This is a genomic window from Kitasatospora sp. NPDC058478, from assembly GCF_042720345.1.
In the GTDB taxonomy this organism is placed as follows: Bacteria; Actinomycetota; Actinomycetes; order Streptomycetales; family Streptomycetaceae; genus Kitasatospora.
Map to the genome: position 1 here is coordinate 14,718 of NZ_JBHXML010000028.1, position 54,810 is coordinate 69,527.

Annotated in this window: 54 protein-coding genes and 1 pseudogene (1 of these 55 cut by a window edge); 26 read left to right on the plus strand and 29 right to left on the minus strand. The window is 74.8% G+C overall.

The window, feature by feature from the left end; genetic code table 11:
• Positions 1–119: 119 nt before the first annotated feature.
• The 6 genes from ACFWPT_RS17400 to ACFWPT_RS17425 all read right to left on the minus strand — a co-directional run bounded on the left by ACFWPT_RS17400 (position 120) and on the right by ACFWPT_RS17425 (position 7,065).
• Complete coding sequence (locus ACFWPT_RS17400) at positions 120–890, minus strand: hypothetical protein (protein WP_380377020.1); 771 nt, start codon at positions 888–890, stop codon at positions 120–122.
• A 115-nt stretch (positions 891–1,005) separates the two neighbouring features.
• Positions 1,006–2,091 (minus strand): hypothetical protein, encoded by a 1,086-nt coding sequence (locus tag ACFWPT_RS17405; RefSeq protein ID WP_380482534.1) that lies wholly within the window; start codon positions 2,089–2,091, stop codon positions 1,006–1,008.
• A 215-nt stretch (positions 2,092–2,306) separates the two neighbouring features.
• The gene (locus tag ACFWPT_RS17410; protein WP_380377025.1) at positions 2,307–3,716 is read right to left on the minus strand and encodes a family 2B encapsulin nanocompartment shell protein; all 1,410 of its coding nucleotides are present in this window, start codon (positions 3,714–3,716) and stop codon (positions 2,307–2,309) included.
• A 584-nt stretch (positions 3,717–4,300) separates the two neighbouring features.
• Positions 4,301–4,813 (minus strand): hypothetical protein, encoded by a 513-nt coding sequence (locus tag ACFWPT_RS17415; protein ID WP_380482537.1) that lies wholly within the window; start codon positions 4,811–4,813, stop codon positions 4,301–4,303.
• 220 nt (positions 4,814–5,033) lie between these two features.
• Positions 5,034–6,488 carry a PLP-dependent aminotransferase family protein gene (locus ACFWPT_RS17420; protein WP_380482540.1) on the minus strand — a complete coding sequence of 485 codons (1,455 nt, stop codon included), beginning with the start codon at positions 6,486–6,488 and terminating at the stop codon, positions 5,034–5,036.
• Positions 6,489–6,543: 55 nt separating this feature from the next.
• The gene (locus ACFWPT_RS17425) at positions 6,544–7,065 is read right to left on the minus strand and encodes a universal stress protein (RefSeq protein ID WP_363377458.1); all 522 of its coding nucleotides are present in this window, start codon (positions 7,063–7,065) and stop codon (positions 6,544–6,546) included.
• Positions 7,066–7,539: 474 nt separating this feature from the next.
• Between ACFWPT_RS17425 and ACFWPT_RS17430 the strand changes: the two genes are divergently transcribed.
• Together ACFWPT_RS17430 and ACFWPT_RS17435 are read left to right on the plus strand one after the other, a co-directional pair.
• Positions 7,540–7,935, plus strand: a complete 396-nt coding sequence (locus tag ACFWPT_RS17430) for a transglycosylase family protein (RefSeq protein WP_063350615.1) — start codon at positions 7,540–7,542, stop codon at positions 7,933–7,935.
• 288 nt (positions 7,936–8,223) lie between these two features.
• The gene (locus tag ACFWPT_RS17435) at positions 8,224–8,580 is read left to right on the plus strand and encodes a hypothetical protein (protein ID WP_363377459.1); all 357 of its coding nucleotides are present in this window, start codon (positions 8,224–8,226) and stop codon (positions 8,578–8,580) included.
• Positions 8,581–8,604: 24 nt separating this feature from the next.
• Here the strand turns inward: ACFWPT_RS17435 and ACFWPT_RS17440 are convergent, their stop codons facing one another.
• On the minus strand, positions 8,605–9,195 hold the full coding sequence (locus ACFWPT_RS17440; RefSeq protein WP_380377034.1) for a pyridoxamine 5'-phosphate oxidase family protein: 591 nt from the start codon (positions 9,193–9,195) through the stop codon (positions 8,605–8,607).
• A gap of 173 nt (positions 9,196–9,368) precedes the next feature.
• Between ACFWPT_RS17440 and ACFWPT_RS17445 the strand changes: the two genes are divergently transcribed.
• From ACFWPT_RS17445 to ACFWPT_RS17460, 4 genes and pseudogenes are all read left to right on the plus strand, one after another.
• Positions 9,369–10,307 (plus strand): helix-turn-helix domain-containing protein, encoded by a 939-nt coding sequence (locus ACFWPT_RS17445; protein ID WP_380377037.1) that lies wholly within the window; start codon positions 9,369–9,371, stop codon positions 10,305–10,307.
• Positions 10,308–10,334: 27 nt separating this feature from the next.
• Positions 10,335–10,766: a VOC family protein gene (locus tag ACFWPT_RS17450; protein ID WP_363377462.1), complete on the plus strand. Its 432-nt coding sequence runs from the start codon at positions 10,335–10,337 to the stop codon at positions 10,764–10,766.
• Between the two features lie 101 nt (positions 10,767–10,867).
• Positions 10,868–11,746, plus strand: a pseudogene (gene ligD / locus ACFWPT_RS17455) (non-homologous end-joining DNA ligase); the annotation flags it as partial.
• 75 nt (positions 11,747–11,821) lie between these two features.
• A complete protein-coding gene (locus ACFWPT_RS17460; protein ID WP_380377090.1) occupies positions 11,822–12,676 on the plus strand; it encodes a DNA ligase in 855 nt (284 codons plus the stop codon).
• A 61-nt stretch (positions 12,677–12,737) separates the two neighbouring features.
• Here the strand turns inward: ACFWPT_RS17460 and ACFWPT_RS17465 are convergent, their stop codons facing one another.
• From ACFWPT_RS17465 to ACFWPT_RS17510, 10 genes are all read right to left on the minus strand, one after another.
• Positions 12,738–13,322: a type 1 glutamine amidotransferase domain-containing protein gene (locus tag ACFWPT_RS17465; RefSeq protein ID WP_380377041.1), complete on the minus strand. Its 585-nt coding sequence runs from the start codon at positions 13,320–13,322 to the stop codon at positions 12,738–12,740.
• Between the two features lie 3 nt (positions 13,323–13,325).
• The gene (locus tag ACFWPT_RS17470; RefSeq protein ID WP_380482542.1) at positions 13,326–13,631 is read right to left on the minus strand and encodes a PRC-barrel domain containing protein; all 306 of its coding nucleotides are present in this window, start codon (positions 13,629–13,631) and stop codon (positions 13,326–13,328) included.
• Positions 13,631–14,068, minus strand: a complete 438-nt coding sequence (locus tag ACFWPT_RS17475; protein ID WP_380482545.1) for a hypothetical protein — start codon at positions 14,066–14,068, stop codon at positions 13,631–13,633. Before ACFWPT_RS17475 ends, ACFWPT_RS17470 begins: the two co-directional genes overlap by 1 nt.
• A 66-nt stretch (positions 14,069–14,134) precedes the next feature.
• Positions 14,135–14,602: an HAD family hydrolase gene (locus ACFWPT_RS17480; RefSeq protein ID WP_380482547.1), complete on the minus strand. Its 468-nt coding sequence runs from the start codon at positions 14,600–14,602 to the stop codon at positions 14,135–14,137.
• 140 nt (positions 14,603–14,742) lie between these two features.
• Positions 14,743–15,342, minus strand: a complete 600-nt coding sequence (locus ACFWPT_RS17485) for a GNAT family N-acetyltransferase (protein WP_380377050.1) — start codon at positions 15,340–15,342, stop codon at positions 14,743–14,745.
• Between the two features lie 146 nt (positions 15,343–15,488).
• The gene (locus ACFWPT_RS17490) at positions 15,489–16,187 is read right to left on the minus strand and encodes a TNT domain-containing protein (RefSeq protein WP_380482550.1); all 699 of its coding nucleotides are present in this window, start codon (positions 16,185–16,187) and stop codon (positions 15,489–15,491) included.
• Positions 16,188–16,406: 219 nt separating this feature from the next.
• Positions 16,407–17,729 carry a geranylgeranyl reductase family protein gene (locus tag ACFWPT_RS17495; protein WP_380482552.1) on the minus strand — a complete coding sequence of 441 codons (1,323 nt, stop codon included), beginning with the start codon at positions 17,727–17,729 and terminating at the stop codon, positions 16,407–16,409.
• 377 nt (positions 17,730–18,106) lie between these two features.
• The gene (locus tag ACFWPT_RS17500) at positions 18,107–19,207 is read right to left on the minus strand and encodes a calcium:proton antiporter (RefSeq protein ID WP_063351661.1); all 1,101 of its coding nucleotides are present in this window, start codon (positions 19,205–19,207) and stop codon (positions 18,107–18,109) included.
• A 91-nt stretch (positions 19,208–19,298) separates the two neighbouring features.
• Complete coding sequence (locus ACFWPT_RS17505) at positions 19,299–20,834, minus strand: serine/threonine-protein kinase (RefSeq protein WP_380482554.1); 1,536 nt, start codon at positions 20,832–20,834, stop codon at positions 19,299–19,301.
• 89 nt (positions 20,835–20,923) lie between these two features.
• A complete protein-coding gene (locus ACFWPT_RS17510; RefSeq protein ID WP_380482556.1) occupies positions 20,924–21,685 on the minus strand; it encodes a serine/threonine protein kinase in 762 nt (253 codons plus the stop codon).
• Between the two features lie 282 nt (positions 21,686–21,967).
• Between ACFWPT_RS17510 and ACFWPT_RS17515 the strand changes: the two genes are divergently transcribed.
• Positions 21,968–22,375, plus strand: a complete 408-nt coding sequence (locus tag ACFWPT_RS17515; RefSeq protein ID WP_380339484.1) for a hypothetical protein — start codon at positions 21,968–21,970, stop codon at positions 22,373–22,375.
• A 286-nt stretch (positions 22,376–22,661) separates the two neighbouring features.
• Positions 22,662–23,444: a glucosamine-6-phosphate deaminase gene (locus ACFWPT_RS17520; RefSeq protein WP_063350602.1), complete on the plus strand. Its 783-nt coding sequence runs from the start codon at positions 22,662–22,664 to the stop codon at positions 23,442–23,444.
• A gap of 77 nt (positions 23,445–23,521) precedes the next feature.
• On the opposite strand, the gene ACFWPT_RS17525 is transcribed toward ACFWPT_RS17520, so the two are convergent.
• From ACFWPT_RS17525 to ACFWPT_RS17535, 3 genes are all read right to left on the minus strand, one after another.
• Positions 23,522–24,652 (minus strand): aminotransferase class I/II-fold pyridoxal phosphate-dependent enzyme, encoded by a 1,131-nt coding sequence (locus ACFWPT_RS17525; RefSeq protein WP_380377058.1) that lies wholly within the window; start codon positions 24,650–24,652, stop codon positions 23,522–23,524.
• Positions 24,653–24,659: 7 nt separating this feature from the next.
• Positions 24,660–25,340, minus strand: coding sequence for a transcriptional regulator (locus tag ACFWPT_RS17530; protein ID WP_380482559.1), 681 nt, complete (start codon positions 25,338–25,340; stop codon positions 24,660–24,662).
• A gap of 155 nt (positions 25,341–25,495) precedes the next feature.
• Positions 25,496–27,145: a beta-propeller fold lactonase family protein gene (locus ACFWPT_RS17535; RefSeq protein ID WP_380482562.1), complete on the minus strand. Its 1,650-nt coding sequence runs from the start codon at positions 27,143–27,145 to the stop codon at positions 25,496–25,498.
• A gap of 322 nt (positions 27,146–27,467) precedes the next feature.
• On the opposite strand from ACFWPT_RS17535, the gene ACFWPT_RS17540 reads away from it, so the two are divergent.
• The 5 genes from ACFWPT_RS17540 to ACFWPT_RS17560 all read left to right on the plus strand — a co-directional run bounded on the left by ACFWPT_RS17540 (position 27,468) and on the right by ACFWPT_RS17560 (position 32,141).
• Positions 27,468–27,911 carry an Rrf2 family transcriptional regulator gene (locus ACFWPT_RS17540; protein ID WP_363373506.1) on the plus strand — a complete coding sequence of 148 codons (444 nt, stop codon included), beginning with the start codon at positions 27,468–27,470 and terminating at the stop codon, positions 27,909–27,911.
• Between the two features lie 87 nt (positions 27,912–27,998).
• The gene (locus tag ACFWPT_RS17545; RefSeq protein ID WP_363373508.1) at positions 27,999–29,177 is read left to right on the plus strand and encodes a globin domain-containing protein; all 1,179 of its coding nucleotides are present in this window, start codon (positions 27,999–28,001) and stop codon (positions 29,175–29,177) included.
• Between the two features lie 86 nt (positions 29,178–29,263).
• Complete coding sequence (locus ACFWPT_RS17550) at positions 29,264–30,025, plus strand: (Fe-S)-binding protein (protein ID WP_380482565.1); 762 nt, start codon at positions 29,264–29,266, stop codon at positions 30,023–30,025.
• Positions 30,022–31,467: a lactate utilization protein B gene (locus tag ACFWPT_RS17555; protein ID WP_380482568.1), complete on the plus strand. Its 1,446-nt coding sequence runs from the start codon at positions 30,022–30,024 to the stop codon at positions 31,465–31,467. The genes ACFWPT_RS17550 and ACFWPT_RS17555 overlap by 4 nt, the downstream gene beginning before the upstream one ends.
• Positions 31,464–32,141, plus strand: coding sequence for a lactate utilization protein C (locus ACFWPT_RS17560; RefSeq protein ID WP_380482570.1), 678 nt, complete (start codon positions 31,464–31,466; stop codon positions 32,139–32,141). Before ACFWPT_RS17555 ends, ACFWPT_RS17560 begins: the two co-directional genes overlap by 4 nt.
• 15 nt (positions 32,142–32,156) lie before the next feature.
• On the opposite strand, the gene ACFWPT_RS17565 is transcribed toward ACFWPT_RS17560, so the two are convergent.
• The 3 genes from ACFWPT_RS17565 to ACFWPT_RS17575 all read right to left on the minus strand — a co-directional run bounded on the left by ACFWPT_RS17565 (position 32,157) and on the right by ACFWPT_RS17575 (position 35,122).
• Positions 32,157–33,014 (minus strand): hypothetical protein, encoded by an 858-nt coding sequence (locus ACFWPT_RS17565; protein ID WP_380482572.1) that lies wholly within the window; start codon positions 33,012–33,014, stop codon positions 32,157–32,159.
• Positions 33,015–33,147: 133 nt separating this feature from the next.
• Positions 33,148–33,975: a dimethylargininase gene (ddaH, locus tag ACFWPT_RS17570; protein ID WP_063350594.1), complete on the minus strand. Its 828-nt coding sequence runs from the start codon at positions 33,973–33,975 to the stop codon at positions 33,148–33,150.
• A gap of 253 nt (positions 33,976–34,228) precedes the next feature.
• Entirely contained in the window at positions 34,229–35,122 is an 894-nt protein-coding gene (locus ACFWPT_RS17575; protein ID WP_380482574.1) for an MBL fold metallo-hydrolase, read from the minus strand.
• A gap of 220 nt (positions 35,123–35,342) precedes the next feature.
• On the opposite strand from ACFWPT_RS17575, the gene ACFWPT_RS17580 reads away from it, so the two are divergent.
• Complete coding sequence (locus ACFWPT_RS17580) at positions 35,343–36,125, plus strand: SGNH/GDSL hydrolase family protein (RefSeq protein ID WP_363373517.1); 783 nt, start codon at positions 35,343–35,345, stop codon at positions 36,123–36,125.
• A gap of 7 nt (positions 36,126–36,132) precedes the next feature.
• Here the strand turns inward: ACFWPT_RS17580 and ACFWPT_RS17585 are convergent, their stop codons facing one another.
• Positions 36,133–36,582 carry a DUF2809 domain-containing protein gene (locus ACFWPT_RS17585; protein ID WP_380482576.1) on the minus strand — a complete coding sequence of 150 codons (450 nt, stop codon included), beginning with the start codon at positions 36,580–36,582 and terminating at the stop codon, positions 36,133–36,135.
• Between the two features lie 141 nt (positions 36,583–36,723).
• Between ACFWPT_RS17585 and ACFWPT_RS17590 the strand changes: the two genes are divergently transcribed.
• A complete protein-coding gene (locus ACFWPT_RS17590) occupies positions 36,724–37,161 on the plus strand; it encodes a ribonuclease domain-containing protein (RefSeq protein WP_380482578.1) in 438 nt (145 codons plus the stop codon).
• A gap of 42 nt (positions 37,162–37,203) precedes the next feature.
• Here the strand turns inward: ACFWPT_RS17590 and ACFWPT_RS17595 are convergent, their stop codons facing one another.
• Positions 37,204–37,455: a hypothetical protein gene (locus ACFWPT_RS17595; RefSeq protein WP_063350590.1), complete on the minus strand. Its 252-nt coding sequence runs from the start codon at positions 37,453–37,455 to the stop codon at positions 37,204–37,206.
• 57 nt (positions 37,456–37,512) lie between these two features.
• A complete protein-coding gene (locus tag ACFWPT_RS17600) occupies positions 37,513–38,004 on the minus strand; it encodes a DUF5994 family protein (RefSeq protein WP_380377079.1) in 492 nt (163 codons plus the stop codon).
• A gap of 596 nt (positions 38,005–38,600) precedes the next feature.
• Here ACFWPT_RS17600 and ACFWPT_RS17605 point away from each other — a divergent pair.
• Positions 38,601–40,460, plus strand: a complete 1,860-nt coding sequence (locus ACFWPT_RS17605) for an APC family permease (RefSeq protein ID WP_380482651.1) — start codon at positions 38,601–38,603, stop codon at positions 40,458–40,460.
• A 29-nt stretch (positions 40,461–40,489) separates the two neighbouring features.
• Here ACFWPT_RS17605 and ACFWPT_RS17610 read toward each other — a convergent pair whose 3' ends face one another.
• On the minus strand, positions 40,490–41,068 hold the full coding sequence (locus ACFWPT_RS17610) for a DUF5994 family protein (RefSeq protein ID WP_380482582.1): 579 nt from the start codon (positions 41,066–41,068) through the stop codon (positions 40,490–40,492).
• 197 nt (positions 41,069–41,265) lie between these two features.
• Here ACFWPT_RS17610 and ACFWPT_RS17615 point away from each other — a divergent pair, with 197 nt between their 5' ends.
• The 6 genes from ACFWPT_RS17615 (at position 41,266) to ACFWPT_RS17640 (ending at position 48,099) form a co-directional block, all read left to right on the plus strand.
• On the plus strand, positions 41,266–42,273 hold the full coding sequence (locus ACFWPT_RS17615; RefSeq protein WP_380377083.1) for a LysR family transcriptional regulator: 1,008 nt from the start codon (positions 41,266–41,268) through the stop codon (positions 42,271–42,273).
• 69 nt (positions 42,274–42,342) lie between these two features.
• Entirely contained in the window at positions 42,343–43,014 is a 672-nt protein-coding gene (locus tag ACFWPT_RS17620) for a DUF3592 domain-containing protein (RefSeq protein ID WP_380377084.1), read from the plus strand.
• A gap of 140 nt (positions 43,015–43,154) precedes the next feature.
• Positions 43,155–44,954: an endo-1,4-beta-xylanase gene (locus tag ACFWPT_RS17625; protein ID WP_380482584.1), complete on the plus strand. Its 1,800-nt coding sequence runs from the start codon at positions 43,155–43,157 to the stop codon at positions 44,952–44,954.
• Positions 44,955–45,048: 94 nt separating this feature from the next.
• Positions 45,049–46,206, plus strand: coding sequence for a sensor histidine kinase (locus ACFWPT_RS17630; protein ID WP_380482587.1), 1,158 nt, complete (start codon positions 45,049–45,051; stop codon positions 46,204–46,206).
• On the plus strand, positions 46,203–46,874 hold the full coding sequence (locus tag ACFWPT_RS17635) for a response regulator (RefSeq protein ID WP_380482590.1): 672 nt from the start codon (positions 46,203–46,205) through the stop codon (positions 46,872–46,874). The genes ACFWPT_RS17630 and ACFWPT_RS17635 overlap by 4 nt, the downstream gene beginning before the upstream one ends.
• A gap of 160 nt (positions 46,875–47,034) precedes the next feature.
• Positions 47,035–48,099 (plus strand): substrate-binding domain-containing protein, encoded by a 1,065-nt coding sequence (locus tag ACFWPT_RS17640; protein ID WP_380482592.1) that lies wholly within the window; start codon positions 47,035–47,037, stop codon positions 48,097–48,099.
• A 78-nt stretch (positions 48,100–48,177) separates the two neighbouring features.
• Here the strand turns inward: ACFWPT_RS17640 and ACFWPT_RS17645 are convergent, their stop codons facing one another.
• Both ACFWPT_RS17645 and ACFWPT_RS17650 read right to left on the minus strand, forming a co-directional pair.
• Positions 48,178–48,972: a sugar phosphate isomerase/epimerase family protein gene (locus tag ACFWPT_RS17645; protein ID WP_380482594.1), complete on the minus strand. Its 795-nt coding sequence runs from the start codon at positions 48,970–48,972 to the stop codon at positions 48,178–48,180.
• Positions 48,973–48,981: 9 nt separating this feature from the next.
• Entirely contained in the window at positions 48,982–51,006 is a 2,025-nt protein-coding gene (locus ACFWPT_RS17650) for a DUF2264 domain-containing protein (protein WP_380482596.1), read from the minus strand.
• Between the two features lie 210 nt (positions 51,007–51,216).
• On the opposite strand from ACFWPT_RS17650, the gene ACFWPT_RS17655 reads away from it, so the two are divergent.
• The 4 genes in view from ACFWPT_RS17655 to ACFWPT_RS17670 are tightly spaced (each overlapping or abutting the next) and all read left to right on the plus strand, a layout consistent with a single transcriptional unit that may run on beyond the window.
• On the plus strand, positions 51,217–52,575 hold the full coding sequence (locus tag ACFWPT_RS17655; protein ID WP_380482598.1) for an ABC transporter substrate-binding protein: 1,359 nt from the start codon (positions 51,217–51,219) through the stop codon (positions 52,573–52,575).
• Positions 52,572–53,522, plus strand: coding sequence for a carbohydrate ABC transporter permease (locus tag ACFWPT_RS17660; RefSeq protein ID WP_063350583.1), 951 nt, complete (start codon positions 52,572–52,574; stop codon positions 53,520–53,522). Before ACFWPT_RS17655 ends, ACFWPT_RS17660 begins: the two co-directional genes overlap by 4 nt.
• On the plus strand, positions 53,519–54,421 hold the full coding sequence (locus ACFWPT_RS17665) for a carbohydrate ABC transporter permease (RefSeq protein ID WP_380378597.1): 903 nt from the start codon (positions 53,519–53,521) through the stop codon (positions 54,419–54,421). The genes ACFWPT_RS17660 and ACFWPT_RS17665 overlap by 4 nt, the downstream gene beginning before the upstream one ends.
• Positions 54,418–54,810 carry the 5' portion of a hydroxyacid dehydrogenase gene (locus tag ACFWPT_RS17670; protein ID WP_079136126.1) on the plus strand. It continues 657 nt past the right edge of the window, so only the first 393 of its 1,050 coding nucleotides appear in the window; the start codon lies at positions 54,418–54,420; the stop codon falls past the right edge of the window. Before ACFWPT_RS17665 ends, ACFWPT_RS17670 begins: the two co-directional genes overlap by 4 nt.

Here is a 54,810-nt window from a genome sequence, read left to right on the forward strand (position 1 = left end):
CTCCGTCACGCTGCTCAACTCCTTGGAGGCCAGCTGGGGATGACGCCCGGCACACCGGGGGGCCCTCGGGTATCACCGCCCGGCCCCACCGTGTTTCGGCGAGGTTCAGCGAGCCGTGCTCAGCCCTTCAGCCCGAGGGAGGGGAACAGGTCGACGAACGGCTGGGTGGTCACCGAGACGCTCCGACCGAACGGATCGTCGAAGTCCCAGATCATGAACAGCAGGAACGCGATCAGCGCGCTGAAGCAGCCCGCCAGGACCAACTCCCTCGGCGTGCGCCGAATCTGCAGCGCGAACAGCATGCCGACGGTCACCACGGCGCCGGTGATCAGGCCGAACCAGACGACCCCGGGCATGGTCGGCCCGGCGTTCTGCCCGCGCGAGTTGCGGGCGTCGTCGGCCTGGCTGATCCGGTCCATGATCGGCTGGTAGGACTGCGACTCCAGCTCGGAGGCCGGCGGCCGGGTGGCGACGTCCACCCGCAGCTTGTCCAGCAGTTCGGTGCCCTTGTCGGAGATCTCGCCGTTCTTGCGCATGTACTCCCACTCGACGTTCACCACGTACGAGACGTAGGCGTCCACGTCGGCCCGGACCTGGTCGCGGAACTCGGCCGGGTAGACCACCGCCCGGTCGCTCACCTCCTGCAGCGACTGCGCCTCCCGGAACAGGTCGTCCTGGGCGGCGCCGCGCGCCTCCCAGACGCCCGCGAGGGCGAGACCGAGGACGATCGCGTAGACCACGCCGATCATCATCGTGATGTAGTCGATGACGTCCGGCGTCTCGTCGACGTTCTTCTCGGTGCCCACCCGGCGGTGCCGCAGCACCACCACCGCCACCACGACGGCACAGGCCGCCGCCATCGCGATGGCCAACGCCAACCATTCGGACATGGGAACTCCCTTCTCTGGCTCGGCTTGTGACGGAACAAAGGGTCGGACTCGGCCCCAGGCAGGTCGGGCTCCAGGGCCGGACCGGGGGCCGGGGCGGGCCGCCTCGGTGGGGCGGTCAGGACCGCCCGGAACGGCCGCGGCCGCGTCCACGGCCCGGGCGCAGGGCTGCCGCCGCCAGGATGGCGGGCACGGTGACCAGCAGCATCGTGGTCGTCGCCGGGGCGTTGTGGTGGTGCTGCGGCGGGGCCGGCGGCTGCGCCGCCCGCACGTGGTACACCGGCTGCGCCGCCGGGGTCGGCCACAGCGGGCTCGGGCGCACCGGAGTCGGCGTGGCCGGACCGGGGGCCACCGGGTCCGGCGGGGGCGCGGGTGCCGCCGGGGCCGGCGCCGGGGGTGCAGGCGGGTTCGGCGCGGGCGGGTTCGGCGCGGGCGGGTTCGGCGCGGGCGGCGGAGCAGGCGCGGGCGCCGCCGGCGGTGAGGTGGGCCCAGGCGTCCTGCCGGGAGCCGGCGTTGTCGGCGCGGGGGTCGGCGACGCCGTGGGGACGGGTGCCGGAGTCGGACTGGGCTTCGACGTCGGCGAAGGCGTCGGGGTAGCGCTCGGCGTCGGGGTCGGCGTGGGGCTGGGCGTGTGGGTGGGGCTCGGCGTCGGGGTCGCCGTCGGGCTCGGGCAGGGGTGCGGGTGGTGATGGTGGTGGTGCCACCAGTCCCCGTGCCACCAGTCCCCGCCGTGGCCGCCGTCCCCGTCATGGCCCCCGTACCCGCCGTGCTCGTCGTCCGGGCGGCCGGGCTGTTGGCGGACCCCCGTGGTGTCCAAGGGTCGTGGTGAGGCCGGTCCCGGCGCGGCCTTCGGCGTGCGGCACGGGTGGTGCCGGTGCGGGGGCTTGGGGCCCTGGTGCCGCGCGTCGGCCGTCGGGGCGACGGTGACGCCGACCTGGACGTCCACGTCGACCCCGACGTTCACGTCCCCGCCCGGCCCGACCTGCACCGACACGTCCGTCCCGGTGCAGACGCACGAGTCGACGGTCGTGCCGTGCGGCTGCTCCCCGCCGTGGTGTTCGGTGCCGGACGCCGAGGCGCCGCCGACCAGGGCGCACATCGCGACCACGCCGACCGCGGCGCCGATCAGCCTGGTCCGCCGACCGGAGGCCGCACCCCCACCGCCGTCCAGCGATATCCGTCGGGACTGCCGGCGCTGCGGCATGGGCTCCACTCACCTCTCGGGTCGCCAGGGACGGGATCAGAACAGGGCGATCCGCCCGGCCCGCAGGAGGACGCGGGCAGGCGTGATCAGACGCGATCAGACGTGATGAGGCACGATCAGGCGGACGGCCCGCCTTCCGGGGGCGGGCCGTCCGTCATCAGGTCAAACGATCTTCGAGCCGGCCGGTTACGGCCCGGGCCCCTTGTCGGCCGTCCTCAGTGGCGGCGGTGCGCGATCTCGACGTTCTCCAGGACGCCGACCGCGTCCGGCACCAGGATCGCGGCCGAGTAGTAGGCGCTGACCAGGTACGAGATGATCGCCTTCTCGTCGATGCCCATGAAGCGGACGGACAGCGACGGCTGGTACTCGTCCGGGATGCCGTTCTGGTGCAGGCCGATGACGCCCTGGTTGTCCTCACCGGTACGGATCACCAGGATGGAGCTGGTGTTCTCCTTGGTGATCGGGATCTTGTTGCACGGCAGGATCGGCACCCCGCGCCAGGCCGGCACCTGCTGCCCGCCGAGGTCGACGTGGTGGGGGTACAGGCCACGGGCGTTGAACTCGCGGCCGATCGCGGCGATCGCGCGCGGGTGGGCGAGCAGGTAGTCGGGGTCGCGGCGGCGGTTGAGCAGCTCGTCCAGGTCGTCCGGGGTGGGCGGGCCGGAGTGGGTCTGGATCCGCTGGTCGAAGTCGGCGTTGTTGAGCAGGCCGAACTCCGGGTTGTTGACCAGCTCGTGCTCCTGGCGCTCGCGCAGCGCCTCGATGGTCAGCCGGAGCTGGTGCTCGACCTGGTTCATCGGCTCGTTGTACAGATCGGCGACGCGGGTGTGGACCTTGAGGATGGTCTGCGCGACGCTCAGCTCGTACTCGCGGGGCTTGAGCTCGTAGTCCACGAAGGCGCCGGGCAGCTCGAACTCGCCGTGGTGGCCGGCCGACATGGCGATCTCGGCCTCGCCGCGCTCGTTCTGGGCCTGCTGCGGCAGGGCCAGGAACCCGAGCAGGTGCTCCTGGAGGCTCTGCGAGTTGTCCCGGATGGCGGCGAAGTCGCGGCGGGTCAGGGTGAGCGCGACGCCGGCGGTGGCGGTCGTGGCGGTGAACTCCCAGGCGGCGTCCGGGTTCAGCAGGGCGTCGTCGCCGAAGCGGTCGCCGTCGCCGGCCACGCCGACCACGGTGTCGTCGCCGTACTTGCCGGTGCCGATCTTGTTGACCTTGCCGTGCGCGATCAGGAAGATCCGGTCGGCGGCCTCGCCCTGGGTGGTGAGCACCTCGCCGGGGCCGAAGTCGCGCTGCTCGCAGCGGTCGGCGAGGGCGGTCAGCACCTCCTCGTCCTCGAAGCCGCGCAGCAGGGCGAGCTCACCCAGCTCGGCGGGGATCACCCGGACCTGGGAGCCGGTCTTGATGAACTCGACCACACCGTTGCCGACGGTGTAGGTGAGCCGTCGGTTGACACGGTAGGCGCCGCCGGCGGCCTGTACCCAGGGAAGCACCTTGAGCAGCCAGCGGGAGGTGATCTCCTGCATCTGCGGTGCGGACTTGGTCGTGGTGGCAAGGTTGCGGGCAGCGGCCGTCGTGAGGCTGGACTGCTGCGGGACCTGCGCTGTCTCCGGGCTCGTGTCCACGGGCATCGGCAGGGGTCTCCATTCATCTGGTCGGATCACGCGGTCAGGGTCGGACGGCGACGGAGTCGTCCCTGCCCACCCCGACTGATGCCATGACGGATCATCAGACACGCGTATCGATGGGGGTGTTGGCGATTCATCGCGATCACGGCCACCGTCTCCCGGCGGCCCATCGGGAACCCTAGATCACCAGCGCCCGGCCGGACCCGCGCGGAGACCGACTACCCCCCGATAGGGTGAATCTGAAGCAGTCCCATTCCGCTCGGGCCCCGGGTCGCGAGAACATCCGTTCGCCACCGCGGATCCCGCGCGACCGACGCCCGCCCGCGACCGCCCGCACGCCCGGACAAAGCGGACAGGCGGCGTACCTCCCGTACGACATCGGCGGGAGCGGATCGTCAACGGGGGCGGCGAAACGGGGCAGGTCAGCTGCGCCCCGACCATGGGCACCGGCCCGCCACCGGGCTCCGGGCACGCGAACGGCCCGTCAGGTGCCGGGACGGGGGCGGCCGGCACCTGACGGGGGATCGGGGATGCGCAGTGGGGGTGCGACGGGGAAGCGGCGAGGGCAGCGCCGGTCGGGCGATGCGTCAGGCGCAGGCGATCTGGCTGCCGGGGATGCCGACGATGCCGGAGTTCTTGGCCTCGCCCCCCTTGTACTCGTAGTACAGGTAGGAGTAGAAGTCGATCCTGGTCGCCGCGCCGCAGGTCGAGTCCGGCGCCACGGTGTAGGTGACCGAGAAGCTGCTGGTGGCACCAGGGGCGAGCGGCACGTTGTACCGCGCGATCCCGCCGTGGACGTTGTCGCTGCAGCCGTTGGTCTGGGTGCCGCAGGCCGTGGCGGCGAACTTGAGGCCGTTCTCCAGACTGGTCTGGTAGGTCGGCTGAACGCTCTGGTACACGAACTGGATCGGCGTGTCGTACGGGTTGCTGAGCGTCAGGGTCAGGGTGAACTCGCCGCCCCGGACGGTCGTTTGCCGGTCGGAGACGGCCGTGAAGGGCAGCGGGGTGTCGGCCTGGGCGGGTGTGGCGGAGAGGAGCAGACCGACGGCGAGGGCCGGGCACGCGGCGAGGGCGACACGGCTCAAATGTGTTCTGCGCATGACCAAGGAGCGTAGGGCGCCGTACCGGTTCCGTTGCCCCGCTCCGCCCCGGTCCGTACCGACGCACGAGTCGGGGGCGGACACCGTGGACCAGCCCGGCCGCGTTCCGCCCCCACTCCCCCGCCCGGGGCCCTATGCTTCGCCCGCCGCCCCGGACGGCCACCCGAGGCCCGTCGCCCGGCGGGCCGGCGCCGGTCCGGCCGCCCCTGGCCCGGCCGGTTCAGGCGGGCGGCGGCAGGATGTCGCAGAGCGCGGCGAGCGCCGCCGGGTAGGCGTGGTCGGGCGGCGTGGCGTAGCCCACGACCAGGCCGTCCATGACCGGCATGGCCTCCGGGCCGATCCCCGGGTGCCGGAAGTCGGCGAGCCCGTCCAGGCCCAGGCCCCGGCGGGCGGCGGCCTGGAGCACCGCGTGCTCGGTGCCGGGCTCCAGCCGCAGGACGGCGTGCAGGCCGGCCGCGACGCCGGAGACCCCGACGTGCGGGGCGCTCGCCGCCAGCGCGGCCACCAGCTGGTCGCGGCGCTCCCGGTAGCGGCGGCGCATCCGCCGCACGTGCCGGTCGTAGCCGCCGGAGTCGATCAGCTCGGCGAGGGTCAGCTGGTCCAACGCGCTGGCCCAGCCCTCGCGTTCGCCCTTGGCGGCGAGCACCCGGTCGACCAGGTGGTCCGGCAGCACCATCCAGCCGAGCCGCAGCGCCGGCGACAGGCTCTTGCTGACCGAGCCGAGGTAGACCACCCGCTCGGGGTCGAGCCCCTGGACGGCGCCGACCGGCTGGCGGTCGTAGCGGAACTCGCCGTCGTAGTCGTCCTCCAGCAGCAGGCCGCCGCGCCCGCGCGCCCAGTCGACCACGGCGGCGCGGCGGCCGGCGTGCAGCGGTCCGCCGGTCGGGAACTGGTGGGCGGGGGTGAGCAGGGCCGTCCGGACGTCCTGACGGTGCGCCAACCCGCCGAGCCGGGCGCCGTGTTCGTCGACCGGAAGGGGCACGGTGGCGACCCCGGCGGCGGCCAGCAGCCCGCGGTGGAACCCCAGCCCGTACGCCTCGACGGCCAGCGGCCCGGTCGCCTCGGGCGGCAGGGCGGGCGCCCCGCCGGCGAACAGCAGCCGCAGCGCGTGGGCGAAGCCCGAGCAGACCACGATCCGGTCCGGGTCGGTGCGCACTCCGCGGCCGCGGGCCAGGTAGTCGGCGAGGGCGGTGCGCAGTTCGGGCCGTCCCTGCGGATCGCCGGGCCCGAAGGCCTCGTTGGGCGCCGCGGTCAGGGCCCGCCGGGCGGCGGCCAGCCAGGCGGTGCGCGGGAAGGACGCGGCGTCCGGCTGGCCCTGGCGCAGGTCGTGGACGGGCCCCGGCCGCAGGGAGGGTCGAGGGGACGGGCTCGGCGGGACGGGCTCGGCGCGCTCAGCGACGGCGGTGCCGGAGCCCTGACGGGCGGTCAGCCAGCCCTCCGCGACGAGTTCGGCGTACGCCTCGGCGGCGGTGTTGCGGGCCAGCCCGAGGTCGGCGGCGAGCGCGCGGTACGGCGGCAGCCGGGTGCCGGGGGCGAGTCGGCCGCTGCGGATCGCCTCGCGCAGGGCCGCCATCAGCGCGGCACGGCGGCCCCCGACGGCGGGGAGGTCGAGGTGCAGGTCGCTGCCGGTCGGGTGGGCGGGCCCGGTGGGGTGCGCGCCCGGCGTTTCCGTCATGGTCACGCACCCTACCCGCCGCCGCCCGGCCCCCTGCCGGGCGGCCCGGCCCGCGCTACGGCACCACGGTGACCGGCCAGCGGCCCGCCTTCACCAGGCGGACGGCGACCGAGCCGATCACCCGGTGCCCGGCCTGCTCGGAGGCGCCGACCACGACGGCGTCGGCACGCAGTTCGTCCGCGAGCTTGGCCAGCCCCGTATAGGGGTCGCCGCGCATGGTGAGGAAGCGCCATTCCACCCGCCACACCTCCTTCACGTGGTGCTCGGCCTCGCGCAGGGCGGACAGCAGCTCGTCCGCGATCTCCTGGGTGGTCTCCTCCACCGCCGCCCCGGCCAGGGCGGTGGCCGCACCCAGGATCGGCTGGACGTAGGCGACCGCGAGGGTGGCGCCCTGCCGGCGGGCCAGCCCGGCGGCGTAGGCGGTGGCGCGCCAGGAGGAGTCGGAACCGTCCAGCCCCGCCAGGATCACCTTGGGCCCGTCCGTCCCCAGTTCGAAGCCCGCGGGGGCCGCTGCCACCCCGGGCTCCTCGGCGCCGCCGACGGCCTCCACGTCCTCTGCATCGCTCTCGTTGCTCATGGCCCCGAGGCTATGCCCGCCACCGTGCGTGAGCGGAGGGGGCCCTCCCGGTGAGGGTTGTGGCGCGGGCCACCCGGGGCGCCGGACGGTGCGGCGATTTCGACACCGGGGGCTGGTGGGCCGTCACGCGCTGTCGACGATGTGGGCGGGCTCACAGGGCATGCGGCGTGACGCAGGCCACTTCGCCGGGTGGTTTGATCTTGCAAATGGTGGCAAATCGGTCCAAATCATGTCATTTCCTTGATCCTTACGACCGGTAACAGCCCCCTGACGTGCCTAAACCTCCAAATCCTTGAAACCGCCTCAATCGCCCCCGTACCTTCGAACTCGTTGCACCAAGCACTCCGCTCCGGTCGGCCTCACCGCCCCGGATCCGGAACGGTGCCGGACCAGGCGAGCAACGTGTCCCCCGAAACCAACGGCCTTCCGAGGGCCTGGTTCCGCACGCTCGCAGCCCCCTCCGAAAGGACCCGCATGACTTTCCGTAACGAGACTGCCGCTGCCACCACCACCGCCACCCCGAAGCGCCGCAACCGCGTCCGGATGGCTCTGATGGCCGGGGCGATCACCGCCCTGCCGGTCGCCGGCCTCGTCACGGCCACCAGCGCCTCCGCCGCGCCGGCCACCGTCTGGGACAAGGTCGCCTCCTGCGAGGCCACCGGCAACTGGGCCGTCAACTCCGGCAACGGCTTCTTCGGCGGCCTGCAGTTCACCTCCAGCACCTGGGCCGCCTTCGGCGGCACCGCGTACGCCCCGCAGGCCCACCAGGCCACCAAGGACCAGCAGATCGCCATCGGCGAGAAGGTCCTCGCCGCCCAGGGCCCCGGCGCCTGGCCGATCTGCTCCGTCAAGGCCGGTCTGGGCAAGTAGTCCCCACCCCTCGGCCCGCCTGTCCAGGGCCCCCGACGCCGCCGCACCCTCCCCGGGTGCGGCGGCGTCGTCGCGTTCCCGCCCGCTGCGGCCGACCACACGCCCGCGCAGCGCCGCACGGTGCCCGTTCCGCTCGTGCGCGAGCTTCCCCGGGGGCCCCGGCCGGGCCCCGGCGCGTACCGAGGTGGCGACGTTCCGGCCGCGAGCCGGTCACGAACCGATCCGGCGCACCGCACGGCAGGTACGGTCGGCTCGCCGGGACCGTAGGCGAATTCCACCGGGGGGATCATGCGCCGCACCTGGACCCTGCTCGTGCTCGTGGCCTCGCTCGGGCTGGCCGCCTGCGATCCGCACACCGATCCCGGCCGCACGCTGCCGCCGGACGACCGGCCCGGCTACGCGATCCCCGCACCCAGCCCGCCCCACCCGCCGATGCCCGAGCTGCGCGGCCAGACCGTCCTGGCGGCACGGGCGCTGCTGCCCCTCTGGTACCCGGTCAGCGTGCGGGACGCCGATCCGCGGGGGCGGGTCGTGGTGGTGCAGTGGGAGTGGCAGGTGTGCGGGCAGAGCCCGGCGGCCGGCGAGGTGCTGACCGGGCAGGTGATCGGCCTGACCGCGATGCGCGTCGAGGAACCCTGCCCGTAGCGCAGGCCTGACGGCCCCCAGGCCCTACGGCGTGCCCGGCCGGGGCGGGAGCGGCAGCGGGAGAGCAGGCAGGCCGTCGATGCTGGTGCCGACGTACTGCTTGCCCTCGCAGTAGGTGTTGAACTCCTCCTCGTCCTTGCGGCCGAAGTACTGCGCGTGCAGCTCGCGGTCGGCGCGGTAGTCCATCAGCGGGACGGCGAACCCGCAGGAGTCGCTGACCCGTTCGGCCCGCACGAGCACTATCGCCCGCAGCCCCGAACCGTCGACGGCCGGGTCGAAGCGGCCCAACAGCCCGGCGAAGCGCGGGTCGTCGCGGAACACCGGCTCGCCCCGGCCGTGCACCCGCACCACGGTCGGCGGGCCGTCGAAGGCGCACCACATCAGCGTGATCCGGCCGTTCTCCCGCAGGTGGGCGATCGTCTCGGCGGTGGATCCGCCGAAGTCCAGGTAGGCGAGGGTGAGTTCGTCGATCACCACGAGCGTGCCGGAGCGGCCCTTGGGCGAGACGTTGACGTGCCCGTCGGTCGAGACGGGCGCGGTCGCGACGAAGTAGACGGGCTGCCGTTCGATGAACGCCCGCAGCCTGCCGTTGATGCTCTCGTACTGCTTTCCCATGCCCATCAGTGTGCGCGCATCCCGCCTGGCAAGAAAGCATGATCCACTGAACGAGACGGCCGCTCCACCGGGGGCACCCGCAGGACGGCCGAACTCGGCGGCCCCGGTGCGCATTTGTCCAGAACGCCCGCTCCGCTGCGGCACGCGCCCCACCGGCCGCCGATACTGGGAACGTGACGACGGAAGCCCCCGAGACGTCCGCAGCCGCGGCCGACGAGGCCGCAGACCCGGCCGCAGACACCGACGCCGGCCTGATCGACGAAGCCGTCCGCGCCCGGCCCGCGCCCGCGCTGCGCCCGTACGTGGCCTGGTACTCCGGGTACCGACAGCGCGGCATCCCGCCCGCCCTGCACCGCGGCCTGCCGTCCCCGTACCTGACGTTCATCCTCACCCTGGACGAGCCGCTGGTGATCGCCGGGCACCCCGACCCGGCGCAGCCGCCCGGCAGCTACCCGACGCTGCTCGGCGGCCTGCACACCGGCCCGGCGCTGATCACCCACGACGGCCGGCAGTCCGGCGTGCAGATCGCCGTGCACCCGCTGGCCGCCCGGGCGCTGTTCGGGCTGCCCGCCGGCGAGTTGGCCGGGATCGACCTCCCGGCGGAGGAGGTGCTGGGGCGGCTCGGCCCGCGCCTCCAGGAGCAGTTGCAGTCCGCGCGCACCTGGTCCGAGCGCTTCGCCGCGCTGGACGGGACGCTGCTGCGGGCCGCCCGTCCGTCCGGGCTGGTGCCGCCGGAGGTCGGCTGGGCCTGGCGGGCGCTGCGGCGCAGCAACGGCGCCCTGCCGGTGGCGGCGCTGGCCCGGGAGACCGGCTGGAGCGCCCGGCACCTCCAGGAGCGGTTCCGCCGGGAGACCGGTCTGACGCCGAAGGCCGCCGCCCGGGTGATCCGCTTCGACCGGGCCCGCCATCTGCTGGCCGCCTCGCCGCCGCCCCTGCTCGGCGACCTGGCCGTCCGCTGCGGGTACTTCGACCAGGCGCACCTGGCCCGGGAGTTCCGCGCCCTGGCCGGGGCGGCGCCGAGCGTGTGGCTGGCGGCGGAGGGGCCGGAGGAGGCGAAGTTCCGAAACGTCCAAGGCGGGGCGGCTGCGGCGGCCGCAGAGTGGGAGGCGTAAGCAACCCGAGCCCCCGAGGAGACAGCCATGGACGGCACCGCCCCCGCCCCGCAGGTCTGGCCCAGCCTGCGCGCCACCGACGCCCGGGCCCTGATCCGCTTCCTGGTCGACGCCTTCGGCTTCCAGGAGGTCGTCGCCTACGGTGAGGGCGGGTTCGTCGCCCACGCCGAACTGGCCTGGCCGGAGGGCGGCGGCGTGATGCTCGGCTCCGACCGGGAGACGCCCGAGGGCGGCGCGCCCTGCCCGGGCCGGCCGGGCGGTTTCACCGCGTACGTGGTCACCGCGGACCCGGACGCCGTGCACGACCGCGCCGTCGCCGCCGGGGCCCGGATCACCACCGCGCTCACCGAGACGGACTACGGCTCGCGCGACTTCGCCGCCGCCGACCCGGAGGGCAACCAGTGGTACTTCGGCACCTACCCCGGTGCGCCACGGCCCGCCGCCCCCGCGCGGGGCTGAGCGGCCGCCGACGCCGGTGGACCGGCTGCGCCCCCGCCGCCGCCCGGGCAGACTGGCTGCGGGGGCCACCCACAGGCCCGCCCAGGCTCCGGAGAGCACCCATGCCGCAGCTCACGGTGGACGGGCGCACCCTCGCGCTCTCCCACCTCGACAAGGTGTACTACCCGCGCACCGGCACCCTCAAGGGCGAGGTGCTGCGCTACTACGCCGCCGTGCACGGCGCCCTGCTGCCCCACCTGCGCGACCGCCCGGTCTCCTTCCTGCGCTGCCCGGACGGCGTGGAGGCCGAGGTGTTCATCGCCAAGAACCCGCCGGCCGGCACCCCGCGCTGGGTGCGCACCGTCGAGGTGCCGAGCAGCGGCGGTGGCCTGCGCCAGGTGGTCCTCGACGACGGCGCCGCACTGCTCTGGGCCGCCAACCTGGGCTGTCTGGAACTGCACGTCCCGCAGTGGCACGCGGCCGCACCCGGGCTCGCCGACCGCCTCGTCCTGGACCTCGACCCCGGCGCGGGCGCGTCCGTCCTCACCTGCCGCACCGTCGCCGTCCTGCTGCGCGAGCGGCTCGCGGCGGACGGCCTGGCGGCCTGGGTGAAGACCTCCGGCTCCAAGGGCCTGCACCTGCTGGTCCCGATCGAGCCCACCCCCAGCGCCCGGGTCTCGGCGTACGCGAAGGCGCTCGCGGCCGCCCTGGAGGGCGACCGCCCGGAGCTGGTGGTGCACACCATGGCGAAGGCCCGGCGGGCCGGCCGGGTGCTGGTCGACTGGTCGCAGAACAACGCCAGGAAGACCACCGCCGCGCCGTACACCCTCCGGGCCAGGCCGCTGCCGACGGTCTCCACCCCGCTGTCCTGGGCCGAGCTGGAGCGCGCCGCGACGGCGGACGACCTGGTGTTCACCCTCGCCGAGGTGCCGGAGCGCCTCGCCGCCAACGGCGACCTGTTCGCCCCGCTGCTGGACCCGGAGCGGGCCCGACCGCTCCCCGCCGGCCCGGCGACCCGGCAGGAGCAGACCCGCCAGGAGCAGCCCCGCCAGGTGCTCCACCCGCCCGTCGAGGTGATGCGCCCCGCCGCCGTCACCGCCGTCCCGCCCGCCGACGGCCTGGGCGGCGCGGGCGTGCAGTACGAGCTGAAGCTGGACGGCTTCCGCTGCGTCGCCTTCGCCCGCGGCGCCCGCCCGCCCGTCCTGCAGTCCCGCACCGGCCGCGACCTCGCCCCCGAGTTCCCACCGATCGCCGCCGCCGTCGCCCGGCTGCCCGAAGGGCTGGTGCTGGACGCCGAACTCGTCGCCTGGCGGGCCGGCCGGTTCGCCTTCGGGGAACTGCTGCGCACCCGCCGGGCCCGGGCCGCCGCCCCGGACGTCGTCCTCGGCCTGATCGCCTTCGACCTGCTCGCCCTGCCGGGCCGCGACCTGCGCCGGCTGCCGCTCACCGACCGCCGCCGGCTGCTGCTCGCCGCCCTGGCCGACGTCCCGCCGCCGATCCAGCCGGTCCTGGCCACCACCGACCGGGCGGAGGCGCTGGACTGGATGACCCGCCTCGCCGACACCGGCGTCGAGGGCCTGGTCTGCAAGGCCGCCGGCTCCCCCTACCGCCCGCGCGGCGCCGGCCGCGCCTGGGTGAAGTACCGCCGCAGCGACACCCTCGACGCCACCGTCCGCGCCTTCACCGGTCCGGCCTCCCGTCCGCACGCCCTCGTCCTCGAACTCGACGACGGCCGGGTGCTCCTCAGCACCCCCCGGCTCACCCCGGTCCAGGCCCGCGAGGTCGCCGAGGCCGCCGCTCCCCTCGCCGGCCCGCCCGTCACCGACCCCGAGCACGGCCCGGTCCACCCCCTCACCGGCCCGCTGCGCGCCGAACTGACCCTCACCGGCCGCCCGCCCGCCGCCGCCTTCGTCCGGCTGCGCGGCGACTGACCGCCCCCCTGCGTACCTCGGGCCTCGGCTGACCCGGAACTCCCCAGGGCGGGACGCGGGTTCACCCCTTCCGGCGCTTCGCCGCGTGGACGAACTCGGTGACCAGGGTGTCGTTGAAGACCGGCAGGTCGGCGGGTCGGCGGCTGGTGACGAGGGGGCCGGGGCCGGCGCGGCAGACGTGCACCTCCTCGTCCACCCAGTGGGCGCCGGCGTTGCGCAGGTCGGTGCGCAGGCTCGGCCAGGAGGTGAGGGTGCGGCCGCGGACGGCGTCCGCCTCGATCAGGGTCCAGGCGGCGTGGCAGATCGCGGCGACCGGGCGGCCGGAGGCGCAGTAGGCGCGGACGAAGACCACCGCGGCCTCGTCCAGCCGCAGCGCGTCAGGGCTCGCGACGCCGCCGGGCAGGACCAGGCCGTCGAAGGCGGACGGCCGCGCCTCGGCGACGAGGACGTCGACGGCGAAGGTGTCGCCCGGGGCTCGATGCCGGACGGCCTGGACGCGGCCGGGCCCGGTGGACAGCAACCGCGGGGTGCCGCCGGACTCGGCCACCGCCTGCCACGGCGAGGTCAGCTCGACCTGCTCCGCCCCGTACGGCGCGACCAGGAAGGCGATCGTCCGGCCGGTGAGCGTGGTGGACGGCCAGCCCATGGCTCAGCGCCGATGCGGGTCGCAGGCAGAACCCAGATGGACGGCGACGGCCGGGGCGGGGCTGAGCCGGGCGCGCGGGCAGTCCAGGTGGACGGTCAGCTCCAGGTGGTCGATCCGCGACACCAGGGCGACCGGGACGGACAGCCGGGTGCCCGCCACCCAGGGCCCGGCGTCGATCAGCAGGTGGTCCCCGGTGTCGTGTTCGACCCGGCCGAGCGGGCCGTCGGTCGCCTGCACCTCGTACCCGGTCAGGCTCAGGTCGGCGGCGTGGTGGGGGCCCGGACGGTACTCCCACAGGTCGGTGGTCATCATGCCTCCGGTTGGTCCCAGGGGCGGCGTTCGCGGCGCTCGTCCCGGTCGGGGGGTGCGGCCCGGCGTTCGCCCCGGTCCCGGCCCGCAGTCCGGTCCCGGCCCTCGCCCCGGCCCGCGGCCCGGCGGCGCAGCAGCGCCGAGGTGGCGATCGCCGCCGCCACCGAGGCCGCCCACACCAGCCCGAGGGCGGTCAGCACCGCGGTGGTCGGGGTCCGCACGCCGATGCTGAGGCAGATGGCGGACATCACCAGGGCGGTCAGCACCACCCCGGCGGACAGGCGGCGCCCGACGCCGCGCAGCACGCGCCGGACCCGGCTCGGCGGCTTGGCGCCCATCGTGCTCAACTTCCGGTCGAGGCGCGTGTCCTGGCGCAGATCGGACTCGATCTCCTCAAGGAGCCGTCGCTCCCATCCGCTCAACGCGGGTCCGTCCATCTCGGTCACCTCCGACACTTCCGGTGACGTGCTCGCACCCGGGCGGTTGCCCGGTACGGGCAGGCGCTAACCGCTCAGGGGGCCGCCGGTTACGGCGTGTGGTGCGGCGCCGGCGGCGGCGCCCACGGGGCCGAAGGCCCGGGGACGGGCCAGCAGGCTGTCGTCCAGGACGCGCAGCAGGGCGTCGGCGTCGCGGTGGACCTCGACCGCGCCCGCCGCCCGCAGCTCGGGGCCGGCGTCCGCACCGGCCGCCAGGGCGACGCACGGCACCCCGGCCCGCCGCGCCGCCAGCACCTCGCGCACGCTGCCGGCCACCGCCACGGCGTGCGGCGGTGTGCCACCGACCAGTTCCAGCGCGGCCCGCACCGGGTCACGCCCGGGGGCGGTCACGGTCAGGGCCGGTGCCCGGCCCGGCCCGGGCCCGGTCAGCACGACCGTCCAGCCCCGGGCGGCGCACTCGCGCAGCAGTTCGGCGGAGCCGGCCGGCGCAGGGCGCCAATCGGTACCGAAGAGAGCCGCCGAGATCACCGTCATGGCCGACCGTTTCCCTTCCCGGGCCACGCACCGTACGCGCCCTTCCAGGTTAGGCCGCTCCCCCGCCGTGCGCGCAGCCTGCGGCCCACCGGTTTCCCGGCACCCGGAAGACCCGCTCGGCGGCCGGTCGGCGAACCCGGCTACCCGGCGTCCGGGTCGGTGGCGAGGCGGGCGTGGAGGTGTTCGTCGACGTAGTCGCCGTCGCCGTAGCGGTAGGAGGCCCGGGTGGTGCCCTCGTGGCGGAAGCCGCCGCGGACGGCGACGCGGCAGGAGGCCTCGTTGCCGACTCCGTGCCAGAGCTCGATGCGGCGGGCGCCGGCGGTGGCGACGGCCCAGCGGGTGACGGCGGTGGCGGCGCGGGTGGCGATGCCCCGGCCGCGGGCGGTAGGGAGCAGCCAGTAGCCGACCGTGGCGATGCCGTCCGACTGGTTGGTCCAGCCCAGGAAGGCGTTGCCGTGGAGGGTCCCGTCGAGGGCGTCGGTGATCGCGAAGGCGGCCGCGCGCCCCTCGGCCCAGCCGGTGTCGCAGCGGTCGAGGTAGGCCTCGGCGCCGGCCGGGTCGGCGATCCGCAGCGGGTTCCAGCGGGCGATCTCCGGGTCGGCCGCGGCCGCCATCAGGGCGGGGACGGTGCCGCCGGGCACGTCGAGGGCCCTGCCCCAGGGGCGCAGCGCGAAGTCGCCCAGGTCGAGGGTGGCGGGCCGCAGGACGCGCCGCTCGGCGGAGGTATCGGTGGTGCTCATCCGGCCTTCCTATCCCGCCCGCTCCGGTGCCCGCCAGCGAATTTTCCCGGCCCGGGATCCGCTCCCGCCGCCCGGTGACGTCCGGTGACGTCCGGTGAGCGGGACGGCGCACGGCGGGCCCGCCGTGCGCCGTCCGGACGGCCGGGTCAGACGATCCGGGACAGGTACCCGTTGTCGACCAGCCAGAGCACGTTCAGCTTGGCCGGGCCGCCGGGCACCAGGGCCGCGTCGAGCTGGTACTGCAGGCCCCAGCCGGGCTGGCCGAACCACGGGGCGATCGGGCCGGCGTGCACCTTGAAGGGCTTGACCACCTTGTAGTCGTGGTAGTTGCAGCCCGCCGGCGGGGTGCCGTCGAGGCTCTGCGGCGGGATGGAGCGGGTGGAGTAGGGCAGCCCCTCGGGGGCGAGGAAGGCGCCGTACTCGCTGCCGTAGCGGTCGATGTTCTGGTTCGGGTAGAGCGTGAGATCGAACTCGACCGGGGTGCCGTCGGGCAGGGTGACGTAGCCGTCGGACGGCGGGTAGATCCAGCCGCCGGCGCCGTTGTTGCCGGCCGGGTCGTAGTAGGTGGTGAGGAACTGCTGCTCGCTCAGGGAGCCGGTGCGCTGGTAGCCGACGAGTTCCCGGCCGACCCGGCCGGTGGTGGGCAGGTCGGCGGGGCCGAGCCGCTTGTCACCCTGGTAGAAGTCGGCGGAGCACTCGTCGGGGGGCGTGGCGGCCCGGGCGGAGCCGCCCGCGGTGGAGGTGCCCGCAGTGGCGGTGTCGGCCGCAGCGGCCGGGATGCTCGGGGCGATCAGGGCGGCGGCTGCGGCGAGTGGCGCGACGAGCAGGCGAAGGCGAAGGCGCACGGTGTCTCCGTCGTGAGGGGGTCGCACGGAGGGGGCGTCCCGCTCACCCTCCGTGTCCGTTTCGACACCAGGCAAGCGGATCAGCTGATCATCCGTCAACACGACTAGGCCGAAGGCGCACCGAATTCCCCGGTTCCGGCCAACCCCGGGACGCCGGACCGGTTCACCCGAAAGACTGGGCGGTCCGGCACCGACCCCGGCGCGCCGCGCAACCGCCCGTCAGCGCCCCGGCGCGACCCGCCCGATCAGGTGGAGCAGCCGGTCGAGGGCGTCGTTGGAGTTGGGCTCGGTGAGGTTGACCATGAGCCGGAACGCCACCTTCAGCAGCGCCGGGTGGCCGAGCCCGGCGGCGCCGGCCGCGCCGAGCAGCCTGGGCCGGCCGAGCAGGTCGGCGGCGAGGCGGCCGAGCGCGAAGTAGCCGGCGTAGGCGGAGCGCAGCGCCTGCGGGTAGGCGCGCAGGGCCAGTTCGCGGCCGCGGTCGGTGCGCCGGGCGAGGGCCTGGACGATGGTCTCGGCGGCGTAGCGGCCGGATTCCATCGCGTAGGCGATGCCTTCGCCGGTACCGGGGCTGACCGTGCCGCCGGCGTCACCGATGAGCAACAGGCCGTCGGCGTAGTGGGGTTGGCGGTTGAGGCCCATCGGGAGGGCGGAGCCGCGGACGGGCTCGGTGACGGCGTCGGGGGTGTAGCCGTACGCGGGCGGCAGGCTGTCGCACCAGCGGCGGAGCAGGTCGCGCCAGTCGAGGTCGACGTGGGCGGTGTCGAGGACGCCGAGGCCGACGTTCGCGGTGCCGTCGCCCATGCCGAACACCCAGGCGTAGCCGGGCAGCAGGCGGCGGGCGGGGTCGCCCGGGTCGCGCAGGTCGAGCCAGGCCTCCAGGTAGCGGTCCTGGTGGCGGGGGGTGGTGAAGTAGGTGCGGTAGGCGACGCCCATGGCGCGGTCGGTGCGGCGGTAGCGCTTCATCGCGACGGAGAGGCGGGTGGAGTTGCCGTCGGCGGCAACCACGACCGGCGCCTGGTAGCTGACGGGCCGGCACTCGTCGCCGAGCTTCGCGGTGACGCCGGTGATCCGGCCGCTCCGCTCGTCCACCAACGGGCCTGCCACGTTGGCCCGTTCGATCAGCCGGGCGCCGGCCGAGGCGGCCCGGCGGGCGAGCAGTTCGTCGAAGTCGGCGCGCCGGCGGACGAGTCCGTGGCCGGGGTAGGCGGACAGCTCGGGCCAGTCGAACTCCAGCGCGCGCCGGCCGGAGATCAGCCGCAGCCCCTGGTTGTGCAGCCAGCCGGCCTGCTCGGAGACGTCGATGCCGAGGTCGGTCAACTGCTTGACGGCGCGCGGGGTGAGGCCGTCGCCGCAGACCTTCTCGCGCGGGAACGCGGACTTCTCCAGCAGCAGGACGTCCAGGCCGGTGCGGGCGAGGTGGTAGGCGGCGGTGGAGCCGGCCGGGCCGGCGCCGACCACGATGACGTCGGCGTCCTCCTCGGTCCGGGCGGGCCGGGGGGCCCGGCCGCCGTCTGCGGGCACCTGCTGCTCTGGGCCGGGCATCACGCACTCCCACGGGGTCGGATCGGCTGCGGGCCCGACGGGGCCGCAGGGGGCCCCGGACGGACTCGGACAGGGTCATTCGGACGGGGCCATTCGGACGCGGCCGGACTCGGCGGTCCGAGACGGACGATAGAGAACCACGGCACCCGCCCGCCGCCCCGACACGCGGGCCCGCCCCGATGACCGGTCAATACCGGCCACCGGGGCGGGCGCGCGGTCACCCGCCGGTTCGGAGCCCGCCGTTGACCACCGCGCCGGAAACGGCGCCCGGCCCGTCGGCGGGCCGCCGTCCGGCACGCTCCCCCGGGAGACCACGGAGCCCCTGCCTCCGACGGCGGTGTCGGAGGCAGGGGCTCTGGGGAACTGCTGCGGCGGCGTCAGGGGTTGAGCGCCAGCACCACGTAGGCGGCCAGCACGGCGAGGTGCACGGCGCCCTGGAGCGGGGTGGCCCGGCGCGGGATGACCGTCAGGGTGCCGAGCACGATGGTCAGGGTCAGCAGCACCATGTGCGCCGGGCCGAGACCGAGGACGAGCGGGCCGGAGAGCCAGGAGGAGGCGATCGCGACGGCCGGGATGGTCAGGCCGATGCTGGCGAGCGCCGAGCCGAGGGCCAGGTTGAGGCTGGTCTGCACCCGGTTGCGCAGGGCCGCGCGCAGCGCCGCGATGGTCTCCGGCAGCAGGACGAGCAGGGCGATCACGACGCCGACGACGGAGTGCGGCAGTCCGGCGTCGTCCACGGCGTGCTCGATGGTCGGCGAGACGCCCTTGGCGAGGCCGACCACGGAGACCAGGGCCACGCCGAGCAGCAGCAGGCTGATCCAGGCGGCCTTGGCGGTCGGCGGCGCGGCGTGGTCCTCCTCGTCGAGCACCCGGCCCTCGGGGGTGACCGGCAGGAAGTAGTCCCGGTGCCGGAAGGTCAGGGTGGTCACGAACAGCCCGTACAGCACGATCGAGGCGGTGGCCGCGAAGACCAGCTGGGTGGTGGAGAACTGCGGGCCCGGGGAGCTGGTGGTGAAGGTCGGCAGCACCAGGCTGAGGGTGGCGAGGGTGCCGATGCAGGCGAGCGCGGCGCCGGTGCCCTCGGCGTTGAAGACGGCGGTCCGGTACTTGATCGCGGCGACCAGGATGGACAGGCCGAGGATGCCGTTGCAGGTGATCATCACGGCGGCGAACACGGTGTCCCGGGCCAGGGTGGCGGACTTGGAGCCGCCGTCGGCCATCAGCGTCACGATCAGCGCGACCTCGATCACGGTGACCGCCACCGCGAGCACGAGCGATCCGAAGGGTTCCCCGACCCGGTGTGCGATCACCTCGGCATGGTGCACGGCGGCGAGCACGGCGCCGGCCAGGAAGCAGGCGACGACGCCCACCACCCAACCGGGCAGGTCCCGGTGCCAGGTCAGGGCGAGGACGACGAACGACACCACCGGAACGACGACGGTCCATTGCGCGGTGGCCGCGCGGAGCTTCGTGATCATGCCGCCGAGCATCCCAGACCGGGGCCCGCCCACCCGGCTGACCGCGCCGGGATACGTAGGGATGTGGTACAACTCATCCCGTTTTGCCCGCTCACCCGCCGTAGTCGGCTAGGTACCGGAGCACCTTGTCGACGTGCGGGCGGACCCGTTCCGGGACACCTTCGGCGGCCGCCACCGTCTTGTCGCTGGTCCGGTAGGCGGCGGTGACCAGGGCCGGCAGGTCGCGGGTGAAGCCCCGGTGCTTGAGCTGCTGGTCCAGCCAGCAGACGTAGTTGCCCATCGCGGCGATCGCGTCGCCCGGGTCCAGGTAGGACTTGGGGCCGTCGTGGGCCGCGGCCTTCGCCCAGGCGTCGAAGACGGCGGGCGTCCACATGGCGATGCCGTACTCGCCGGTCTCCGGGCGGGCCGCGTTCGGGTCGAAGCCGCTCTCGGCCTTGAGCATCGCGGCCAGCAGCACCGGGGTGATCTCGGGCTCGGGGCAGCGCCGGGCGGCGTCCTCGATCATGCCGCGGTAGGCCACCGGGACGTCGGAGCCGGCCGGGATCGCGCCGGGCAGCGGGGGCGCGGCCGGATGGGCGGCCGGGTGGGCGGCCGACCCCGCGGCGGGTACTGCGGCGCCTTGCTCCGCGGCCTCCGGCTCGGGGGCCCCGGTCAGGACGAGGACGGTGGCGGCGCAGGCCAGCAGGCCGGTGGCGGCCCGCAGGGCGGCGCCGCGGCGGCAGGCCGGACGCGCGACGGCCCGGGCGACCAGCGCGGCGAGGTCGGTGCGGGCCCGCTCCTCCCGCCCGGGGGCCAGGCAGGCGGTGACCACGGCCCGCCAGGGCCCGGGCAGCGCCTCGTCCAGCCGCAGCGGCGCCGCGCCGCGCGCGTACGCCTGGGCGGCCAGCGAGCGGGCCCGGGCGGTGGCGCCGAGGAACGGGTGCAGGCCGCCGGTGAGCACCTGGTGGGCGATCACCCCGAAGGCCCAGATGTCGGCGCTGGGGCGCACCGCGACGCCGCGCGCGCCGGTGCGCTCGGACCACCACTCGGGCGGGACGTGGTCGGGCGAGCCGAGCGGCGGCGCGTAGGCGTGGGTGCCCTCCAGTTCGGCGGTGAGGCCGAAGTCCGCGATCTTGGCGGTGCCGTCGGACATCAGCAGGATGTTGGCCGGTTTGAGATCCCCGTGCACCCAGCCGCCCCGGTGCATGTGGGTGAGCCCGGCGCAGACCTCGGCGAGGACGCGTTCGGCACCGGGCACCGGGGCGCCGGGGCGGGCGGCGGCGAGGACGTCCTGGAGGCTGCGGGCGGCGCGTTCCATCACCAGGGCGACGGCGCCGTCCAGGCCGGGGTGGGCCGGGTCGTCGACGACCGTCACGGCGAGGGTGCGGATCAGGTGGGGGTGGTCCGCGCGGCGGCTGAAGCGCATCTCGCTGCGGGCGACCTCCGTCATGGTCCGGCGCTGGCCGGGGCTGAGCCGGGCGGGGCTGAGCAGTTTGACGGCGGCCGGGGTGCCGTCGGGGCCTTCGGCCGCGTACACGCTGCCCCAGGCACCGGCCCCGAGGTAGGCGCCGGTGCGGTAGCCCGCGAGCCGGTAGCCGGCCGGCACCTCGAACTGCCGCTCCGGCAGGGGCTGGTCCTTCTCCGGCACCCGCTGCTCGGACGCCGGCTCGTCGGGTACCGGCTCTACGGGTACCGGCTCTACGGGCGGCTGCCCGTCGGGCGGCTGGCCGGCGGGCCTCACGGTCGGGCGACCGGGCGCCGGGGCGGGAGCAGGGCCAGGTGCTCCTCCCGGACGAGGTCGAACTTCAGTGCCAGGGCCGCGAGTTCCTCGCGCTTGCCGCCGCCGGGTCCGTCCTCGTACGGCTCGCGCAGCCGCAGCTTCGTCCACACCAGGTAGTCGATGTGGTAGTTGACCGCCGAGCGGGTCAGCCCGTGGCAGGAGGGCAGGGCGCGCAGCCGGGCCAGCACGTCCGTCACACCGGGGACGACGGCGGCGGAGGGCGAGCGCAGCCGGGGCTCGCAGAGCGCGAGCAGCACCAGGAAGTACTTGGCGGTCGGGTCGAGGGCGAACGGGCTGACGGTGAGTTCGCCCTCGACGCCGCCTGGCCGACCCTCCAGGTAGGCGTGTTGCGGGGCGAAGACCTTGAACGAGGCGGGTTCGCCGAGGGCGGGCAGCAGCACCCGGGAGAACTCGAACGGGACGGGCGCGCCGAGCCGGCCGGGCGCCACCTTGACGTGCTCGCCCGCGCCCTCCAGGTTCTCCACCACGTAGGTGGCGGAGGTGCTGAAGTTGGACAGCCGCCAGTAGTCCTCGGCGGCGGTGACCTCCCCCGCGCGCCGGGAGACGCCCTGGTCGGGCAGCGGGATGGGGGCCGGGCGGCCGGGCTCGCCGCGCCCGAACACCGCGACCTCGCCGGGGCCCATCCGCAGCAGGCCGGGCGGTTCGCCGGGTGCCATCACGGGCCCCCGGTCGGGCAGTTGCACGATGACCGTGTCCACGCAGACACCTCCGTGGTTCGGGTCGATGCTAACGGCCCGATTCGCCCCGACGGCAGTTCGCCACTCGGACGAGTGAAGGGACACCGCCAACCCGGGCCGGGCGTCGCCGAGTTGCCCGCAGGCCTCCCACCTGGCGGTCCGTCGACCGCCCGACAGGCGGTTGCAGCACGTAGTTGAATGGTCACCTTGAGTGTGACGCAACACACACACGACATGACCACGTTCTGTGCAAGACTCATCTCAAGGAGTGAGATCCCCTTAATTTCCAAGGAGGTTCATATCATGCGCGCTCGGATCGCAGCTGTGACGATGATGGTGGCAGGGATAGCAGGCCTGGCGGCCGGACCGGCCATCGCGGCCCCGGCGACGACCGAGAACGAAGCGGTGGCCTGCGCCGCCGTGCTCAACACGCCCTGCATCTCGCACCAGCACGACGGCGAGGGCTTCTTCGGCGTCGCCCAGGTCTCCGCCGACTCGCGCCAGTTGACGATGGTTCAGGTCGAGGTGCGGACCCAGAAGGCCTGGGGCAGCCCGTGGGAGACGGTCGCCTCCGCGACCACCGTGCGCCTGGGCTCCGCGAAGGCGGTCACCCCGCGCGTCGTCACCACCGACCTGCGGATCATCTGCGCCACCGCCGGCCCGGCGCTGGAGGCGACCCGGCAGGTCACCACCTGTACCAACCCGTTCTGACGGGCGGCTCCCGACCCGTCCTGACGGACTGCGCCGCTCCACCAGCACCGAGGTCCTCGATCGACCCGACCCGATCCACCCCACCCGCCGGGGCGTCCGCGCCCCGGCTCCCGGGCAGGGCCTAGGGCCGGCCGCCAGCGCACCCGGCGGCCGGCCCGTCGGCATGTGCAGCCCCGCAGAGCGGCTCCGACCAGGGCCCGAGTGGACCTGGGGCACCCGTTCACGGCAAACTGGTCTAGACCTCAAGGGTCTAGACCAAGCACCCGGCTCAGAACGGTGGACCAGTATGGAAATCGTGATCGTCCCTGACGCCTCAGCGGCTGGCGAACTCATCGCCGCGGCGATCACCGATCTGCTGACCGGCAAGCCCGAGGCCCTGCTCGGCGTGGCGACCGGCTCGACGCCGCTGCCGATCTACCAGGCCCTCGCCGAACGGGTCCGCGACGGCCGGCTCGACGCCTCCCGGGCGCGCATCTGCCAGCTCGACGAGTACGTCGGCCTGCCCGCCGGCCACCCCGAGTCCTACCGTTCGGTGGTGCTGCGCGAGGTCGTCGAGCCGCTGGGCCTGACCGAGGACTCCTTCCTCGGCCCGGACGGCAACGCGACGGACATCGCCGCGGCGGCCGCCGCCTACGACCGCGCGCTGGCCGCGGCCGGCGGCGTGGACCTCCAGCTGCTCGGCATCGGCACCGACGGTCACATCGGCTTCAACGAGCCCTGCTCCTCGCTGGCCTCCCGGACCCGGATCAAGACGCTCACCCGGCAGACCCGCGAGGACAACGCCCGGTTCTTCGACAGCCTCGACGAGGTCCCGCACCACGTCATCACCCAGGGCATCGGGACCATCCTGGAGGCGCGCCACCTCGTCCTGCTCGCCACCGGCGAGGCCAAGGCCGAGGCCGTCGCCCTCTCCGTCGAGGGGCCGCTGTCCGCCGCCGTCCCCGCCTCGGCGCTGCAGCTCCACCCGCACGCCACCGTGGTGGTCGACGAGGCCGCCGCCTCCGGCCTCAAGCTCGCCGACTACTTCCGCGACACCTACGCCGCCAAGCCGGCCTGGCAGAAGCTCTGAGGTCGGCGGGCCCGTTCGGGAGGCAGTCGCCTTCCGAACGGGCCCGAACCGCATTCCTTTCCAGCAGCACCCGGCGGTCAGCGCCCGCGGAGCCAGTCGCCGAAGGCCGCCAGGGCGGGGCCCGGATCGCGGCGCCCCAGGCCGATCCGGAAGCGGTCGGCGGGGGCGGGCGTCAGGTCGGAGTGGAACATGCTCGCGGGCAGCAGCAGGACGCCCGCCTGCTCGACCAGCGCGGTGCAGAAGTCCTCGACCCCGTCCGCCCCGAGGTAGCGCGGGTAGGCGACGCAGCCGCCGTCCGGGGCGCGCCACTCGAAGAGGTCGCCGAACTCGGCGAAGAACGCGTCGAACCGCGGCAGGTTCTCCGCGATGATCGCGCGGTTGCGCGCCAGGATCTGCTCGCGGGCGTTGATCGCGATCCGGGCCAGCACCTCGCTCGGCGCCGAGTTGCAGATCGTGGTGTAGTGCTTGGCCCGCTCCAGCCGGGAGCGCAACTCCCGGTCGCGGCAGGCGATCCAGCCGATCCGCAGGCCGGGCAGGCCGAGCGACTTCGAGGTGACGTTGAGCGAGAGGGCGCGCGCGGAGAGGTCGGCGGCCTGCGGCAGCGCACGGGCCGGGTCGCGCTCCAGACCGCGGTAGACCTCGTCGGAGAAGAGCCGGATGCCGCGCTCGTCGCACAGCTCCACCAGCCGCGTGAAGTCGGCCGCGTCGATGACCTTGCCGGTCGGGTTGTGCGGGAAGTTCACCGACAGCACCCGGGTGTTCGGGCGCAGTGCGGCCGTGACCGCGTCGAGGTCGAGCGCCCAGTCGTCCTTCTCGTCCAGGGCGACGCCGGTCACCTCGCAGAGCGAGAGCGGGATGGTCTCGGCGGACTGGTAGTTGGGGGTCACCACCACGGCGTGGTCGCCCCGGTCGAGGAGCACCTGCATGGCGAGGTTGAGCCCCTCCTGCGCGCCGCCGAAGCAGAGCACGTCGTCGGCGTCGACCTCCTGGTACATCCCGGCGATGGCGCGGCGCAGCTCCGGATCGCCGTAGGTCTCGGTGTAGCCGAGGGCGAGGCCGTCCCAGGCCCGGCGGTCCTCGGGGCCGGCCAGGGCGAGGAGTTCGGCCATCGTCATGGTCTGGGCGTCGGAGGCGGCGAGGTGGTGGCGGGCGCTGAACTCCCAGCGCGAGAAGTAGGTTTCGAGCCGGAAGTCGGGGAGCCTGGTCATCTCTCTGTCACTCGCTCTCGTCGGCGCCGACGTCGGCGTCTGTGTCGGGGTGCCGGGGCTCGGGGGCCTGCTTGAGCTCGGCGAGCAGGGTGTAGGCGGTCGAACGGGAGACCCGCAGTGCGGTGGCGACGGCCGGGACGGCGCGGCGGACGGCGAACACCCCGGCCTGGTCGAGTTCGCGCAGGACGGCGAGCCGGTCCTCGCGGCCGAAGCGTTCGAGCGGGCGGCCGTGCGCTCGGACGTAGCCGCCGATCACGTCGTTCATCCGCTCCGTCCAGTCGCGTTCGAAGAGCGGTTCGGGGCGGGGCGCGGTGGGCGCGGCGAAACCCGCCAGCAGGGCGGCGGCGTGCTCCAGCGGGCCCCGGTCGAGGTTGACGCAGAGCACCGCCGAGGGCCGTCCGGCGTCGTCGCGCAGCACGGCGCTGACGGAGGAGAGCCGGCGCCCGTCGGGCAGCAGCTTCTCGTAGGGCCCGTAGACGTCGGGGGCGGACGGGTCGAGGGTGTCCAGTTCGCCGAGCAGCGACGGGTCGCCGGGGGTGCGGGGGGTCATCGGGTTCCAGATGGCCAGCACCTGGTCGGCGGTGGCGTCGTGCAGCACCACCTCGGCGTACGGCCCGAGCAGCAGGGCCACGGCGCGGCAGACCGGTGTCCAGGTCCGGACGCGCGGGTCGGGGGTTTCGGTGGTCATGTTCGGACTGTACGTCCAGACCAGACGTTTGGTCCAGATCTTTCGTTCAGGCGTTTCCTTCAGGCGTTTCGTCCGGTCGTCCGGGCATCCGGCGCCTGCGGCGACGACGAAGGCCCCGCCGTGACGCCGGCGGGGCCCTCGGAGCTCGGGGAGGGTCAGTGGCAGGTGATCAGCAGTCCGAGGACGGCGGTGCAGCTGCGGGTGTCCCGACTGGTGGCCGGGGTCGGGTCGGCGGGCACGCCCGCGGTGCGGGCCACCGTGACGTCGAAGCTGCGGATCAGGCTGAGCAGGCCGACCGAGATCGAGAAGTGCCGGGTGGTGCTCGCCCCCTTGGCGAGCGGCCCGGTGAGCTTGCAGGTGAGCTTGGTGCCCGCGATGGTGCAGTCGCTGGAGGTCGCCGCGAGGCCGGCCGGGAGGTCGGCGGAGACGGTGCCCGAGGTCAGCGTGTCGGGGCCCTGGCCGGTCAGCGTGACGGTGTAGTCGACCCGGCCGCTCAGCAGGTTGGACACCGGCGTGGCGGTCAGGGCGACGCCGAGGTGGGCGCTGGGGGCCGTGTAGCTGAAGCGGTCGGCGGCGACGGCGGCGCTGGTGCCGCCGGGCGCGGTGACCCGGACGTCCACCGGCCCGGTCACCGTGGTGGCGGGGGCGGTGGCGGTGCAGCTGGTCTTGGTGCAGTTGAAGGCGGTGGCGGCGCCCGCCGCGCCGAAGGTCACGGTGGTGGCGCCGTTCAGGTCGGTGCCGGTGACGGTCACCGTCGTGCCGCCGACCCCCGAGCCGCCGGACGGGCTGATCCCGGTGACGGCCGGGACGGGCAGCGGGAAGTCGAGCACGTCGACGGCGCCGCCGGTGAAGTCGGTGAGGTAGCCGCGCCGGCCGTCGCCGGTGATCGCCAGGCTGTACGGGCTCGCGCCGACCGGAACGGTCGCGGTGACCGTCCGGCTGGCGGTGTCCACCACGCTGACCGTGTTGTCGGCGTAGTTGGAGACGTACGCCGCGCTGCCGTCCGGGGCGAGCGAGACGGCGTACGGGCCGGCGCCGACGGCGACGGTGCCGACGAGCGTGTTGCCGGTGGTGTCGACCACGCTCGCGGTGGCGTCGTCGGCGTCGGCGGCCCACAGCCGGGTGCCGTCCGGGCTGAGCGCGAGGCCGAAGACGCTGTGGCCGACGGGAACGGTGGCGCTCACCGTGCTGCTCGCGGTGTCGATCACGTTCACCGCCTTCGCACCGGAGGCGGCGACGTAGAGCCGCTTGCCGTCCGCCGAGACGGCCAGCCCGTGCGGTTCGGCGCCGACCGGGACGGTGGCGGTGACCGTGTTGGTGGTGGTGTCCAGCACGCTCACCGTGTTGGCCCCGGCGTTGCCGACGTAGGCGCGCGAGCCGTCCGCGGAGAGCGCGAGGCCCCACGGCTGGGCGCCGACCGGGACGGTGGCCGTCACGGTGTTGCTCGTGGTGTCCACGACGCTGACGGTGCCGTCGAGGTGGTGGGTCAGGTACGCCCGGTGCCCGTCGGGCGACAGGGCGACCGCGTAGGAGCCGGTGCCGGCATTGAAGGTGGCGGCCACCGTGTTGCTCGTGGTGTCCAGCACGCTCACGGTGCCGCTGCTCTGGCTGGTCACGTAGGCGTGGCCGCCGTCCGGCGTGAGCGCCACGCCCGCCGGGTAGGGCGCCACCGGCACGTGCGCCTTGACGGTCGGCGGCGGTGTGGCGGCCTCGGCGGTGGCGGGCTGCGACAGCAGTGCGGCCGTGGCCGCGGCTATCGCGGTCACGGCCGTCCAGGTGCGCCCGGGTGCGCGACGTGTTCTCACGAGTCTCTCCAGCATGGTCGGTCAAGGGATGCAACGCCGGTCGCTCCAGCCCCCTGCGGATCCGGAGCCGCACGAAGCGTAGAAGCCGGTATGACCATCCGTCAGGGACTGATCGGTAATGTCGCCAACTGTTCAGATTCGACCGAGATTCGGACAGCAGCAACCCCGCCCCCCTCCCCGTCGCGACCGGGGGTCGGCCTGGGGCCGGGCGCGGGCCGGGCGTGGGCCGGGCGTGGGCCGGGCGTGGGCTGGTCGGGACCGGTCGGGGGCGGGGCGTGCAGGAAATTGGAGTTGTGGAGTCGTATTCGATAGCGTTTCGAACGTGAGGCTGACCAAGAGCACCGACATCGCCCTGCGGATCGCCATGCGGCTGGCCGTCCTGAGCGAGGACGCCAACCCGACCACCCGCGAGGTGGCCGAGGCGGTCGGCGTGCCGTACACCCACGCGGCGAAGGTGGTCAGCCGCCTGCAGCACCTCGGGGTGGTGGAGGCCCGGCGCGGACGCGGCGGCGGGCTGCTGCTCACCTTCGCCGGCCGGACCGGCTCGCTCGGCCTGCTCCTGCGCGAGCTGGAGGGGGTCGGCGACGTGGTCGGCTGCGAGGACGACCCGCCGTGCCCGCTGCGGGCCGCGTGCCGCCTGCGCGGTGCGCTGCGGACCGCCCAGGAGGCGTTCTTCGCCGCGCTCGACCCGCTCAGCATCGACGACCTGGTGGCCGCGCCCACCGGGCCCGTACTGCTCGGCCTCACCACCAGACCCACCGCCTGATCCCCCACTCCCCATCCCCCATCCCCGGGGCCGGGCTCACGCACGGCCTTTAATGCGAATCTCACATACCAATTAGGAGCCGGACTGATGCTGTCCGCCAAGTCCGCCGAGGTCATCGAGGCCACCCTGCCCGTCGTGGGCGGCGCCATCGGGGACATCACCCCGCTCTTCTACGACCGGCTGTTCGCCGCCCACCCGGAGCTGCTGCGCGACCTGTTCAACCGCGGCAACCAGGCCAACGGCACCCAGCGGCAGGCGCTCGCCGGGTCGATAGCCGCCTTCGCCGGCGCACTGGTCGCCCACCCCGACCAGCGGCCGGACGCGATGCTCGCCCGGATCGCCCACAAGCACGTCTCCGTCGGAATCGACAGCAGCCAGTACCGGATCGTCCACGAGCACCTCTTCGCCGCCATCGTCGACGTGCTCGGCGAAGCCGTCACCCCCGAGGTCGCCGCCGCCTGGGACGAGGTGTACTGGCTGATGGCCAACGCCCTCGTCGCCGTCGAGGACCGGCTGCGCGCCGAGGCCGCCGCCGGCGGCGACCAGGCCGACCTCTGGCGCCCCTACACCGTCGTCGCCCGCTACCAGGAGACCGACACCGTCACCACCTTCCTGGTGCGCCCCGCCGACGGCGGCCCCGTCCCCGCCGCCCGACCCGGCCAGTACGTCTCGGTGCGCACCGAACTGCCCGACGGCGCCCGGCAGATCCGCCAGTACAGCCTCTCCGGCACCGCCGACGGCGCGCTGCGCTTCACCGTCAAGCGCGAGCCCGGCGGCGAGGTCTCCGCCCACCTGCACGACCACCTGCACACCGGCGGCCTCGTCCACCTCGCACCCCCGCTCGGCGACATCGCCCTCGCCGACGGCGACGGGCCGGTGCTGCTCGCCTCCGCCGGCATCGGCAACACCCCGATGACCGCCATGCTCGACCACCTCGCCGCCACCGGCTCCCCCCGGCAGGTCGTCTCGGTACACGGCGACCGCGACCAGCTCACCCACGCCTTCCGCGCCGACCTCGCCCAGCTCACCGCCAAGCTGCCGAACGCCACCGCCCACGTCTTCTACGAGCGGCCGCTCGGCGACTGGCCCGCCGAGCGCACCGGCCTGGTCGACCTCTCCACCGTCGACGTCCCCGCCGGCACCACCGCCTACCTGTGCGGCCCGCTGCCCTTCCTGCGCGCCGTCCGCGAGCAGCTCCTCACGGCGGGCGTCCCGGCGGCGGACATCCACTACGAGGTGTTCGGCCCCGACCTCTGGCTCGCCTGAGACCCCCTGAGGTCCCCGACATCCCCCGGCCCGCTCGGTACGATCACGAGCGGGCCGGCCGGTGTCGCCGGACGAAAGGAGGGCCGATGCGGGTCGCACTGTTCGCCACCTGCGTCAACGACGCGCTGTTCCCCGCCACGGCGGTCGCCACCGTCCGGCTGCTCGAACGCCTCGGCGTGACCGTGGACTTCCCCGCCGGGCAGACCTGCTGCGGGCAGCCGCAGTACAACACCGGCTACCGGCGGGCGTGCGAGCCGCTGCTGCGGCGCACCGCACGGGCCTTCGCCGGGTACGAGCACGTGGTGACGCCCTCCGGATCGTGCGTGGCCATGGTCCGGGACAACTACCCGCGGATCGGAGCCCGGGCCGCCGCCGACGGCCGGGGCGGCGAACTCGACTCCATGGCAGCCTCGTTGACGCCCCGGGTGTACGAACTGACCGAGTTCCTCACCGATGTGCTCGGCGTCGAGGACGTCGGCGCGCACTTCCCGCACACCGTCACCTACCACCCCTCCTGCCACGGCCTGCGGGTGCTCGGCCTCGGCGAACGGCCGCTGCGGCTGCTGCGCGCCGTCCGGGAACTGGAACTGGTCGAACTGCCCGGCGCCGAGGAGTGCTGCGGCTTCGGCGGCACCTTCGCCGTCAAGAACGCGGCCGTCTCGGCGGCCATGGCCGAGGACAAGATCGCCCACGCGCTCGGCACCGGCGCCCAAGTCCTGTGCGGCGCCGACAACTCCTGCCTGCTGCACCTCGGCGGCACGCTGCGCCGCCGGGGCGCGGCACTGCGCCCGCTGCACCTGGCGGAGATCCTCGCCAGCACCGAGGAACACCCGTGGAGGCCCGCATGACCGGCACCTTCCTCGGCATGCCCGCCTTCCCGCAGGCGACCTCTGCGCAGGCGACCTTCCCGCAGGCCGCGGCGGAGGCCGTCCAGGACGAGCGGCTGCGCGCCAACCTGCGGCACGCCACCCACACCATCCGGGACAAGCGGGCCCGCGCCGTCGCCGAACTCGACGACTGGGCCGAACTGCGCGCCGCCGGCAAGGCGATCAAGGACCACACGCTGCGCCATCTCGACCGCTACCTCGTCCAGTTGGAGGAGGCCGTCACCGCGGCCGGCGGCATCGTGCACTGGGCGGCCGACGCCGAGGAGGCCAACCGGATCGTCGCCGACCTGGTCCGCGCCACCGGCGAAACGGAGGTCGTCAAGGTCAAGTCGATGGCCACCCAGGAGATCGGGCTCAACGAGGCGCTCGCCGCCGAGGGGATCACCGCCTACGAGACCGATCTCGCCGAGCTCATCGTGCAGTTGGGCGACGACCGGCCCTCGCACATCCTGGTGCCCGCGATCCACCGCAACCGCGCCGAGATCCGGGAGATCTTCGCCGAGCGGATGGCCGCCTGGGGCCGCCCCGCGCCCGAGGGCCTGACCGACTCCCCCGCCGAACTCGCCGAAGCGGCCCGGCTGCACCTGCGGGAGAAGTTCCTGCGCGCCCGGGTCGCGGTCTCCGGCGCCAACTTCATGGTCGCCGAGACCGGCACCCTGGTGGTCGTCGAGTCCGAGGGCAACGGCCGGATGTGCCTCACCCTGCCGCGCACGCTGATCTCCGTCGTCGGGATCGAGAAGGTCGTGCCGACCTGGCAGGACCTGGAGGTCTTCCTGCAACTGCTCCCCCGCTCCTCCACCGCCGAGCGGATGAACCCGTACACCTCGCTGTGGACCGGCACCACGGAAGGCGACGGCCCGTCCGCCTTCCACCTCGTACTGCTCGACAACGGGCGCACCGCCGCGCTCGCCGACCAGGTCGGCCGCCAGGCGCTGCGCTGCATCCGCTGCTCGGCCTGCCTCAACGTCTGCCCGGTGTACGAGCGGGCCGGCGGCCACGCCTACGGCTCGGTCTACCCCGGCCCGATCGGCGCCATCCTGACACCCCAACTGCGCGGCACCACCAACCCCTTGGACGCCTCGCTGCCGTACGCCTCCTCGCTCTGCGGGGCCTGCTACCAGGTCTGCCCGGTGGCGATCGACATCCCCGAGGTGCTGGTGCACCTGCGCGAGCGGGTCGCCGAGCAGGGCGGACACCCGCTGGAGCGGGCCGCGATCGCGGCCGCCGGGTACGTGCTCGACCACCCGGCGGCGCTCGCGGCCGCCGAGCGGCTCGCCGGGCGCACCCGCGCGCTGCACCCGCGTCGGCTGCCCGGCCCGGGCCGGGCCTGGACCGACACCCGGGACCTCCCGGAGGTGCCCGCCGAACCGTTCCGCGACTGGTGGCGAAGGAACCGCTCATGACCGCACGGGAGTTCATCCTCGCCCGGATCCGCGCCGCACTCGCCGACCCCGCCCCCGGCCCTGACCCTGGCCCGGACCGGGACCCCGATCGGGACCGGGCAGCGGAGGAGCCGGTCGCCCGGGACTACCTGCGTACGCACAGTCCGGACGATCCGGCGGCCCTGCTCGACCTGCTGCACCACAACCTGGCCGACTACCGGGCCCGGGTACACCGCTGCACCGAGGCCGAACTGCCCGCCGTCCTGGCCCGGTTGCTGGCCGAACGCGGCAGCCGCACGGTCGCCGTGCCGCACGGCCTGCCGCCCGCCTGGCTCAGTGCCACCGCCGTCACGGCCGTCCCCGACGACGGCACGCTCACCGCCGCCCGGCTCGACGCCGTGGACAGCGTCGTCACCGGCTGCGCGCTCGCGATCGCCGAGACCGGGACGATCGTGCTGGACGCCGGACCGGGCCAGGGGCGGCGGCTGCTCACCCTCGTCCCGGACCACCACGTGTGCGTCGTCCGGGCGCCCGGGCAGGTCGTCGCCTCCGTGCCGCTCGCACTGCCCCGGCTCGACCCGGCCCGCCCGCAGACCTGGATCTCCGGGCCGTCCGCGACCAGCGACATCGAGCTCGACCGGGTCGAGGGCGTGCACGGCCCGCGCACCCTGGAGGTGCTGCTGGTCGAGGGCTGACCGGACCGCCGCGGCTCAGCTCATCGTCACGACGCTGTACCTGTCGTCCTGCGAGCTGTCCCAGGCGACCTGCACCCGGCAGTCGACCGGCCGCCCGGAAGCGGCCAGCCCCTGCCCCGCGATGGCCGCCGTCGGGTCGGCCAGCGTGCTGAACAGGCCGCCCGCCGGCGGGGCGCCGCCCGGTGCGAATCCCAGGTCCGCGGGCGCGACGGCCGTGGGGTAGAACACCGCCCGGCCCGTGATCGTGTACGTCCCCCGGGTGGTGTCCTTGCGCTTGCGGCCGGGGATGACCGAGCACAGCGAGAAGGTGTCCTCGGCGCCGTCCGAGACGTTGCCCGCCGCGTCCACCGTCCACAGCTCCCAGTAACGGGCGACCGTGGCGTGGGCGCTCGACCCCTTCGCGGTGATGTACGAGTCGATCCGGCTGCCCGACATCGCGTTCCAGTTTGTGCCGTCCCACTCCTCCACGGCGAAGACGCGGTTGATCTCCTGGATGATGACGCCCTGCTGGGGCGCGGCGACGCTCAACTGCCGCCTGCGCTCGAAGTAGCCGCACTCGCCTTCCAGGTCGTCGGCCGTCAGGTGGGTGAGCGCGATCTGCGTCGCCGGCCCGGCCCCGGGTGTGGGGGCCCGCTGGACCGGCACCCCCGCGCCGCCGGAGGCCTCCTGGCCGTGCCGCTGCTGCTCGACCAGCCGGGCCACCGCGGCGTTGCCGAGGGTGCGTTGCAGGGGCAGGGCCGTCGAAGGGGACAGCGGGCCGGCGGCCGCGGCCTCCCGGGCGCCCTCGGCCGGGAGGTCCGCGCTCCGGCGCTCGGGCGCCGCCCTGCGCCGCCGCGCCGCCTCGTCCTCGGATGTGGACGCCTGATCGCGCATGTGGCCCTCCCGTCGGCACGGCACCGCCCCGGATGCCCTGACCAAGCTCTACCGGACGGCGGGACGGCCGGGAAGGTCCGCGAGGGCAGCGCGAAGGGCAGTGTGGAGGGCAGCGCCGACGGCAGGGCCGGGCTCAGGCCGGCCGCAGCTCCAGCGTGCAGCACTTGGCTCCGCCGCCGCCCTTCAACAGCTCCGAGACGTCCACCGGGACCGGCTGGTAGCCGTGCTCGACGAGCCGCCCGGCCAGGTGCTTCGCCGCCTCGGGCAGCAGCACCCGGCGCCCGTCCGAGACCGCGTTGAGGCCGAACACCTCGGCGTCGGCCCGGTCGGCGAGGAGCGCGTCCGGGTACAGGGTGCGCAGCACGGCCCGGCTGTCGGCGTCGAAGGCCTCCGGGTAGTACATGACGTGGTCGTCGGCGAGCACGGCCAGCGCCGTGTCCAGGTGGTAGAAGCGCGGGTCGACCAGGGTCAGGCCGACCACCGGGACGCCGAAGAACTCGCCCGCCTCGGCGTGCGCGGCCCGGGAGGTGCGAAAGCCCGTCCCGGCGAGCACCCGGCCGCCGGCCACCAGGTGGTCGCCCTCGCCCTCGTTGACGTGCCCGGCGCGCTGCACCTCGCGGTAGCCGTGCGAGCGGAACCAGGCCTGGTAGGCCTCGGACTCGGCGGCCCGCTCCGGGTAGCGGAAGGTCGCAACCAGCGCCCGGCCGTCCAGCACGGTCGCGCCGTTGGCGGCGTAGACCATGTCGGGCAGGCCGGGCACCGGGTCGATCAGCTCGACGGTGTGGCCGAGGCGGCGGTACAGCCAGTACAGCCGCTCCCACTGGCGGACGGCGAGCGCGGTGTCGGTGGGCTGTGCCGGGTCCATCCACGGGTTGATCGCGTAGTCGACGGTGAAGTACGTCGGCCGGCACATCAGGTAGCGCCGCGGCCTGGCGGTGCGCTCCGGGGTCTGCGTGGGCATTCCTCAACCGTCCTCGGGTGCAGGGGAGTTCGGGGATTCCGTTCCCCAGGCCGCTGCCCCGGCAGGGCTGTTCGCACACCCGCGCGGGCGCCCCCGGCGGGCGCAGGCCCCCGCGCACCCGGCGCGGGCTCCGGCGCACGCGCGGCCGAGCGCCATGGGGACGGACCGCGTCGAGCACCATCGGGGCGGACCGCGTCGAGCGTCACCGGCAGGCCGCGCCGAACGTCACGAGCGGGCCGTCACCAGCAGACCGTCACCAGCGGACCGCGCCGAAGTCCACCGGCGCGGGCCGCAGGCCCCGACAGCGGTCGGCGAGCGCCCGCAGCCGGGCCGCCGCCTCCTCGGCGGGCATCCGGTGCCGCTGGCCGTGGCCGGGCAGCAGCCACTCGAAGCGCAGCGCGTCCAGGCTGCGGTCCAGCGAGGCGGAGAGCTCCTCGATCGAGTACCAGGTGACGGTGTCGTACACCTCCAGGTCACCGGTGGTGCGGGACCAGTACAGGGTGTCGCCGGTGAAGCAGTACCGCTCGTCGACCAGGTAGAGCACGCTGCCGCGGGTGTGGCCCGGGAAGGGGTGGGCGGTGACGCCGGGGGCGACCTCCACCGGTTCGACGCCGTGCAGCACCCGGTCGGCGTCGGGCGCGGCGTCCAGGTCGCCCTCGTGGATCCAGAGCCGGGCGCCGAGCCGGTCGGCGTACGCCCGGCCGTGCGCCGCGTGGTCGCGGTGCGTCAGCAGGATGTCGGTGACCGGGCCGAGGGCCTCGTACCGGGCCGCGAGCGGCTCGGCGTAGCGGGGCGTGTCGACCATCAGCCAGCCCGTGGGTCGGCGGCAGAGGTAGGAGTTGGCCCCGGCGTTGTGGCGGGAGTTGTGGCCGAGCAGCAGCAGGCCGTCGTCGAGGGCCAGCGGGAAGGGGTCGGTGGCCGGGTCGAGCGGGCCGGTGCCCGGCCGGATGGAGCGGGTGGGGCAGGCGTGGGCGGCGGCGAGCAGCTGGCCGTGCTCGGCCTCGTCGCGCGGCTGGCGGACCAGCTCGGAGCGGCCGGCGCGCTCACGGATCAGTCCTGGCGCGAGCTGCCGGGCCACGTCGCAGTTGGTGCAACGGTCGTCGACGGACCACTGCCCGGACAGGCCGGAGGTCGGATTCAGAGCCATGGATGTCTTCCCCCTGGAAGGACGGCGGCCGGGCCGGCCGCGCCCTTCGAGCATCGGCCGGGCGGGCCCAAAAGCGGAAGGGGGGCGGGATCTTGTGGTTTCCGGGGGCCGCCGCTCTGCACTCCGGCTGTATTCCGGGTGGGGCACGTGGCCCATCTCACGTACCGCCGGGGTCACCTACGGTGGCGTAGGTCACTTGAATGGGTGAACTATCTCCTTCATGCCGAACCTCCAGGAGACCCTTGACCTCAGTTCGTATGCCGCCCTCGGCGACAGCTTCACCGAGGGCCTGAACGACCCCGGTGCCGACGGCGCCTTCGCCGGCTGGGCCGACCGCCTGGCCGGGCTGCTCGCCGACGGACGGCCGCCGGGCGGGTTCCGCTACGCCAACCTGGCGGTGCGCGGCCGACTGCTGGACCAGATCATGGCCGAGCAGGTGCCGCAGGTCCGCCGGCTCCAGCCCGACCTGGCCACCTTCTGCGCCGGCGGCAACGACATCCTGCGGCCCGGCAGCGACCCGGACGAGGTCGCCGAGCGCTTCGAGGCGGCCATCGTCCAACTCACCGCCTCCGCCGGGACGGTGCTGATCTGCACCGGCTTCGACACCCGGGACGTGCCGCTGTTCAAGCACCTGCGCGGCAAGATCGCCACGTACAACGGGCACATGCGGGCGGTCGCCGACCGCAACGGCTGCAAGGTGGCCGACCTGTGGTCGCTGCGCGCCGTCCAGGACCGCCGGGCCTGGAGCGAGGACCGGCTGCACCTCTCCCCCGAAGGCCACCAGCGGGTCGCCCTGCTGGCCGCCCGTTCCCTGGGGCTGCGCACCGAGCAGGATCCGGAGGCGCCCTGGCCGACCACCCCGGAGCTGTCCGCCGCCGACCAGCGGCGCGAGAACCTCCAGTGGGCCCGCGAGTACCTGCTGCCCTGGGTCGGCCGACGGCTGCGCGGGGAGTCCTCGGGGGACCACGTCGAGGCCAAGCGGCCTGATCTGCTTCCGCTCTGACGTCGCGTCAGGCGGCACCGGGCGCTGCGGTCCTCCTCGCAGCCCTTGCGGCCCTTGCGGTCCACGCGGCCTTCGCGGTCCGCAGCACCCGGTGCACCAGCGCGGCGAACGCGGCGCCGACCAGGTACCAGAACAGGTCCGGCGGATTGAACGTCGACCCCAGCACCAACCGGACCAGCCCGCTGCGCCGCCCCAACTCGTCGGGCACACCAGTGATCTGGAACAGCTCCACCGCCCAGCTCAGTCCCGCCGCCACCACCGCCGCCCGCCCCGGTCGAACACGGGGCGCGACCAGCACCACCAGCGCGTACACCAGCACCGTGTAGAGCGTGTCCCCGGCGTACTTGGCGACGTCCCCGCCCAGCCCGGCCCGCACGCCCAGCCCGGCCGCCACCGTCGCCCCGGCCGCCAGCAGCGGCACCGCCCGCACCCGCAGGCGCCCCCAGAGATCATCCACCCGCCCCACCCTACGACCCGACCGCCGGCCACCGGCGCCCGGCGCCCGGCGCCGGGGCTGGTCCGGACGGGCGACTTCGCGCATCCGTGACGCCCGGGCGTCGTTGGCCGCTGCGTGACCGCACACCGAAGCCTGCTCCGCATGGCCGCCGCCGCCCTGTTCCTGACGGCCGCCGCCGCTCCCTCCGCCGCCCCGGCCGGCGCCGCCGTCCCCGCGGCCCACCCCGCACCGCGGATCGTCCGCGGCATCCTCGAACCCCCGCTGCCCGTCGACCAGTTCCCGCCTCAGGTCGAGGAGGCGTGCCAGATCTGGCACGACCTGCACTGGCCGACCGCGAACGCTCCTCGGGACTACCCGGTGGCCGACTCCCCCTTCGTGATCCGGGGCAGCAACGTCTACGGCAACCGCAGTGGCGACCTCCCCCAGACCGGCCACTACCGCGAGTACGACGTCAACCCGCGCTCGCCCGGCCAGCACCGCGACGCCGAACGCCTGGTGCGCGACCCCGCCACCGACCACGTCTGGTACAGCGACGACCACTACGCCAACTTCCGCGAGATCGGCTCGGGATGCTCCTGATCCGACCCCACGGACACCGCCCGTAGGCCGGGACCGGGCGGGTCACTCGCGCGACCACTCGGTCTCGGCCTCGGGCTCGCCGACGGCGTCGGACCCGCCCCAGACCCGGACCCTGACCGCCCGGGGCCCCGGGGCCGGTCGGGACAGCGTGCGCACGAACACCTCGCGGACGTGGTTGGCGGCCTGCTGGGGCGGCCCGTCGTACTCCAGGGGGTTCGGCATGGGCTCGCCGCCCTGCCGGGCCCAGTGGCCGTCGTCGTTCTGGGTCTCCAGGACCCATCGGTAGTGCCGCATCCTGACCTCCTCCGGCCCGGGGCCGCTCCTCGGTGCTGTCCGGTCTGTGCAGTCCGGTCAGTGCAGTTCGGTCGTGGGCTCGGAACCGATGCCGGTGTCCAGGAGGATCTGCCGCGCCGAGTCGGTGCCGCCGGCCCGGACCGCGCGGGCCATCGAGGCCAGGGCCGCTTCCCGGCCCGCCTGCGGCGGAACCACGAGCAGACTGAAGTGATCGCGGTCGCCCCGCGTGACGATCACCGTGTCGTCGCCGACCGGATACCGGTCGATGCGCACCGACCGGCCGTCGACGACGATCCGGGCCGGCACCTCGTCCCAGGCGTCCGCGTCCAGGCCCACGCTCACCACGGGGCCGAGATGTTCGGTCAACGCGCCGACCAGGCCGGGCAGTTCGGCGCCGATGTTCCGTGACCGCGGCCACCAGGCGCCATCGAGTGCGCCCTCGCGGGACCGCGTGGTCTCCAGGCGCAGCAGGACCGTCCCCGGTTTCACCGCCTGCCGGAAGCGGTCCGGCAGAAGCCCTGAGTGCGGGGCACCGGCATCGTCCGACATGGCTCGCCGCCTCTCCGCGGGCGCGGATCGGGCCCGCTGAACGGGGCCGACTCTTCGGTTCCGGCAACTGGGCCGCCCCGCCCTCCCACGGTACTCCGACCGCACCGGGGCCGAACGGGCGCCGGCGGACGCCCGCGCGGGAGGGCGCGGTCCTGCTCGACGACCCGGCGGCGGTCCTGCGCCACCGGGAGCCGCGATGCATAACACTGTGTGTCGTGTCGAATACGAAGAATGACGACGGTGGCGCCGGGGCGGGCGGCGCACCCAGTCCCGACGCCACGCTGCCGGTCCTCGACCGGCAGCAGGTCGGGGTACTGCGCCGGGTGGGCCGGGAATGGGGCCGGGCGGCCGGGGATCCGCAGGCGTGGCGCCGGGCGCTGCCGGTGGACCCGGAGCTCGGCCGCTTTCCGGCCTCCTCCGAGATCCGGCCGGTGCGCTTCGGCCGCTTCGTGCGGGTGGCCACGGTCGGCGGGCAGCCGCCGGTCGAGGCGGGCGGAAAGGACACCCCGACCTCCCGACTCGGCCGGGCGGGCGCCGGGGTCAGGCACGTGCTGCTCGGGGCCCCGCTGCGCAGTACCGCGATCGCGCACGAGCGGATGCGCAAGCTGGTGGCGCTGCCGGTGCTCTCCGCCGACGCGCTCTCGTCCGTCGCCTACGGGCCCGAGGCGATGCTGGCCGTCCTGGTCCTGGCGGGCACCGCCGGCCTGCGCTACTCGGTCCCCATCGCCGCGACGATCGCGTTCCTGATGCTGGCGGTCGGGGTGTCCTACCGTCAGACGATCCGCGCCTACCCGCACGGCGGCGGCTCGTACATCGTCGCCACCGCGAACCTCGGCCGCCTCCCCGGGCTGGCGGCGGCCGCCGGTCTGATGACGGACTACATCCTCACGGTCGCGGTCTCGATCGCCTCCGGCATGGAGGCCGTCACCTCGGCGATCCCCTCGCTGCGGGGCGACGCCGTGCCGATCGGCCTCGCCGTGATCGGCGTGCTGCTCGCCGGGAACCTGCGCGGCGTACGGCAGGCGGGCGTCCTGTTCGCCGCACCGACCTACGCCTTCGTCGTCGCCGTCCTCGCCCTCATCGCCTTCGGCCTGTACGACGCGGCCGGCCACGGCTTCCAGCCCACCGCGACTCCGCAGTCGACCGCGACCGAGGAGGTCGGCGTGCTCCTGGTCCTGCGCGCCTTCGCCTCCGGCTCGACGGCGATGACCGGCATCGAGGCGATCTCCAACGCCGTCCCGGCCTTCCAGCCCACCGAGTGGCGCAACGCCCGTACCACCCTGACCTGGATGGTCGGCCTGCTGATCGTGCTCTTCGCCGGCACGGTCGCGCTGGTCCACCTCGACGGCGTCGTCCCCGACGCCCAGGAGACAGTGCTGTCGCAACTCGCCCACCGCGCCTTCGGCCCGGGCTTCGGCTACGTCTTCACCCAGGCCGCCACGGCCGCGATCCTGCTCCTGGCGGCCAACACCGCCTACAACGACTTCCCCCGCGTCCTCTACCTCCTGGCACGCGACAACCAGGCGCCGCGGATCTTCCTGCGGCTGGGCGACCGGCTGGCCTTCAGCAACGGCATCGTCGTGCTCTCGGTCGCCGCGGCCGCGATCTACGCGGCGTTCGACGGCATGACGGCGCCGCTGATCCCGCTGTACGCGGTCGGCGTGTTCCTCGCCTTCACGCTGTCGCAGACCGGGATGGTCGTGCACTGGTGGCGCCTGCGCGACCGCCACTGGCGCAAGAGTCTGATCTTCAACGCCGTCGGCGCGCTGCTCTCGGCGATCGTGCTCGTCACCGCCGCGATCACGAAGTTCACCTCGGGCGCCTGGTTCGCCGCGCTCGTGGTGGGCCTGTTCATCCTGGTGGCCACCAGGATCCGGCACCACTACGAGCAGGTCGCCGCGGCGCTCGCCCTGCACCCGCACGCCGTCGAGGTCCCCGGCCGGGCCCTCACCCGGCCGCGCCCACGGGACGGCGCGCCCGCACCCTCCGCGGAGGCGAAAGCGGAGGGTGAGCGCGAGGCGGAGAGCGAGGCCGAGAGCGAGGAGACTCCCGAGGAGATCCACCCCCTGCTGATCGTGCCGATCGCCGCACTGGACCTGGCCGGCATGCGCGCCCTCGCCTACGCCGCCTCGCTCCGCCAGCCCGTCCTCGCCCTGCACATCAGCGCCAGCGAGGAGGAGGCCCGGCGCTTCCGCGCGTACTGGAACCTGTGGGGCGACCACCTGCCCCTGAAGATCCTCCTCTCCCCCTACCGCACGATCGTCGCGCCCCTGGTCAACTACATCGAGTCCCTGCACGACCAGCGCCCGGACCTCACCCTGACCGTCGTCCTCCCGGAGATCGTCGTGCGGCACCGGCGCCACCGCCTCCTGCACAACCGACTCGCACCCCGCCTGCGCAGGGCGCTCCGCCCACTGCCGAAGATCGTCGTCACCACCGTCCCCTTCCACGTCTGAGGCCTGTCCGGGTGTCCGCACCCGGACCGCTACGCGCCGGCGGGCCAGGAGGCGGCGCGGCTTCGGGCGACGTCCGCCCGCCGGCCGACCTCGCCCTCGCCGGTGGCGGGCACGAGCGCCGAGGGCAGGACGTCGGTACCGGGTTCCGGTCCGGTCGCGCCGCGGCCCGGCTCCGGGGCGAGCAGTTCGCTCGCGGTCCGGATGTCGGCGGGGTCGGCCGCCCGCGACATCAGCCGCTCGGCGGTGACGGCGTCCGTCTCCGGCGGTACGACCAGCAGGTTCAGCCGCAACGGGGCGTACGAGCAGACCACGATCAGGTGCTCGTCCTGCTCGATGGTGAACCAGCCCACGTGGACGGTGTGCCCGGCGACCGGGGCCCGGTGCGGGACGATCGGCCACTGCGCGGGGTTCACGGTGACCCGGGTGACCCGCCCCCACGGACCGTCCAATGCGGCGGCGAGGGAGGGGAGTTCGAGGAGAAGGTCACGCGAGCGGGGCCACCAGGCGCCGTCCAGCCGACCGGGCCGGGTGCCCTCGGGTACCCGGGAGAGCCGTGCTGCGGGTTCCGGGGCGGTGGGCGTCATCGCGCGATCGAGGGTCGTGGTCATGATCGAAGACCTGTCCCCGGACCCGGCCTCGGGCCGGATCCGGCATCGCCGTTCGCCGGAGACGACGCCAGTTGTCTTGCCCGGCATGCGAGGTGCCTTCGGTGATGTCCAGGCTACTCTCCGCCAGGCCCGGACCTCGTATGGTCTGCCAGGATGGGCGTCCTCGACCCCGGGCGCGGCGAAAGGGCGGCACAGCGGTGGAACTCGACCCGAAGAGGCTGCTGATCCTGCGCCGGATCGCCGACGCCGGCAGCGTGGCGGGCGCCTCGCGTGCGCTGGGCCACACCCCCTCCGCGGTGTCCCAGCAACTGGGCCGGCTGGAACGCGAGGTCGGCGTCCCCCTGGTGGACCGCACCGGCGGACGGGCCGAACTGACCGCCGCCGGCCGCCTGTTGGCGGGCTACGGCGACCGGATCGGCCAGGCGCTCCAGGACGCCGCCCGCGACCTGCGCGCACTCGGCGCCGCCGCCACCGGCCCGGTCGCCATCGGCGTGCCGCCGCCCGCCATCACGTTCTTCGCCACCACCGCCGTCCACCTGCTCGCCCGCACCCACCCCGACCTGGCCCCCCGCCTGGTGGAGACCGGACGGCAGGAGGGCCTGCGCGCGCTGCGCCTGGGCGAACTGGACGTCCTGGTCATCGAGGACGACCGGCAGGAGCCCACCCCGCTGCCGCCCGGCGTCGAGGCGAGCGTCATGTTCGAGGACGCCTACCGCCTGGTCGTCCCCTCCGACTGGACCCCGCCCACCGACCCCGCCCAGCTGTCCGGCCGCCCCTGGATCGCCGCCCCGGCCGGCTCACCCCGGCAGCTGGCCTTCCGACGCCTGGCCGCCCGGCACGACATCGTGCCCCTGGTCGAGCACACCGCCCGCTACCGCTTCGCCGTCTACACCATGCTCGCCGCCCGTCTGGGCGCGGCGATCCTGCCCGCGAACGCCGCCGCCCTGATCGGCCCGGCCGCCGGCACCGTCACCACGCTGCCGGTGCCGGGCGCCTACCTGGTGCGCCTGCTGCGCCGCACCGGACCGTGGGGGGCGCCGCCGGCGGTGCGGGCGGCGGCCGAGGCGCTGCAGAGCGCACTGCTGGCGGCGAGCGAGCGGCTGGCGGCCCAGGGCCTGACCGAGAGTGAGCCGCGCGTGAACGGCCACCTGGTCGACCCCAGCGAGCCGAGCGCACCCGCCGGCCCGCACGCCGGGACACCGTAAGCACTGCTGAACGCCGGGGGTGAGCGCCGCTTGCTGGTGCCCGGCCCGGCCCTCTGCCAGCGTGGCCGGGTGACCACCATCGCGGACGAGCGACCCCCCGCCCCTCCTCCTACCCCCTCCGGCGGGCTGCGCCGCCGGGCGCGCGCCGCCACGCGCCTGCTCCAACGGGCGGCCTGGGCCACCACGCTGGTCGGCGCGGTGACGACGGCCTGCACGTCGTGGGGATCCACGCCCTGGTACGCCGGCTGGATCGGCGCGGCCGGTGCGGCGGCACTCGCGGCGCTGGCCTCGCCGGTGCGGCTGGCCCTGGGCGAGAGCCCGCGCTCCGGCTCCGCCTCCGCCCTGTTCCACGCCGCCATGCTCGCCCTGATGGTCTGCGCCTTCGCCGGCTGCTTCGCCTTCTCCCTCAGCGGCTGGTTCCACGAGCACGACCGCGACCTGCACGCCACGCTGCGGGTGTCCGCCACCGTCACCGGCTGCCACAGCAGCGGTGACACCAGCACCGAGTGCACCTTCCTCTGGACGGCGGACGGGCACGAGTACCGCGCCGCCGAGGGCACGGACGTGCAGTGGCCCGACGGGCACCGGGTCGACGTACGGATCGATCCCGCCCACCCGCAACGGGATCCCGTCACCGACGGCGGCTACTGGCCACTGTGGATCGCGGTCGTCGTGGGCGGGCTCGGCATCCCGTTCAGCCTGTGCGTCTGGTGGGTCCTGGAGGAGGCCGCGAACTACTGACGCCGCGCCGAGGCGGGCCCGGCGGGTACGGGTGTCAACCAAAGGACCATCCCGATCTCCGCCTCCGAGCCGACCGGAACGCCCTCTTCCGCCTCCTAGGGTCGAAGACGAACCAGTCGAAAGCCCCGTCAGGAGTTCCCGTGTCCGTGAAGCCCGCCGACGTTCCCATCCGGGTCGCCGCTCTCACCTCGCTCGCCCTCTCGGGTGTCCTCGTCCTGATCGGTTGCGAACCCGGCGTCGAGAACCGCGACGGCGCGACGACGGGCGCCACGACGGGCGCCACCAGGCCGGCAGCGGGCCCGACCACGGATCCGGCGGCCCCGGCCGATCCGGTCCGAGGCGCAGACCTGCTCGGCGGCCACGACTGGTCGCACTTCGCCGGGGCCACCGCCGGGGCCGACGGGGTTCGCATCCGGCCGCTCGGCCGGATGATCGTCAAACAGGACGGCACCGGCGGACAGCCCAACCCGCCGGTCAACCTGCACGGCCCGCACCTGGAGGTGGGCGGCGACTTCGAACTCACCGCGGAACTGCGCGGCACCGCGCACGCCGCCGCCTACCTCCAGCTGTACGGCGAGCTGCCGGTCGTCTACGACGAGTGGCGCCAAGAGCGGCGCAGCGTCCGACTCGGCGTGGTCGACGGCCGGCTGGAGGTGGCCGTGTTCGACGGCGCCAAGGCCGCTCCGGCCGTGACCCGGACGTTCGGCTCCGGACTGCCGGACGACTTCACGCTCGTCCTGGCCCGGCACGGCGACGTCCTGTCCTTCCGCGCCGGTGACACGGCACTCGGCGAGCTGCCCGCCTCCGGCGCGTTCGCCTCCTCGCAGGTCTGGTTCGGCGCGGACGCGGCGCTCGGCGGCCAGGGCTGGCGGCTCGCCGCCCTCCGGGCGCGCCCGCTGGACGGCGGAGAGGTCACCGTCGTGGACACCGCCCGGCCCACGGACCGGCGCGCCGCCGCCCCCGACTCCCTGCGCGCCCTCGCCGCCGCCCGCCCCCGCCCGCTCGGCGTCGGCACGGCCGTCGCCTCGGCGCCGCTGGCCGCCGACCCCGCCTACCGGGAGCTGGTGGCCGGGCAGTTCTCCGTGCTGACTCCCGAGAACGACCTGAAGCCGCAGTTCGTCCAGCCGCAGCCCGGCGTCTTCGACTTCACCGGGGGCGACAGCCTGGTGGAGTTCGCCGACGCCAACGGCATGCGGGTGCACGCCCACACCCTGGTCTTCGGCGAGGCGCTCCCGCGCTGGATGCGGGAGACTCCCACCGAACGGCGCGAGGAGGTGATGACGAGCCATGTCACCGGTGTCGCCGGGCACTTCAAGGGCCGGGTGGCCGAGTGGGACGTGGTCAACGAGCCGATGTCCGTCCAGGACGAGGACTACGGCCCGGGCCGGAGCGGCCTGCGCCGGCACGTGTGGCAGCAGGCGATGGGCGAGCAGTACATCGACAAGGCGTTCCGGGCCGCTCGCACCGCCGACCCCGACGCCAAGCTGTACGTCAACGAGTTCGGCCTGGAGAGCGACGGCCCCCGCTGGGACGCCTTCCTCGCCCTGGTCAAGCGGCTCAAGCAGCGCGGCGTCCCGCTGGACGGGGTCGGCTTCCAGGCGCACGTCCACGAGACCGACGACCACGTCGATCCCGCCGTGCTGGCCGGCCACTTCCGGGCACTCGCCGAACTCGGGCTGTCCGTAAGGATCTCCGAGATCGACGTGCACGGTGAGGACCGCGAGGCGCAGGCCGGGCAGTTCGCCCTGGTCGCCAAGGTCTGCGCACAGACCCCCTCGTGCACCTCGTACGGCACCTGGGGCGTGACCGACCGGTACGGTTCGACCGCCGCTCACGACAGCTACCCGATCGCCCCGGGGGACGAGCTGATGTGGGACACCGGGCTGAAGCCGAAGCCCGCCGTCGCTGCGGTCCGGGGCGCACTCACGGCCGCCGGGTGATCATCTCCGCGTCACCGGGGTGTGGAAGCATGCCCCCATGCCTCGTCCGACCAGCCGGGAAACCGCTCAGCCGTCCGAATCGAACCTCGCAGCGATGCTGCTGAGCCTCTCCGTCCGCATGCCCCGACCGGTCACCGACCTCGCACCCGCCGCGCTCGCGCTCCTGGTGCTCGTCCCGCTCGCTGCCGACGACCCCGACGTCGGCCCGACCGCCTCGCCGACGGTCAACGCGGCGCTGCTGGCGACCGGGGCCCTCGCCCTCGCCGTCCGGCGGCGGTACCCGGCAGCGGTCGCGGCGATCGCCCTGCTCGGCGGCCAGCTCCCGCTCGCCGTCGCCCTCTACGGGCTGGCCGCCCGCCGGGGCGCCACCCGGGTGCCGGCCGTGTTCGCGGTGCTCGCCGGGGCCCGGCTGGCGTACCCGTTCGACCCGGGGGACCTCACCGAACTCTCGGCCCTCGCCACGGTGATCGAGGACCCGCTGGTCTTCGGCGCCGTCCCGCTCGCGCTCGGCCTCACCGCCCACCAGCGCGCCCGCGCCGTCACCGCGCTCGCCGAACGCAACCGACTGCTGGAGGCGGCCCGCCGGTACGCCGAGGAGCGCGCCGCCGCCGCCGAACGTGCCCGGCTCGCCCGGGAGATGCACGACGTCGTCTCCAACCGCGTCTCCCTCATCACCCTGCACGCCGGCGCCTGCGAGCACGCGGCCGCCGACGACCCGGCCACCGTCCGGGAGACCCTCGGCCTGATCCGCGCCCTCGGCCTCCAGGCCCTCACCGAACTGCGCGGCCTGCTCGGCGTCCTCACCCCGGCCTCCGACCAGGGCCCCTCACTGCACGGACTGCCCGCCCTGGTCGAGGAGTCCCGCCAGGCCGGACTCGCCGTCGATCTCACCCTCACCGGCCCCGCCGAAGGACTGCCCGCCCCCGGACCGGCCGTGCAGTACGCCACCTACCGGATCGTCCAGGAAGCCCTGACCAACGCCCACAAGCACGCCCCGGCCGCCGAGGTCGCCGTCACCGTCGAGGTCCACCCGGACGGGCTGCGCCTGGACATCGTCAACTCCCCCGCCACGGCCGCCGACCCGGACGGGCCTCAACTGCCCTCCGGCGGCCACGGCCTGGACGGCATGCGCACCCGCGCCGACGACCTCGGCGGCACCCTGCACGCCGGCCCCACCACCGAGGGCGGCTTCGCCGTCCGGGCCCGCCTACCGCTGACCGCCGCGAAGACGACCGCCGAGGCCGCCGCGTGATCACCGTCCTGCTCGCCGACGACGAGACCATGGTCCGCACCGGGCTGAAACTGCTGCTGCGGGCCGAGGCCGACATCACCGTCGTCGCGGAGGCCGCCGACGGCGACCAGGCGCTGGCCGCCGTCGCCGACCACCGGCCCGACGTGCTGCTGCTCGACCTGCACATGCCCCGGCGCAACGGCCCGGCCGTGCTCCACGCGCTGGCGGACGCCGACTGCGCACCGAAGGTCCTGATCCTCACCACCTTCGACAGTGACGAGCACCTGTTCCCGGCCCTCCACGCCGGGGCGAGCGGGTACCTGCTCAAATCCGCGCCGCCGGACGAACTCCTGCGGGGCATCCGGGCCTGCGCGGCCGGCGAGACGGTGCTCTCCTCCCGGGTCGCCGGACGGGTGGTGGCCCGGATGCTCCAACAGGACAGCGCCCTTGCCGGACACACCCCCGCCTCCGCCGAATCGGCGCTGGCCGGCCTCACCCACCAGGAACGGGCCGTGCTCGACCTCCTCGCCGAGGGCCTGCCCAACGCGGCCGTCGCCGAACGGCTGGCGCTGTCCGTCTCCACCGTCAAGACCTACGCGAGCCGGATCAACACCAAGCTCGGTGTGGCCAGCAGACTCCAGGCGGCCCTGCTGCTCCAACGGCTGCGCACGGGCGGGCAGGGGGCCTGAGCACCGCTCAACGCCGGGGCGGCCGCGGGGACGGCGGGCCCGCGCGGGCAGGCCGGTGGGGTACCGGGGTGCGGCATCGCGGTCATACTTGATCGGAAGTCGATCGAAAGATATGGTCCGATCAACCAGCGGCGGTTCGGAGCAGTACGGGGGACAGGCGATGACCATCTCGGCCGAGGAACGTCGGGACCTGATCCTCAAGGCCGTCGGCGAGGCGAGCGGGCCCCTGCGGCTCGCCGACCTCGCGGCGCGGCTCGCCATTCCGGCGGTGACCGTGCGGCGGGACGTCGCCGCGCTGGCCGAGGCCGGCCGGGTGGGGCGCTCGCACGGGTTCGTCGTACGGCGCACACCGGAGAAGCCGACGGACTCCGAGAGCGGGACCCGCACCCTCGGGCTGCTGGTGCCCTCCGTCGGGTCGTACTTCGACGAGCTGATCAACGGCGCCCGGGCCGCCGCGACGGCGGCGGGCGCCCGACTCGTCCTCGGCATCGCCCCCTACGAGGCCCGCGACGACCGCACGCAGGCCGAACGGCTGCTGGAGTCCGGCCTCGACGGGCTGCTGCTCGCCCCCAACCTCCTGCCGGGCCGGCCCGCGCAGGCCCACGACTGGCTGGACGACCTGCCGGTGCCCGCCATCCTGGTCGAACGCGGCGCGCCCGAGTACGGGGGCCCCGGCGCCGGCCTGGACTCCGTCGGCTCGGACCACCGGCAGGGCGTCCTCCTCGCACTGCGCCACTTCGCCGACCTCGGCCACGACCGGGTCCTGCTCGCGGCCCGCGGCGACTCCTGGACGGCCCGGGAGGTCCGGGCCGGCTACCAGCACGGCACCCGACTGCTCGGACTGGCCGCCCTGCCCGTCCTGGACACCCTCGATGACGACGGCCGCCCCGCCGACTCCGACCGGCTCGCCGGGCTGATCGCCGACGCCGTGTCCGACGGCGTCCGCGCCGCCCTCATCCACAACGACCAGGACGCGATCCAGCTGCTCCCGCTGCTCCGCGCCCGCGGCCTCGCGGTACCCGACGACCTCGCGCTGATCGCCTACGACGACGTGTTCGCCGCCCTGGCGGCCCCGCCGCTGACCGCCGTCGCCCCGCCGACCCGCGCGGTCGGCGAGACCGCCGTCGGCCTCCTGCTGCGCCGCCTCACCGCCGGGCCCGACCTGCCGGTGCACCGGATCTCCCTGCTCCCGGCCCTGCGCATCCGCACCTCCTGCGGCGGCTGAACCCCCAGCCCCGGCCGGGGAGCCCGTCCAGCTGCCACCTTCGTAGCCCGGCCCGCCCATGCGCCGGGCCGGGGAGCGCTACCGCCGCAGTCCCGCCAGCCAGGCGGCGGCCGCGCCGAGCAGCGGAGCCAGCGGGGCGGCCTCGGGGTACCACGGCGCCTCGTACTCCCAGCAGACCCAGGCGTCGGCCGGCAGCAGGGCGAGGCACGCGGCGATCGGCAGGGTGCCGGCGCCGAGCGGCAGTGGCGTGCGGTCGGCGGCCGAGGCGACGTCCTTGACCTGGACGTGGCCCAGCCGGCTGACCAGCGCCCGGTGGGTGGCCTGCGGCGGCTCCCCGCCGAGGACGGTGTGCTGGAGGTCCCACAGAGCGCCGACGGCCGGGTGGTCGACGGGGGCGAGCAGCCGGGCGAGGTCGCGGCCGGTCGGGTGCGAGTCGTGCGTCTCGACCAGGACCCGGACGCCGAGCGCGGCCGCGCGGCCGGCGGCGGCGGCCAGCCGCCGGGCGGCGCGCTCATCAGCCCGTTCGTCGGCCGCCGCCGGGCCGGGCGCGGCGCCGCCGCGCGGGAAGACCCGGACGGCCGGGCAGCCCAGGTCGGCGGCGAGTTCCAGGTGTCCGCCGAGGTCGGCGAGCAGCGGGGCGTCCGCGCCCGGGGCGGCGATGCCGAGGTAGGAGGCCAGCGCGAGCGGAACCGTCCCGGTGGACGCCAGTGCGCGCGCGGCGGCGCGCCGCTCGTCGGCGGTCAGGCCGGGGTGGACCGGCTGGCCGGGGGCGCAGCGCAGTTCCAGCCCGTGCCAGCCGTGGTCGGCGGCGAGGCGCGCGGCGGCGGCGAGCGGCAGGTCGGGCAGGCCGAGGGTGGAGAGGGCGAGTGGCACGGGTGCTCCTCAGGTCCGGGCGCCGGGCGGAAGCCGGCGGGCGCAGGCCGCTCCCGGCGACAGCTCCGCCTCGTGGACGGTGCCGTCGGGCCACCGCACCCGCAGCCGGTAGGCCCCGTCGGGGGCGGCCGCCACGTCCGCCGTCAGGCCGTCGAGCGGCGGGAGTTCGTCCGCGGCGGCGGTGAGACGGGCTGCGGTGAGGTGAGCGGCGGCAAGGCAGGCGGCGGTGAGGCGGGCGGCGCACACCAGCAGGTGGGCGGCCCCGCCGGTGGCGCCGGTCAGGACCGGCAGGGCGGCGGCCGCTCCGAAGGCCGTGCCGTCCGGGACGGCGCTGGTGCGGGCGGCGGTGTAGCCGTGCAGGGCGCACAGTTCACTGGTCAGCAGCCGGCCGTCCAGCGTGTGGGCGGTGGCAGTGGCGGCGGCGGCAGTACCGGTGCCGGGCCTGGCGGGCGGCAGGTGGTCTCCGGCGACGGCCCAGCCGCCCTCGCGCAGCGGGGTGCCGGGCGGGGCGCCGACGACCAGGTGGGCGCGGACCTCGTCGGCGCCGTGGGCGAGGGTCAGCGAGGTGACGGTGACACCGGGCAGGGGGTGTCCGACGGCCCGGGGGCGGTGGGTGGAGGCCGCCCAGCCGTCGCCGGTGGCGAGCGGGGTGATGGGGCCGCGTTCGGTGGGTTCGCCGTCGACCAGCAGGGCGAGGTGGTTGTCGGCCGGGCCGGTGTGGACGGGGCCGGTGGCGGTGGAGTGGGCGAGCCGCGCGTAGTGCGGGTCGTCGGGGTGGACGCGGTCGGCGGGCTGGTCGTCGCTGCCGTGGTTGTGGAGGCGGACCAGGCCGTCGGCGGCGGTGGACTGGACCAGCCAGCCGGGGCCGGGCAGCGCCCGGACGGTGTCGCGGCGTTCGGCGGGCGCGGGCTCCTCGCGGTCGGTCCAGGCGGGGTGGTCGGCGGGCAGCAGCAGGCCGAGGAAACCGGAGGCCGCCCAGTAGGGCGAGGCGGGGCCGGAGTAGGGCTGGACGAGCGGAGGGTGGGGGCCGTACCAGCCGAGGGTGAGCAGGCCGTCGGGGCCGGTGGCGCCGCGGTCGAGGAAGTGGCGCAGGGCGCCGGAGGCGAGTCGGCGGGTGGTGCCGGGGGTGAGCGGGGTGTGGCCGGTGAGGGTGCCGGCCCAGAGCGGGGCGGCGGCGGCGAACCGGTAGATCAGCGAGCGGCCCTGGTGCACCGGCGCGCCGTCGCCGCCGAACAGGTGGGCGTAGTCGGCGAGGTGGGCGGCGAGCCGGGGGCCGTACTCGGCGAGCAGGGCGCGGTCGTCGGCGAGATGGGCGTGCAGCACGGGGTAGAGGTGCAGGGCCCAGCCGTTGTAGTGGTCGAAGGCGCGGGGGCGGCCGTCGGTGTACCAGCCGTCGCCGAGGTAGAAGCGGTCGATGCGTTCGAGGCCGCGCCGGACGGCGGCGCGGGCGGCGTGCTCCTCGATGCCGGCCTCGGCGAGGAAGCCGCCGACGGCGAGCGGGAAGAGCCACCAGTTGTTGTCGTTGGGCGTGCGGTGGAGGGTCCCGGCGAGCCACCGTGCGGTTCTGGTCCGGACGTCGGCGGGGAGGCGGTCCCAGAGCCAGGGGCGGGTCAGCCGCAGGGCGAACGCGATGGCGGCGGCCTCGACCATGGCCTGGCCGCGGTCGGTGACGACGGGCCAGGACGCCGGGTCGTCGTCGGTGAGGTCGCGTGCGGTGGTGGGGTGGCGGGTGCCGGCGTCGAGTCCGGCGGCGTAGCGGTCGAGCAGGCCGTGCGGGTCGGCGCCGCCGGCGCCGGCGATCCGCAGGGCGGCGAGGAGGAAGGTGCGGGCGAAGCCTTCGAGGGCGTCGGAGCGGCGGCCGGACCAGCTCGGCCGGGGGCCGGGGAGGTCGATCAGCGCGTGTCCGGGGCCGGCCCAGGGGAGGACGGCGTCGAGCAGGCCGTCGGCGGCGGCCTCCCAGTGGGCTCTGGTCCAGCCGGTGCGGGGGCTGAGGGCGTGGTCTTCCGGGGGCAGCAGCACGGCGGTGTCCTCCATGGCCCGGGGCTCGGGAGTCGCGCCCCGTGCGGGGAATCTAGAAAGCGGTTGATCGTTCGTCAAGGCTTTTGATCGCAACGGATCATTTGATCCAGATCTCTTGACTTCGATCGATCGCCCGCCCAGGATGGCGACCACTTGCCCGCCCGGTCGCGGCCACCGGCAGCCCCACTGACCCCCCGGCCGCGCCCCCCTCTCCCGGAGTCGTGCATGCCCTCACTCCCGCTCCCGCTCCCCCACCCCCGGCGCAGACTCCCCCACCCCCGGCGCAGACTCCTCCGCGCCGCCGCCGGCGGCCTGCTGTCCACCGTCCTCCTCGCCGCCTGCGCCGGCAGCGGCGGCGGGGCCCCGAAGGCCGACGACGGCAAGCCGGTCACGCTGACCTTCTGGGCCTGGTCCAAGGGCACGAAGGAGGTCGTCGCCGCCTTCAACGCCTCCCACCCCGACGTCAACGTGGTCTACGAAGAGATACCGTCCGGCACGGCCGGCGGGTACGCCAAGATCTCCAACGCGGTGAAGGCCGGCAACGCCCCCGACGTGTTCAACGTCGAGTACGCCCAACTGCCGGACTTCGTCAGCCAGGGCGCCGTCCAGGACATCTCCGGGCTCGTGCCCGGCGAGCTCAAGGCGAAGTACCTGCCGCAGACCATGGACCTGACCACCCTCGGCGGCCGCACCTGGGCGCTGCCGCTGGACGCCTCGCCGCAGGCCTTCTACTACCGCAAGGACCTCTTCGACCGGGCCGGCCTCACCCCGCCGAAGACCTGGGACGAATTCCGCACCGCCGCGCAGAAACTGAAGCAGGCCCAGCCGGACACCCGGATCGCCACCTTCTTCCCCGACGACCCGGCCACCTTCCAGGCGATGGCCTGGCAGGCCGGCGCCCACTGGTTCACCGGCCGCGACGACGCCTGGAGCGTCGACCTCAACGGCGCCGGGACCAAGCAGACCGCGGACTACTGGCAGCAGCTGATCGCCGAGGACCTGGTCCGCGTCCAGCCCTCGTTCAGCCAGCCGTGGACGGCCTCGCTGCAGAAGGGCGGGACCGCCGGCTACCTCGGCGCCTCCTGGGGCGGCGGGGTGCTGAAGGGCACCCTGCCCGACGCGGCCGGCACGTGGGCCGTCGCCCCGGTGCCCAGCTGGGACGGCGCCCCGGCCAGCGGCATGGTCGGCGGCACCACCTTCGCCGTCTCCAAGAACAGCAGGAAGGCCAAGGCGGCGGTCGAGTTCGCCACCTGGGCGACCACCACGCCGGAGGGCATCAAGGCCCGGATCGCCTCCGGCACCTCCTCCGCCTTCCCGGCCGCGCCCGCGCTCGTCCCGGTGGCCGAGGAGGCCTTCAAGGCCGACTTCTACGGCGGCCAGGACGTGTACGCGCTCTACACGGACGCCGCGAAGTCGATCAAGCCGAACTGGCAGTGGGGCCCGACGATGAACGCGACCAACAACGCGCTCAAGGACGCGTTCGGCAAACTCACCCAGGGCGGCACCGTCCAGGCGGCCCTCGACGCCGCGCAGCAGTCCACCCTGGCCGAGCTGAAGAACCGCGGCCTCAAGGTCAAGCAGTGACCGCCCAGCCGCCCCGCACCGGGCCCGGGCCCGCCGTCGCCGCCCGCGCCCGCCGGCGCGGGCGGTACGGGGCGCCGGCCGTCCTGCTCGCCCCGTTCGTGCTCCTGTTCACCGCCTGCACGCTCGTCCCGATCGGCTACGCCGTCCACCTCAGCCTGTACACCGAGCACCGCTCCGGGCTCGGCTTCGGCGGCGGCGAGACGGTCTTCACCGGCCTCGGCAACTACGCCCGGGCGCTCGGCGACCAGGCGTTCCGCTCGGGCTTCTGGACCACCGCGCAGTACTGCCTGCTCTACATCCCGCTGATGACGGGGCTGGCGCTGCTCCTCGCGCTGCTGCTGGACTCCGCGCTGGCCCGCGCCCGCCGGTTCTTCCAGCTGGCGCTGTTCCTGCCGCACGCGGTGCCCGGCATCATCGCCGCGCTGATCTGGGTCTACCTGTACACGCCCGGCATCAGCCCGGTCATCGACCTGCTGAACGCCGGCGGCGCCCACCCCGACCCGTTCGGCGCGCCACTGCCCGCCGTGGTCAACATCGCACTCTGGGAGTGGACCGGCTACAACATGGTCATCTTCTACGCCGCGCTCCAGGCCGTCCCGCGCGAAGTCCTCGAAGCGGCCGTCGTCGACGGCGCCGGACCGCTGCGGACCGCCGTCAGCGTCAAGATCCCGCTCATCCGCGCCTCGATCGTGCTGGTCGGCCTGTTCACCCTGATCGGCTCGCTCCAGCTCTTCACCGAACCGATGATCCTGCACGGCGCCTCCCCCGGCGTCGTCTCCACCTGGACACCCAGCATGTACGCCTACACCGCCGCCTTCGACCGGGGCGACTACGGCCTGGCCGCCGCCGCCTCGGTGCTGCTCGCGCTCGCCGCCGCCGCGCTGTCCTTCCTCGTCACCCGGGCCACCCGCCCGCGCCCGGACCGCCGGACGGAGGCCACCGGATGACCACGCTCGCCCCCGGACGCCGCCCCCGGCAGCGCTCCGCCGCCCGCAGCCACCCGCCCCGCCGGCCGTGGAGCCTCTCCAAGGCCGCCGTCAACGGCGCCCTCGTCCTCGCCACCGCCTACACCCTGCTGCCGCTGCTGTGGCTGGTGACCGCCGCCGCCAAGAACACCGGCGACCTGCTCGGCGGGCGCGCCCTCTCCCCCGCCACCTGGCACCTCGGCGAGAACCTGCACGCGCTGGCCACCACCGGGGACGGCATCTACTTCCGCTGGTACCTCAACTCCCTGCTGTACGCCGGGCTCGGCGCACTGGCCTGCGCCCTGGTCTGCGTCTGCGCCGGGTACGCGTTCCACGTCCACTCCTTCCCCGGCAAGGAGAAGCTGTTCGGCCTGGTGCTGCTCGGCGTGCTGGTGCCCACCACCACGCTGGCCCTGCCGATGTACCTGCTCGCCTCGGACCTCGGCGTGGTCAACACCTTCTGGGCGGTCTTCGTGCCCTCCCTGGTCAACCCCTTCGGCGTCTACCTCGCCCGGGTGTTCTGCGCGGGCTACGTCCCCGGGGAGGTGCTGGAGGCGGCCCGGATGGACGGCGCGGGCGAACTGCGCACCTTCTGGTCGATCGGCCTGCGGATGATGACGCCCGGCTTCGTCACGGTGTTCCTCTTCCAGTTCACCGCGATCTGGAACAACTTCTTCCTCCCCCTGGTGATGCTCTCGGACAACCGGCTCTTCCCGGTCAGCCTCGGCCTGTTCAGCTGGAACGCCCAGACCCACGCCTTCCCCGAGTACTACCCCCTCGTCGTCAGCGGCTCGCTGCTCGCCGTCCTCCCGCTGGTGGCGGCCTTCGTCGGCCTGCAACGCCACTGGCGGGCCGGCCTGACCGCAGGAAGCGTCAAATGACCACCACCACAGCCGACATCCGCTCCCCCGCCGCCCCGGCCCGCCGGCCCCGCGCCCTGCTCGCGATGGACCGCGCCCTGCCCGCCCGGCTGCTCGACCGGCACGCCGTCCAGCGGCTCACCGACCTCGCCGACCTCGACCCCGACCTGGTCGTGGACGACTTCGCCACCCCCGAGGCCGCCGCCGCGCTGGCCCGCACCGAGGTCATCATCAGCGGCTGGGGCTGCCCGCCGCTGGACGAGGCCGTACTGGCCGCCGCGCCCCGGCTGCGCGCCGTCATCCACGCCGCCGGCTCGGTCAAGCACCACGTCACCGACGCCTGCTGGCGGCGCGGCCTCCAGGTGACCTCGGCGGCCTGGGCCAACGCGCTGCCCGTCGCCGAGTACACC

Bases quoted from the DNA above. Each gene is read 5' to 3' on its own strand.
- ACFWPT_RS17550 (WP_380482565.1), top strand. From the start codon at position 29,264: ATGCGGGTCGCACTGTTCGCCACCTGCGTCAACGACGCGCTGTTCCCC.
- ACFWPT_RS17610 (WP_380482582.1), bottom strand. From the start codon at position 41,068: ATGACCACGACCCTCGATCGCGCGATGACGCCCACCGCCCCGGAACCC.
- ACFWPT_RS17485 (WP_380377050.1), bottom strand. From the start codon at position 15,342: ATGAGCACCACCGATACCTCCGCCGAGCGGCGCGTCCTGCGGCCCGCC.
- ACFWPT_RS17560 (WP_380482570.1), top strand. From the start codon at position 31,464: ATGACCGCACGGGAGTTCATCCTCGCCCGGATCCGCGCCGCACTCGCC.
- ACFWPT_RS17440 (WP_380377034.1), bottom strand. From the start codon at position 9,195: ATGGGAAAGCAGTACGAGAGCATCAACGGCAGGCTGCGGGCGTTCATC.
- ACFWPT_RS17415 (WP_380482537.1), bottom strand. From the start codon at position 4,813: ATGCGCAGAACACATTTGAGCCGTGTCGCCCTCGCCGCGTGCCCGGCC.
- ACFWPT_RS17650 (WP_380482596.1), bottom strand. From the start codon at position 51,006: ATGGAGGACACCGCCGTGCTGCTGCCCCCGGAAGACCACGCCCTCAGC.
- ACFWPT_RS17500 (WP_063351661.1), bottom strand. From the start codon at position 19,207: ATGATCACGAAGCTCCGCGCGGCCACCGCGCAATGGACCGTCGTCGTT.
- ACFWPT_RS17515 (WP_380339484.1), top strand. From the start codon at position 21,968: ATGCGCGCTCGGATCGCAGCTGTGACGATGATGGTGGCAGGGATAGCA.
- ACFWPT_RS17630 (WP_380482587.1), top strand. From the start codon at position 45,049: ATGCTGCTGAGCCTCTCCGTCCGCATGCCCCGACCGGTCACCGACCTC.
- ACFWPT_RS17495 (WP_380482552.1), bottom strand. From the start codon at position 17,729: ATGCCCGGCCCAGAGCAGCAGGTGCCCGCAGACGGCGGCCGGGCCCCC.
- ACFWPT_RS17555 (WP_380482568.1), top strand. From the start codon at position 30,022: ATGACCGGCACCTTCCTCGGCATGCCCGCCTTCCCGCAGGCGACCTCT.
- ACFWPT_RS17520 (WP_063350602.1), top strand. From the start codon at position 22,662: ATGGAAATCGTGATCGTCCCTGACGCCTCAGCGGCTGGCGAACTCATC.
- ACFWPT_RS17565 (WP_380482572.1), bottom strand. From the start codon at position 33,014: ATGCGCGATCAGGCGTCCACATCCGAGGACGAGGCGGCGCGGCGGCGC.
- ACFWPT_RS17530 (WP_380482559.1), bottom strand. From the start codon at position 25,340: ATGACCACCGAAACCCCCGACCCGCGCGTCCGGACCTGGACACCGGTC.
- ACFWPT_RS17640 (WP_380482592.1), top strand. From the start codon at position 47,035: ATGACCATCTCGGCCGAGGAACGTCGGGACCTGATCCTCAAGGCCGTC.
- ACFWPT_RS17605 (WP_380482651.1), top strand. From the start codon at position 38,601: ATGCGCAAGCTGGTGGCGCTGCCGGTGCTCTCCGCCGACGCGCTCTCG.
- ACFWPT_RS17575 (WP_380482574.1), bottom strand. From the start codon at position 35,122: ATGGCTCTGAATCCGACCTCCGGCCTGTCCGGGCAGTGGTCCGTCGAC.
- ACFWPT_RS17405 (WP_380482534.1), bottom strand. From the start codon at position 2,091: ATGCCGCAGCGCCGGCAGTCCCGACGGATATCGCTGGACGGCGGTGGG.
- ddaH (WP_063350594.1), bottom strand. From the start codon at position 33,975: ATGCCCACGCAGACCCCGGAGCGCACCGCCAGGCCGCGGCGCTACCTG.
- ACFWPT_RS17600 (WP_380377079.1), bottom strand. From the start codon at position 38,004: ATGTCGGACGATGCCGGTGCCCCGCACTCAGGGCTTCTGCCGGACCGC.
- ACFWPT_RS17545 (WP_363373508.1), top strand. From the start codon at position 27,999: ATGCTGTCCGCCAAGTCCGCCGAGGTCATCGAGGCCACCCTGCCCGTC.
- ACFWPT_RS17425 (WP_363377458.1), bottom strand. From the start codon at position 7,065: ATGAGCAACGAGAGCGATGCAGAGGACGTGGAGGCCGTCGGCGGCGCC.
- ACFWPT_RS17655 (WP_380482598.1), top strand. From the start codon at position 51,217: ATGCCCTCACTCCCGCTCCCGCTCCCCCACCCCCGGCGCAGACTCCCC.
- ACFWPT_RS17465 (WP_380377041.1), bottom strand. From the start codon at position 13,322: ATGGGCTGGCCGTCCACCACGCTCACCGGCCGGACGATCGCCTTCCTG.
- ACFWPT_RS17420 (WP_380482540.1), bottom strand. From the start codon at position 6,488: ATGACGGAAACGCCGGGCGCGCACCCCACCGGGCCCGCCCACCCGACC.
- ACFWPT_RS17410 (WP_380377025.1), bottom strand. From the start codon at position 3,716: ATGCCCGTGGACACGAGCCCGGAGACAGCGCAGGTCCCGCAGCAGTCC.
- ACFWPT_RS17525 (WP_380377058.1), bottom strand. From the start codon at position 24,652: ATGACCAGGCTCCCCGACTTCCGGCTCGAAACCTACTTCTCGCGCTGG.
- ACFWPT_RS17470 (WP_380482542.1), bottom strand. From the start codon at position 13,631: ATGACCACCGACCTGTGGGAGTACCGTCCGGGCCCCCACCACGCCGCC.
- ACFWPT_RS17595 (WP_063350590.1), bottom strand. From the start codon at position 37,455: ATGCGGCACTACCGATGGGTCCTGGAGACCCAGAACGACGACGGCCAC.
- ACFWPT_RS17450 (WP_363377462.1), top strand. From the start codon at position 10,335: ATGGACGGCACCGCCCCCGCCCCGCAGGTCTGGCCCAGCCTGCGCGCC.
- ACFWPT_RS17590 (WP_380482578.1), top strand. From the start codon at position 36,724: ATGGCCGCCGCCGCCCTGTTCCTGACGGCCGCCGCCGCTCCCTCCGCC.
- ACFWPT_RS17665 (WP_380378597.1), top strand. From the start codon at position 53,519: ATGACCACGCTCGCCCCCGGACGCCGCCCCCGGCAGCGCTCCGCCGCC.
- ACFWPT_RS17480 (WP_380482547.1), bottom strand. From the start codon at position 14,602: ATGACGGTGATCTCGGCGGCTCTCTTCGGTACCGATTGGCGCCCTGCG.
- ACFWPT_RS17580 (WP_363373517.1), top strand. From the start codon at position 35,343: ATGCCGAACCTCCAGGAGACCCTTGACCTCAGTTCGTATGCCGCCCTC.
- ACFWPT_RS17460 (WP_380377090.1), top strand. From the start codon at position 11,822: ATGCGCCCCGCCGCCGTCACCGCCGTCCCGCCCGCCGACGGCCTGGGC.
- ACFWPT_RS17400 (WP_380377020.1), bottom strand. From the start codon at position 890: ATGTCCGAATGGTTGGCGTTGGCCATCGCGATGGCGGCGGCCTGTGCC.
- ACFWPT_RS17430 (WP_063350615.1), top strand. From the start codon at position 7,540: ATGACTTTCCGTAACGAGACTGCCGCTGCCACCACCACCGCCACCCCG.
- ACFWPT_RS17435 (WP_363377459.1), top strand. From the start codon at position 8,224: ATGCGCCGCACCTGGACCCTGCTCGTGCTCGTGGCCTCGCTCGGGCTG.
- ACFWPT_RS17475 (WP_380482545.1), bottom strand. From the start codon at position 14,068: ATGGACGGACCCGCGTTGAGCGGATGGGAGCGACGGCTCCTTGAGGAG.